The sequence below is a fragment of the Bifidobacterium margollesii genome (assembly GCF_002860355.1).
Classification (GTDB): Bacteria; Actinomycetota; Actinomycetes; order Actinomycetales; family Bifidobacteriaceae; genus Galliscardovia; species Galliscardovia margollesii.
The window spans coordinates 1-47,899 of the sequence record NZ_NMWU01000004.1 but is presented as its reverse complement, the minus strand read 5'-3'; the positions used below and the strand labels follow the sequence as shown (position 1 = coordinate 47,899).

Below are 47,899 nucleotides of genomic sequence, written 5' to 3'. Positions count from 1 at the left end.
GCACGGAGTCCTCCTGCCACCTGCTCGTGGACGAGGCGCTGGGCATGCTCACCTACTATGCGGACCCGTACTCCTCGTGGCAGCGGGGCACGAACGAGAACCGCAACGGCAGGATCCGGCGCTACCTGCCCAAGGGGACCAGCTTCGACGACCTGTCGGATGCGGACCTGCAGGCCATCGTCGACGAGATCAACGACACCCCGTTGAAGGTCCTGGGCTGGGAAACGCCCAACGAGGTTTGGTACCGCGAGCTCGGCAAGGTAATGTCAAAGACAAGCCACCCAGAGACGAGTGTTGCACTTACAAATTGAATCCGGGCACCTCTCCATCGAAGTAGCTGGTATTGTTTGACCATTTTTATTACTTACTACTTTGTTCTTAGTAAGTAATAAACAATATAACGGCATTTATCCAGTTTGTCAATCCATAAAATTGACCACGTCGTTTCATGCGATCTGCTCAGTCCGGCATGTTGATCATATAAATGATCATAATTAAAATCACAATAAGCAAAATGATTGACGTGAGGAGCTGCTATGGCCGGAACGATTTCATTGGATAACCTCGTTTCCGTCTCGGAATTGAGCCACGGTGGCGTCAGTCGCACACTGAGCCGCGTCTCGGATGACAATCCAGTCGTAGTCATGCGTAACAACAAACCGGCCGCCGTGGTCATTACTCCGGAGGATTACAAACGGTTCACGGAAGCCGAAGAGAACTTCGCCCTATATCTGGAAGCCGTGAATCGTATGAAGCATGACGACGGGAGCAGGTTCAACGCCGATGAGGTATTCGGCAAAGGCTATCAGCCGGTCGATGACGGGTTCGAACCGGAGTTCGAGTAATGACTTGGAAACTAACGTTCACCAAGGCCGCAAAGAAAGACATCGAACATCTCCGAGAACCGGCCAAAAGCCATGTCCATGCCATGCTCACCAAGGTCGCGGAGAATCCGTTGCCCTTCACCGAAGGTGGATATGGCAAACCACTGGGGCACAAGAGGGACGGTAACCTCACTGGATATCTTAAAGTCAAATTGCGAGGAGACGGACTTCGTGCCGTCTATCGATTGGAACGTACCGAGCATGCCATGCTGGTTGTTGTCGTATCGGTGCGCGACGACAACGCCGTGTACAAGGAGGCCGTACGCCGGATCAAATAGCGTCTCCGTGCATCCGGGAACAAGGCCGATCAGGAACGGAACCGTTCGACGAAGAGACGCCATTCCTTCATGAGATCGAAATGTTCGAGATCCCGAAGCCAATGCAGCTGAAGACCGTCCATTTCGGAGAAGAAGATCTTCGCCACGCGCTCCGGCTCATCGTAACCGTCGTGAATCGCGGCTCTGGTAAACAAATCAGTGGCCCATTGCTCACGATTATTGAAGTATGCGTATGCCGGATGCGCGGCATTCAACGATTCCGCCTGCATCACAGCGTACAATCGCACAATTTCCGGCTGCTTCACATTACCCGCCACCGCCGCTTCACACAGCTCACGCAATCCAAACGATACCGGATTCCTCCACAGATCCTCCTGATCGATACCCAGATTGGCGGCCATGCCTCCCAAGTCCACTTCATCACGGCGTATGAGCACGGCCACCATCAACGCTTCCTTGTTCTTGAAGTGGTACAGCACGGCCGGTTCCGTCAGACCGCAGGCCTCCGCCACCTGTCGAACCGTAAAACCCCAGAATCCCTGCTGTCCGATGATCGTCGTCGCCTCGCGCAGAATCTGCTGCTGCCGTTCGTTGGCAGTCAGCCTCATACGTGTACCGCCGGTTGCCGAACTCCGCCCGCCGGCGGTGCCGGACTGCCGAAAATCGGAGAGTCCCTGCGGCCTGGGCACGGCGGACGAGGTCTGATCAGAGGAATCCATATCGATATTCACGATCTCCCAGTCTAGCCAATCAACTGTCATCCGATTCCGGAGACGATGGATTAGTCCGCAAAAAACGATGATTCGCGGCTTGATCCATCAATATACGACTTTCATGATTTCAAGATCCTTGGAATATTGCGGTTTTGAAAATTTGCCGATTCCAAATTCGATGGATTACGTCACATTTTGCGCGAAATGCGCCGTAGTCCATCACAGCCGAGCTGCAGCCATAAAAGAAGAGATAAGGCCCGAAATTTTGCGCACTTTGGTTTGGGCCTGAGATAGAAGGGCAGGGCCTACGCCGGTAAGCACAACGACTTTGAGCGATGCCGACGACAACGGCAGCGATGATCGTCCTCCTCTTTCAAAGAAATGCGACCAACCGCTCAACCGTCTTGCATGCAAATCTCCCAGCCTTCCCCTTCGAGGGGAAGGTGGCCGACCCCCGTCGGCCGGATGAGGTGATGGGAGACGTGAACTGCGCCCGCAACAGTGCCGGCAGCATCAACATCGTTTGGATACGGAGGAATAGGCCGCGGAAATCTCAATGATCGACCGACCCCTTCAACAGCCGACGCAACACGCGAACAGTTTGTTAATTGACATAATCAACTTGTTTCCGTATTCTTAACTACTACCTACAGGGTTGTAGGTAAGAACCTATAACAGCCCTTTCGGACAGCCAGCAACCATTGAAACCGCAACGGTTTCGAGACATCGCCCAGCCGGGAGAGCATCCCGACGCATCACTCCGTGACGCACAGGCAAACCTCGAAGCCACAGCATCATCACCCATGCAAAGGAGCATCATGACCGACCAGACAGCGAACAACGTCTCCCCCGCCGGCAACGTCACCTCTTACGAAACCTCGGTCAAAGCGGTCCGTGCGGGAGCCAGCCCCGAACAGGAGGCGGCAAAGCTCTATGACATGCTCACCGACGAGGAGCGACTCGGACTGCTCGACGGCGACGAGGACTTCTGGCCCGGTCAGATGGCCATGATGACCGAGGGATACAACGTCCGACCCATCCCCCACGGCACCATTGACCGTCTCGGCATCCCCGGATACCGGTTCTCCGACGGCCCTCGAGGCGCGGTGATCGGCCAGTCAACGGCGTTCCCGATCTCCATGGCTCGCGGCGCCACCTTCGATCCCGAACTTGAGGAGCGGATCGGCGAAGCGATCGGTGCCGAAGTCAAGGCCCAAGGCGGCAACTTCTTCGCCGGCGTATGCATCAACCTACTGCGCCACCCGGCCTGGGGACGTGCGCAGGAGACCTACTCCGACGACCCGTACGTACTCGGCGAAATGGGAGCCGCACTCGTTCGCGGCGTACGAAAATACGTGATGGCCTGCGCCAAGCACTATGCGCTCAACTCCATGGAGAACGCCCGGTTCCAAGTGGACGTGCAATGCGACGAGCGAACCCTGCACGAAGTGTATCTGCCTCATTTCAAGCGCGTGGTCGAAGAGGGCGTGGACGCGATCATGTCGTCGTACAATTCGGTGAACGGCGAATGGGCCGGACAGAACCCGGAACTGCTTACAAAGATCCTGCGAGATGACTGGGGTTTCACCGGCGTCACCGTCTCCGACTTCGGCTTCGGCCTGCGCGATGCGGCCAAGTCGCTCGAAGCCGGACTTGACATCGAGGAACCGTTCCGCCAGCAGCGTGCCGAGCATCTGCCCGACGACCTTGCGGCAGGGCGAGCCTCCTGGGAATGGGTCAGAAGGGCCGGTCTACGATGCCTTGCCACTCAGTTGCGCTTCGATGCCGAACACCATGAGCCCACGCCGAACCTTTCCGTGGTGGCCAGCGCGGGCCACTGCGCACTGGCCCGCGAAGCAGCGGCCCGCGCGATGGTCCTGCTGAAGAACGACGCCGTTGACGGCAACCCAATGCTGCCGCTTGACCCGAAGACCACCGGCAAGGTGGCGCTTATCGGCCGTCTGGCCAACGTGGCCAACACCGGCGACCATGGCTCATCGAATGTTCGGGCGCCTCACGTCGTCACGCCCTACGACGGTCTCACCGCCGCAATGGGAGCCGACAATGTGATCACTGCGTTCGAGGATGATCCCGCCGTCGCTGCCGAAGCCGCGGGCAATGCAGATGCTGCCGTGATCGTGGTCGGCTACACCTACAAGGACGAGGGAGAATTCGTCGACGCATCATCACTCTCCGGTCTGTCATTCATGTATCCCCCGGCTCCCGAAGGCATGGACGTGGAGAAGCTCACCGCGGCCGGCGGCGACTCGCTGGCCTACGGAGGAGACCGTGCCAGCCTGCGACTGCGTCCGATCGACGCGGAGATCATCAAGGCCGCCGCTGCCGCCAATCCGAAGACCATCGTGGTCATCGTGGCCGCCGGCGCGGTGATCACCGAGGAATGGCGAGACGCCGTGCCCTCCGTGCTGCTGTCGTGGTATTCCGGCATGGAGGGAGGCACTGCACTGGCCGACGTCCTGTTCGGCGCGGCCGAACCGGCAGGACGTCTGCCGTTCGCCGTACCCACCACGGAAGACGATCTGCCGTTCTTCGACCGCGACGCCACATCCATCACCTACGACCGCCTCCACGGTCAGCGTCTGCTCGACAAGCTCGGACACGCAGCCGCGTTCCCCTTCGGATTCGGCCTGTCCTACACGTCGTTCGAGCTCAACAACGTCACCGCTCTAAGGCAGGGACTGAGCCACGCAACGCTCACCGTGGACGTGACCAACACCGGCGAGCGCGATGGCCGTCATGTGGTTCAGGTCTTCGGCGTCGCCGCAGACGCCGATCACATCCCGGCTCGCACCGAGGCCGGCGAACGTCATCTCGTCGGATTCAAGTCGGTGATGGTACCGGCCGGCGAGACCGTGCAGGTCACCGTTGATGTTTCATTGGAGCCGATCAGCGAATGGGATACCGCCTCCAAGCATTTCATTGCCCCCTCGGTGGTGACGCTCATCGCAGCCTCCCACGCCGGAGCGGATGACGGTCTGAGCGTCACGCTGTAGTTCCAGCATCCGTCGGATTCGTAACCGACCGGCAAATCCGACCGTTACCGCCGTGTGTGCCGATGCATTCCTTCCGGTATCGGCACACCACTCCGCCAACATTTCGATCCGAGCCGATGATCACCCAGCCGATCATCGTGAACGAGCCATCGCAACGCGGCGATGCCTCGTTCAAGGCATCCGATTCACGGTGGAATCATACGACAAACCACAATCAGAGATCAGGTAACCGCACCCGACACGCTCCTGCAGAGAAAGGAACCAACATGCCTACCACCGACATCTCAGCCGCAACGCAGTCACCAACCCCCTCAGCACCCCACAAGGACAAGGTCTCCGTCCGCCTCTCGGTCGGTCTGGTACTGGCTGGCATTCTATGGATGACCCCCTACATCGGTTCGGTCACCGTACTACTGCCGGCTCTGTTCGACCAGATCGCACCGGATCAGAAAGTCGCGCTCGTCGCGCAGATGTCCATCGTCGGCTCCATCGTGGCACTGATCGCCAATATTCTCTTCGGAGCATTCTCCGATCTCACCCGCTCTCGGTTCGGCGCCCGCGCCCCGTGGCTGGTGCTCGGCTCCGTGGTCACCGCGGCCATGCTGTTCGCCATCACGAAAACCACCAACACCGCACTGATCCTCATCCTGTGGTGCATCTTCCAATTCTTCCTCAACGCCATAGTCGCACCGCTGGTGGCCGTGATCCCGGATCGAGCCCCCGAATCACTGCGTGGCACCTACTCCGCGGTGTACGGCGCGGGCAGCATGGTCGGCGCCGGTCTCGCCTCGGTCGTCGCGTCCCGATTCCTGAGCAACCCAGCATTGGGAGTCATCGTCTTCGCCTGCGCGATTCTGCTGTGCGGCCCGTTGTTCGTGCTGATCGCACCGGACAAGTCCAACAAGGATGCGGAACGCCGGAAGTTCTCCATCGACACGATCAAGACCAACTTCTCCTTCCCCACCCGAAACTGCCGTGACTTCTATCTCGCGCTCGTCGGCAAGCTCATCTTCGTGCTCGCCTTCTACGCGGTCACCGGCTATCAGCTGTACATCGCCACCGACTACATCGGCCTCGATACCGCCGGCGCCGGCAACCTGATCGCCGCAATGGCCACCGCGCAGATGGTGTTCGGTCTGATCTTCAGTGCCGTGGCCGGCCCGATCTCCGACAAGATCAACCGTCGCAAGATCTTCGTCGTCCTGTGCTGCCTGATCGCAGCCGTGGTGTTCCTGATCCCCGCGTTCTGGGTGGCTCCCGCCGCAATGATGGTGCTCGCCGTCGTCAACAGCGGCATGGTGCAGGGCGCCTATATGTCGGTGGATCAGGCGCTGAACTTCGACGTGCTACCTGCGAAGGAGACCGCGGCCAAGGATCTCGGCCTGCTGAACATGGCCAACACCGGCGGTCAGATCTTCGGACCGATGGTCACCTCATTCGTGGTGATGTCCGTCGGCGGATACCGCCCGGTGTTCTTCGTCTCCGCCGCACTGCTCGCCATCTCCGCGATCCTGATCCAGATGATCCGCACGGCACGATGATCAATCGAAAAAACGAGACGATCCGCTTGTGACTGCTATTCACCAGGCCGGAATCCCATAATGGGTTCCGGCTTTTCCACTGTCGAACCTATTCTCGCTCAGCCCTCAGCAGTGGAATCGAGGATGTCACATCCTTCCACATCCGTTCAAAATCAAGATGCTCAGAGTCACGAAGCCACTGAAGCTGCAGACCATCCATCAACGACAGCACCATGCGGGCGCAGTTGCGCGGATCATCGGTTTCCTTGGACGCCAACCGTTCCAGCATATCCAGCGTGATGCGCTCTCGTTCCTTCAGCCACTCGTAGGCGGGATGAGAGGAGTCCAGCGCCTCGGCATCCAGAATGCTGTATAGGCGCACCTTCTCGGGATTGCGCGCATTATAGGCGACCAGCACCTCGCACGCCCGGGCCAGCGACAGCTGCTCAAACGCCGGGGATACGGGAGCAAAACCCTTAAAAAGCCCGTCCGAACCACTCATATCCGGACGGGGTTCCACCACCGTCCTGCCAGAGGAACCGTCCGCGTATCGCTCGACGTCTTCGGCGTCGCCTTCACCTTTATCCGCCCTGCCGTCGGCGTCGCCGTTCGTTTCGACCATCAGCTGCCGTGCGATGTCGATCAGAGACTGGTTGTCCTCCTGCTCCAGGATCATCATCAGCAATCCGGTCTTCGACTGCACATGATGGATCAGCCCGGCCACGGTAAGCCCGCAGGCATCGGCCACCTCCTGCAGCGACGTGCCCCAGTATCCACGCTCCGCCATAAGTTCGGATGCCACTTCGATGATCTGCGCCCGCCTTTTATGCGGATCCATGCGCACCCGATCCCGTCTGCGAACCACCATTACCGATCAACCTTGCCCATCCCGGCGAACAGCGCCGTCAACCTTATCCACACCATCTGCATTCCGCCCAATTGTAACCGGAAACAAACAGTTCCCGCCGAGTCGACGTGGCTCACGTCAAGGAATGACGCCGACCCGACATCATATACTGAAAAACCCGATATGAAGTCGTTCCACTATCGAAGTACCGTAATCGGCGGCATTCAAGCTTCCACTTCGATGGATTTCATGTCGACGGGATGATCCGCATCCCCGATAGACGGATGAGGGTCTGCCGAACACTGCAATGTTCGGCAGACCCTCTTTGTCATTTTTCGCCCCAAACCCATAAGCCCCATACCACTCGCTTCGACAGTATGGAGCCCCTAACAAAGAAGGCCTCGACCTTGCCGAAACAAAGCCGAGGCCGATATCGGACGGACTCAGATGCAGTCAAACCGGCCGATCGACACGATCACCCATCCAGGAACGCTCCCTATTCGTACGTAAGCTCCAGCAGATACGCCACCGGAGCCGCGGCACTAGGCACAGTAAGCGTATGCGACGCGCGATCCCAACGAATCTCGCCGTCCCCGCCATACAGCACCTTCGTGGAGGAGAAGTCGGCATCGGCACCGGTAAGGTTCAGCGACATCGGCGCAGCAACCGCACCGGTTCCGCTGTCCGCACCGGCCCCGTCATCCGCGCCGCCTTCCGGCCGCAGCCAGACCGCCAGATAGCCGCGCGCCGCGGAAGCCCGAAGTCCCAAGATCACCGCGTCGTCACGCCAGCCCGGCAGTCCTGCCGGCCAGAACGGCACAGCCTTCGAAATATCCGATCGGATCGACTTGTACACGTTCAGTGCCGAGGCGATCTCCGCACGCTGCCCCTCGCTCATCCGGGTCAGATATCCGGAAACATAAGGACGACCCACCATGCCGTTGATCATGGTGTATCGGATCTCGTCGATCGTCATGTCGGCATTCGGATACGCCCAGTTGCCGCATTGCTCCGGCAGCATGCTCATCGGCGAGGACGCCGAGATATTCGCATACAGTCGGTAGTCCTGCTGATCGCTGGTCGACTGCAGCTGGGCGCGCTTCAGAGTCTCCCAGTCGGCGCGCATCGCACCGGATGAACAGGTTTCGATCGTCACCTCCGGGTGCCGTCCCTCCACACCGTCCAGCCACGACAGATACGCGCGGTCGATCTCCAGCTGCCCCTCACCCCGGCTGGGCGCGTCGATGTCCGTGCCCGCACCGGTATTCACGTTGTAGTCGAGCTTGAAGTACCGCACGCCCAAATCATCGACGAGATGATCGACCGTCTCATCAAGATGCCGCCGCACGGCCGGATGCCGCAGATCAAGCAGATAGCGCAGATGGGTTTCGAGCCGATACCCGCCGGTATGCAGGAACGCATCCTCCGGCAGCCGGGAGACGTACGGCGATCCGACGCCGATCACCTCCGGTTCCAGCCAGATGCCCGGCTTCATGCCATTGTCGCGAATATGGTCGATCACCTCGGCCAGTCCTCCGGGGAATCTGGTGCGGGACTCCTTCCACTCCCCCACCGACGGCCACCAGTCGCCGTGTTCGTCATACCAGCCGCAGTCGATGCAGTAGTATTCCACGCCGATTTTCGCGGCCTCCTCGATCAGCGGCAGCTCCTTGGCCGTGGTGGGGTTGCCCATGAACGTGTTCATGTAGTCGTTGAACACGACCGGCAGATCCTCGTGATCGACGTGCCGCCGCACGGTATGACGACGATATGCGGTCAGTTCGGCCAGCGCACCGTCGAGTTCCCGTTCCGAAACCGCGATCGTCCCGGTAATGGTGGCGAACGAACCGCCGGCCGGCAGATCGACATGCCAGTGGTGCTCCACATCGGTGGGACCGGACAGCACCAGATAGAATCCGTCCATCCGCTCGCCCAGCTGCCACAGCCATGGTCCGTTCGATTCCACCTGCCAGATCATCGCCCGACCGCTCACCGGATCGACCAGCGCGGCCTGTGGCAGATCATGGGCGGTCGATCGGCTGCTTACGGAACTGCGGGTCAGCGTATTGCCGAACGAGGTGACCGACGAGGATCGGGAGTCGACCTTTTCGCCGGATGCGGCGGCAGCCCTCGCGGCCGCCTCGGCACGGGCCTTGTTGCGCCGGTGGATGTCGAGCACCGACACCAGATCGTAGTCGCGCAGACGTTCGCGCCGCCAACGGTTCTCGCTGGTCCAGTCGGAGATGCCGGTGACCACATCCCACCGACCATCATCCCCGCCCAGACGAACGTACGTCGACATCGAGCTCACCGAGGTCAGTCGCAGCGGTCGATCCCCCTCGTTGACGATGTTCACCGAACCGGTCACCGCGGCCACGCCGTCATAGACGACGAATGTCGCCACGGCACGCAGCCCGTATCGTTCGGATCGCATCGTGATCGACAGCGTCCGCTTTCCGTCGCCGGCGGTCTCGTCGTGTGACGCGTACCGCAGATCGTTGCCGACGATCATCTCCGAATACCGTGATCCGAAATTGCCCTGCATCGCACCGTTCGCCGAGATCTGCACGATCGACTGCGGCTGTGTGAATGCCGTGGGCTCGGCGGGCACGCCGGCCGGCCTGACCGATTCGATGTATGGGGGAATATCGTCCCCGTACACGATGTCGAGCGCGATGCGATCATTGCCCCAGGTGAATCGCTGATTGGTTGTACTCATTGGTTTGCTTCTTTCCTAATGATGTTTTCGAAGTTATTGATGATTCCGCAGCGCCTCCAGCACTGTGGACCCTTTGCGCACGAACACCGGGATCGTCTCCAGCGGCGCCGGCACCTCCACGGTGAGGGAACCTGTGGGGTCGACGGTGGAGCCGGCATAGTCGACGGTTTCACCGTTAGTGCCGACGAATGCCCAGTCCTCGCCCGCCGGCAGCGTCACCTCTCGATGGCGAAGCCCTTCATGGAGTATCGGAGCAACCAGAATGTCCGGTCCGAACATGTATTCGTCTTCGACTCCCCATAGATCGCTCTGATCGGGGAAGTCATAGAACAACGGCCGGATCACCGGAGTACCCTTTTCGTGCGCCCGCTGCATCTGCTCGGCCACGTAGGGTCGCAGCCGTTCGCGCAGTTCGATGCACGATCTGAGGATCTCGTACACGTCTTCGCCATAGCTCCAGATTTCGTTGTCCGCGCCCGAACAGAACGGTTCGTTGAACATGCGCCAGGCATCGGTGACCTCGAATTCGATGGGGTTGCGGAATCCGTGCAGGCGGGTGACCGGACAGAACACGCCGAATTGGAACCACCGTACCAGCAGTTCATGGAACTTCGGGTCGGCAACCGTGCCTCCAGTGAATCCGCCGATGTCGGTGGTCCACCAAGGGATGCCGGAGAGTCCGGCGTTGAGGCCGGCCACGACCTGACGACGGAACGATTCGAATGTGGAGTGCACGTCGCCGCTCCACAGCAGCGCGCCATACCGTTGGCTGCCGGCCCACGCCGATCTCACCAGATTGCAGATGTCGCCCTCTTGCTGCCCCGCTTCGCGTTGTCCCTCGTAGAAGGTCCTCGCATACTCCACCGGATAGTAGTTGCTCACCTGCAGGGCCGGTCCGGCATCGTAGCGCACGATGTCGAAGTCGTAGTGTGGCGAGAGGTCGGGCTCGGCCTCGTCCAGCCAGAACAGACGGATGCCCTTGTCGTAGTAATGCTCCCTGGCCTTCGACCAGACGAATTCGCGCGCCCCGGGATTGAACGCATCGAAGTAGCTCTCATTGCCCATGAAGTTCATCAGCGTGGGCGTGCCGCGATCGGTGCGTACCAGATACCCCTTGGCGTCCATCTCGTCCCAGTTCTCGGAGTTGACGTCTACCGTCGGCCAGATCGACACCATGAGTTTGATGCCCATCTCGTCGAGCTCGCGGACCATGCCTTCCGGATCGGGCCAGTACTTCGGGTCGAACCGCCATTCGCCCTGCTGGGGCCAATGGAAGAAGTCGATGACGATCACCGAGATCGGCACGCCGCGTTCCTTGTATCCGCGGGCCACCCGCAGCAGTTCGTCCTGGGTCTTGTATCGCAGCTTGCATTGCCAGAATCCTGTGGCCCAGTCGGGCATCATGGGTGCGTGGCCGGTCGCGTCCGCATACGCCTCATCGATCTGGGCGGGCGTATCTCCAGCGGTGATCCAGTAGTCCAGCTGGTCGGTTCGTTCGGCCTGCCATTCGGTGAGGTTCTTGGCGAACGAAACCCGCCCCACGGCCGGATTGTTCCACAGCATGCCGTATCCGCGGCTGGACAGGGCGAACGGCACGTTGGCCTGGGAGTTGCGCTGGGCCAGTTCCAGCACGCAGCCCTTGAGGTCGAGCTCATGGATCTGCCGCTGCCCAAGACCGTAGATCCGCTCATCGTCGTAGGCCTTATGCCGCAGGGTTAGCTTCCAATCGCCACCAAGCACTGGCGTGTAGCCACGGCCGGGCAGTTCGATGGCGCTGGTTTCGTCACCGCCATCCTTGACCTGCCAGAATTCCTCGGTGAGCACGTCGCCGCCGGTCCGGCGGTAGGTGATCCAGCCGAAACGGTTGATTTCGGCGGTGATCCTGCCGTTGACGATACGGGCCGTATCGCCGTCGATGCTGATCTCCGGCGCGGTCGGTGTCGCGGTTGACGCCGACCCGGTCGGTTCCGGTGCGATCAGCGCCCAGTCATGATCCTGCGACACATCGTCGTTCCTGCTGCCGCGCACGCGCAGACTGTTCGCCCCCCATGGTTCGACCCACAGGGTTTCATGCTGGAACCTGCGTATCAGACGATTGCCGTCCTGCTCCAATATGGCATTCATGTTCTTTGCCTTTCCCTTGCGATACCGTTGCGATTTCCTCGCGATCCCGCTGCGATCATCCGGCGTTCAGCGGCGAGTGCGCCGTTTCGCGGGCCTTCCATACGGCGAGCAGGGAAATCGCGCCGGCGATCATGAGCCAGAAGGCCGGAGCGAACTTGTTGCCGGTGCTGGCGATCAACCACGAGGAGATGTACGGGGTCAGGCCGCCGAACAGCGAAACCGCGATGTTGTAGGCCAGTGCCATGCTGGCGAATCGCAGATTGGTGGGGAACAGTTCGGCCATGGCCGCGTTGATCGCGCCATCGACTGCGGCCAGGCAGATGCCGAGGATCGCCATGGCGCCGGCTGCGGCCCAGAAACTGCCTGCCGACATCAGGATCAGCGTCGGGTAGGTGAGCACGATGAAGCCGACGCAGCCGAGGGCCATCACCGGCCGACGTCCGATGCGATCGGACAATATGCCGAACGGTCCGATGAACGCGAAGCAGACGACGAAGCCGAGGAACGTGGCGCCGTAACTGGTGAGCTGATCATAGGCCAGATCGGTCTGCAGGTAGGCCGGCATGAAGGTCTGAAGCATCCAGTGACCCACGGATTTGATGGTGACGAAGCCCGCGCAGAACAGCAGTACCTTCCATTGCGTCTGCACCGACATCTTCAGCGGGGACTTCTGCACCTTGCCCATCTTCTTCGCGGCCTTGAATTCGGGAGTGTCCTCCAGCTTCTCCCTCATGTAGAAGCCGATCCAGCCGAGCGGCAGGGCGATGAAGAACGGAATGCGCCAGGCCCAGCCTTCCACGGCGGCCTCCCCCACCAACGCGCTGAGCAACAGCACGATGCCGGAGCCGGCCAGGTACGAGGCCACACCGAACAGATCGATGAAGCTGGTAACGAAGCCACGACGATTCGAGGGGGCGAATTCCAGCAGCAGCGTGGTGGATCCGGAGCTCTCGCCACCGGCCGCAAAGCCCTGCAGCAATCGCAAAAGCACCAGCACCACGGATGCCCAGATGCCCAGCGTCTGATAGGTGGGCAGGCAGCCCATCAGGAACGTGCATCCGGTGGTGCACAGGATGATGGCAGCCAGTACGTTCTTGCGGCCGAACCGATCACCAAGAGAACCCCAGAACATGCCGCCGATCGGACGGACGACGAATCCGGCAGCGAACACGGCGAAGGTGGACAGCATGGCCGCCTGAGGATCGCCTTTCTGGAAGAAGTTCAGACTGATCACCGTGGCGAGCGTGCCGTAGAGGGCGAAGTCGAACCATTCGGCAAAATGGCCGATTCCCGCGGTCGGTATCACGCGGCGCAGTGCGGCCCGACGTTCCGCATCGCTTTCGATCTTCAGGGCGAGTTCGGCCTCCTCGACGTCGTCCTTCGGCGTACCTGATTCGTGTTGCATGACTTTCTCCTTTGAACAGTCCTATTCGATGCAATCACTGCTTCTCTGCAATTTTTATTGCACAATCTGCAATATATGTTGCACTAACAAGATAACACGAACCAGTTTTCACCACAAGGCAATATAGAAAAATCGTCATATCAACTGTTTTTGGTATGACCGATGCACACATATTCCGGTTAGGTAATGCCGTTTACCTATCATGGGTTGTCAGGGATTATTGCCTACGAAGAGGAACGTGATCATGGCCGTCGAGACCTATCAGACCATCGCCAAGGCCGCCAAGGTACTGGAGGCGCTGGGCAACGCCGAAGCGGATTCACTGCGCGCGGCGGACGTGGAGCGAATCGTCAATTTCGGCGCATCCACGACGGTGAGGCTGCTGACCAGTCTGGAGGCATATGGGCTGGTGACCAGAACCGAAGACCAGCAGTATGCGCTCGGCGCCGGCATTCTGAAGCTTTCCAGCCAAAAGCTCAATCATGATCCGCTGTTCCGCGAATCGCGGGTGCTGTGCGAGGCCCTCGCACAGGAGACCGGGCTGAATGCCTATGTAATCAAGGAGGAGAACGGGGCTCCGGTTTATATCTGCAATTTCGAGGGGCATCTTTCGCCAAAGAATCGCACATTGATCGGATTGTCGGTGTCGATGCATGCCTCGGCAATGGGCAAGTGTCTGATGATGGATATGACCGAGGAGGAGCGGCGCGCCAAGCTTGGCGACGAACTGATCCCGTTCAATTCGAAAACCGTGAAGACGCATGAGGAGCTGACCAGGCAGATCGAGGAAGGGCGGCGATGCGGATACTGCGTGGAGGATCAGGAGGTATCGTTCGGAAGACTGTGCATCGGCGCACCGATTCGTGATGCTTCGGAGTCGATCTGCGCGTCGATTTCGGTGGCCGGACGATTGTCCACCATGCGCAAGATCGGCGTGGAGGAGCTGGCCGAACAGGTATTGGAGGCAGCTGATCGTATCAGCGTCAATCTGGGAATGATCGGCGGAAATCATTAGGCGGCAATGAGTCGCCCGAATGAACCGAGTTCGCACCCATCACCTCATCAGTCTCGCACCGCTGACAGCTTCTCGGTGGCATCAGTCGGCCTGACGGCCGCGTGCTGTTCGCTCGCCTGTCGGCGAGTCTGAACCTTGGGAACGACTCCACCGTTTCCTTGACAGGTTCTCAGCCTAGGGGAACGCCGAGCATCGGCCCGCACTCGACCTCCGAATACGAAAAGGCCCGGGAGCTGAGCTCTCGGGCCTTTCGTGTTGCAATCTTTGCTTATAAAGCAGGAGCGGGATCCGCTGTGTCGTATGCCTTGCAAGCGGCAACGGCGGACTCCGCCGGATCAATGAACCGAATCAGGCGAGCAGGGTCGGATCGACCGGGACGCCGGGGTTCATCGTGGAGGTGATGGTGGCCTTGGTGATGTAACGGCCCTTCACGGTGGCGGGCTTCAGGCGCTTGACTTCGTCGGCCACGGCCTTGAAGTTCTCGTCGAGAGCGGCCTCGTCGAAGGAGAGCTTGCCGATCAGGAAGCTCAGGTTGCCGTTCTTGTCCACGCGGAACTCGATCTTGCCACCCTTGATGTCCTTGACGGCCTTGGTGACGTCCATGGTCACGGTGCCGGTCTTCGGGTTCGGCATCAGGCCACGGGGGCCGAGCACACGACCCAGACGGCCGACCTTGCCCATCATGTCGGGGGTGGCGACCACGGCATCGAAGTCGAGGAAGCCGCCCTGCACCTTGGCGATCAGATCGTCATCGCCGACGAGGTCGGCGCCGGCCTCGGTGGCCTCGGTGGCCTTCGGGCCACGGGCGAACACGAGCACCTTGGCGGTCTTACCAGTGCCGTGGGGCAGGTTGACGGTGCCACGAACCAGCTGGTCGGCCTTGCGCGGGTCGACGTTCAGACGGTACACGGCTTCGACGGTCTGGTCGAAGTTGTAGGCCGGCATGCTCTTCAGCAGGGCAATGGCCTCGTTGGCGGTGTAGAGGTTGCCGCGGTCGATCTTCTCGGCGGCTTCGCGGTACTTCTTGGAACGCTTTACCATGAGTCCTTCTCCTTTCAGTCCGTAACCGTGATACCCATCGAACGGGCGGTGCCCTCGATGATCTTCATGCCGGCTTCGATGTCACGGGCGGAGAGGTCTTCCATCTTGATCTGGGCGATCTCGCGGACCTGATCTTTGGTGACGGAGCCGACCTTGTGGGTCAGCGGGTTTTCGGTGCCCTTCTCAACACCGGCGGCCTTCTTCAGCAGAGCCGCGGCCGGCGGGGTCTTCAGGATGAAGGTGAAGGAACGATCTTCGTAAACGGTGATCTCGACAGGGATGACCTGACCCATCTTGTCCTGCGTCTGGGCATTGTATGCCTTGCAGAAGTCCATGATGTTCACGCCATGGGAACCCAGAGCCGGGCCCAGCGGCGGGGCCGGGTTGGCCTTGCCGGCCTGGATCTGGAGCTTGATCAGCGCCGAGACTTTCTTCTTGGGAGCCATTGTATGGTTCTTCTTTCTATGAAGCGGTGATGACGGCGAACGCAGTCGAAACGCGACGGCGAACTCCTCCCGCAACCTATTGTTGCTGTGCTGTGCTAGCAGGCATCCATACGACTTCGCGCACGGACAATCCCTCCAGACACAACTTTTCTATTTTGCCTCATTCCCCGGACAACACGCCGTTCGGGTTCCGCAAAAACAAAAGGACCGCGGATATAATCCACGGCCCCAAACAGCAGGTAGGCATCAGTCGTAACACAGACGACGCCGCAAGCTCTCAACCAACCAAGGTCCTGTCACCTCATCAGTCAGCTCCGCTGACAGCTTCTCGGCGGCATCAGTCGGCCTGACGGCCGCGCCCTATTCGCTCGCCTGTCGGCGAGCCTGAACCCTAGAAACGGCTCCACCGTTTCCTTGACGGGTTCAGCCTGAGGGGAAGCCAAGCTCGCACCGATTAACCGTCGATGATGCGTGTGTCATCAAACTGCTTCAGCGTGAAATTCGATAACGCGTGTGTCGTCAAGGCGCACCGAGGGAAGGCGCACAAAGGTGCGTCGACCGAGAAGCAACGCCGACGACACTCCGTTATCGGATTTCAGTCGAGTTTTTCGACTTGGTCGAAGTTAAGCTCCACCGGCGTATCGCGCCCGAAGATGGACACGAGAACGGTGAGTTTCTGGGTGGCCGGGGAGACTTCGGAGATGACGGCGGCCATGGAGGCGAAGGGGCCGTCGTTGACGGTGACGTGGTCGCCGACCTGGAAGCTGACTTCGACGGTGCGCTTCTTGGCGGCGGCGGGCTTGTCGCCGGCGGCCTTGAGGGCTTCGGAGGAGATCATCGGGGACATCATGGTGACGACTTCCTTGCGGGTGAGCGGAACCGGGGTGCGGTCCTGTCCGACGAAGCCGGTGACGGCTTCGGTTTCACGGACGATGCGGAAGGCGTCGTCGTCGGGCATCATGCGGATGAGCACGTAGCCGGGGATGCGGACGCGGGAGACGATCTTCTTGCCTTTGTCGGTGTGCTTTTCGACTTCTTCCATGGGGACTTCGATCTGGAAGATCTGGTTTTCCATGCCGAAGGAGGCGACGCGGGATTCGATGTTGGTTTTGACGCGCTTTTCGTAACCGGAGTAGGTGTGGAGAACGTACCATTTGCCGGGGAGGGTGCGGAGCTTCCTGGAGAATTCTTCGACGGCGATCTGGCCGGCGTCCTTGTCCTCGTCGGAATCGTCGGCGTCAGAATCGGAATCCGCGGAATCGGAACCGGCAGCCTCGGCATCGTCGGCCGACTCGGAATCAGCAGCCTCGGAGGCGGCATCGTCGGAAGCCTCGGTATCGTCGGCAACCTCGGTATCGTCGGCCTCAGTCACCGTGTCATCGGCGGCCGCGGAATCGTCGGAGACCTGATCGGCCTCAACGGGCGCGGGCTCGGAGACGGGGGCCACGGCGGCCTCTTCATTCACTTCGTTGAATTCATCAGTCATAACGTGTCCTTTAAAAGCGTGTCCTTCACGATTGCTCATTCGGCGCTGCGGGCCGCGCCGATCACTATCCTTTGCCGGTTACGGATCAGCCGAACACCGCCATGACGGCCTTGCCCAGACCGAAATCAAGACCGGTGACCAGCAGCATCAGGAAAATGACGAAAATAAACACGGCGATGGACCACAGCAACAGTTCCTTGCGTGTGGGAGTGACGACCTTGCGCAGCTCATCGATGATCTGCTTGATGAACAGGCCGATCCGCATGAAGATGTTCGGCTTTACGGTGCTCGCGTCAGCATTTGATTTCTTAGCCATATCCATCCTCACAAAATCGAAGAACACCAGTTCATCTCTAGCAGGGAAGGCGGGACTCGAACCCACAACCTACGGTTTTGGAGACCGTTGCGCTACCAATTGCGCCACTTCCCTATTTAACTTTGCCTATCGTACACACACCCTCGGAAAAGGAGGTGTTAGGCAGACGAAAAACCGCCAAGAGCACATATTAGCGGCTCTTGCGGATTTCGTCCACCCCAGCACCGTCATACGGCGTGTGCGCACGGATGGCAACGGTTTCGGCCTGCCGTTCAGGCCTCGACCCACCGGCGGAATCGCGCGATGCCCTCGACGAGCTGATCGTCAGCCAGCGCGTACGAGAAGCGCAGGTAGCCTGGAGCGCCGAACGCCTCGCCCGGCACGGCGGCCACATGGGCTTCGTCGAGCAGCAGCGACGCCAGATCGGAGCTTGTTTCGGCCACGGAACCGTTGGGCCCGAGCGGACGGCCGAGCAGGGCGGTCACGTCGGGGAAGGCGTAGAACGCGCCGGTGGGCGTGGGGCACTGGACGCCGGGGATCTCGCTCAGGGCCGAGACGATGGCCCGACGGCGCTTGTCGAAGGCCTCGCGCATGCGGTGCACTTCGTCGAGCGGCCCGGCGACGGCGGCGAGCGCGGCCTGCTGGGCCACGTTGTCCACATTGCCGGTGAGATGTCCCTGAAGTTTGGCCGCGGCCTTGGCCACCGGTTCGGCGGCGATCATCCAGCCGACTCGCCATCCGGTCATGGCGTAGGTTTTGGCCACGCCGTTGAGCACAAGCAGACGGTCTCGCAGTTCGGGCACGACGGCTCCGATGTACGTGGTTTTCGCATCGTCGTAGTTGAGGTGCTCGTAGATCTCGTCGGAGATCACCCACAGGTCGTGTTCCAGCGCCCACTCTCCGATCGCGCGGATCGTCTCCTCGGGCCAGACGGCACCGGTGGGGTTGGATGGGGAGTTGATGATGATCGCACGAGTCCGCTCGGTGCGCGCGGCCTCCAGCTGCTCCACGGTGGGGGTGAAGTTCTGATCGGCTCCGGACAGCACCTCGACGGGCACGCCGCCGGCGAGTTTGATCATTTCGGTGTATGAGGTCCAGAACGGTGCGGGGACGATCACCTCGTCGCCGGCGTCGATGAGGATCTGGAACGATTCGTAGACGGCCTGCTTGCCTCCGTTGGTCACCACCACCTGCTGCGGGGTCACTTCGTATCCGGAGTCGCGCTTCGTCTTCGCGGCGATCGCATCGCGCAGTTCGGGCAGACCGGCGGTGGGCGTGTACCGGTAGTTGCGCGGATCGCGGCACGCCCGGGCGGCCTCCTCCACCACGTAGTCGGGTGTGGGGAAATTGGGCTCGCCGGCACCGAATCCGATCACGTCCACGCCTTCTGCTTTGAGGGCCTTGGCCTTGCCGTCCACGGCGAGGGTGGCGGATGGGGAAACGGAGTTGATGCGGTCGCTCAGGTTGCGCCTTGATTCTTGTTCAGCCATGATGCCCAGCCTATAACTAGATCACGAGATTCGATCGTTTTCGGCGGTGTGGTATCCCAGTTCGGCACTCACCCGACTGGCGGCGTCCACCACCACGGGTCCGAGGGCCTTCATGCGTCGCGGAGGCATGAACTGGATGGCTCCGGAGACGGAGATCGCGGCCACGGTTTTGCCGCGGCCGTCGCGCACCGGGGCGGAGACGCATCGGATGCCGGGTTCGTTCTCCTCGAGGTCGTAGGCGAATCCCTGTTTGGCGAATTTCGTCATGGCCGCGGAGAACGTGGCTTCGTCGGCGTAGTCGTGTTCGGGGTCACGGCCGGCGAGGTTGCGGTCCTGCACGTACTGCGAGCGCCACCGGTCGGGCGAGTCGAGCAGCAGGGCCTTGCCGATGCCGGTGTAGGTCAGCGGCATGCGGCATCCGGGCCATGATCGCACTTCGATGCCTCGGGTGCCGTGGATCTTGTCGAGGTAGAGGGCCATGCCGGCGTCCTCCACGGCGAGGTGGATGGTGTCCTTCACCTGGTGGGCGAGGTCCACCAGGATCGGATGGGCGACCACCTGCAGGGAGACGCTGTCGAGGGCCTGGAATCCCAGTTCGATCAGTGCGGGGCCGAGTTGGAGCCGGCCGCCGTCGGATTCGCGCAGGAATCGTTCCACCCGCAGCGCCTGGATCAGCCGGTGGGCGGTGCTTCGGCTCAGTTCGGTTTTTTCCACCACTTCGCGAAGATTCGCGGCGCCGTCGGCCACGGCGCGCAGCACCATGATCCCGTGGATCAGGGTTCGCGTGCCGGAGGGGGCTGCACTGTTCTCTGCCATAGTCTCCTACTATATTTCACTCGTTGACTCATCTGTCCGCCCGGAAACGGAAAACGGGTCTCACGCCGGAAGATCGGCGAAAGACCCGTGTCAGCAACAGCGGAAAGGAAGTGCGATCAGCCCTTGTATTGGGCGATGTCCGCGGCCAAGGCCTTGACGTACAGGTCGGTGTCGCCGGCCACGGCCACGAAGTTCGCGCCACGGGAGAAGGCTTCCTTGGCGACGTTCACGTCGAAGGCGAGGAAGCCGACGGCCTTGCCGTGGGCCTTGATCACCTTGAAGGCGTCGTAGACCTGATCCATGATCGCGGCCGGATCGTCGGGATGGCCCAGCGAGGCGGAAAGGTCGGCCGGTCCGATGAAGATGCCGTCGACGCCCTCCACGGAGGCGATGTCCTCGATGTTGTCGAGGGCTTCCTGGGATTCGACCTGTACGAGCAGGCAGATCTCGTTCTTCGCGTCGCGCATGTAGTTGGGGATGCGTCCCCAGCGGCCGGACCGGGCGATCGGCGAGCCGACGCCGCGGATGCCTTCGGGGGCGTAGTTGACGGCCTTGACCATCAGCTCCGCCTCCTCTTTGGTGTTGACCATCGGCAGCAGCAGGGTCTGCGCGCCGAGGTCGAGCACCTGCTTGATCAGCACCGGATCGGCCGAGGCGGGTCGTACGACGGGCGTGGTGTCATAGGGGGCCACGGCACGCAGCACGTCGAGGATGGTGTTGAGATCGTACGGACCGTGCTCGCCGTCGACCAGCAGCCAGTCGTAGCCGGCGCCGGCCGAGATCTCGGCGGCGGTGGGAGAGGCCAGGGCCATCCACAGGCCGTACTGTTCCCTGCCTTCCTTCAGCGCCTGTTTGAAGGCGTTATGCGGTAAAGATGTCATGGCATGCCCTCCGACATGTTCTTCATTGGATGTGCCGTAGCTCATCGGGTACCTTCCGGCGTTCGATCAGTGCTCGAACGGACGTTCGAGCGGGCACTCGCGGTTGAGTTCGACGCCGAAGCCCGGCTTGTCGAGTTCCTCGGCGGTGATGATGCCGTCGTGCGGAACCGGCTCGTCGATCAGGACGGGGTCGAACTGCGGGCGGACGTAGTCGGCGTGCGGCGAGGTCATGAGCATCTCGCTGAACGGCGTGTTGGTGAAGGTGATGACCGCGTGGTGCGAGTAGACGGAGGAGCCGTGGGGCACCACGAGCTGGCCGCGGGACTTGGCCACGGCCGCGATCTCGCACAGCGAGGTCACGCCGCCGCACCAGCCGACATCGGGCTGCAGGATGTCCACGCCGGCCTCGGAAAGCTCCTTGAAGCCTTCGAGAGTACCGGTGTGCTCGCCGGTGGTCATGAGCATGCCCTTCGGCATGTTCTGCTTGAGCTGACGGTAGCTTTCGACCTGCTGGGGCGGGAAGCACTCCTCAAGCCACTTGAGCTTGTACGGGGCGGCCGCGTGGGCGAGCTTGGTGGCGTAGTTGACATCCTGGCTCATCCAGCAGTCGAACATCAGCCAGAAGTTGTCGCCGACGCGCTCGCGCATCTCCTTGAGCATGGCGATGTCCTTGGCGATGCCCTCGTCGCCGTCGGCCGGACCCCAGTGGGTCGGCATCTTGCCGCCGATGAAGCCCATCTTCTGCGCCAGATCCGGACGGGCGCCGGTGGCGTAGAAGTGAATCTCATCGCGCACGGCGCCGCCGAGCAGCTTGTAGACGGGGAGCTTCACGACCTTGCCGTAGAGGTCCCACAGAGCCAGGTCCACGCAGGAGATGGTGTTGATGACCACGCCGCCGCCACCGGAGTAGTACTGGGTGGCGTTGAGCATCTGGTCGTGGATCAGCTTGATCTGATCGACGCGCTTGCCTTCGACGAAACGGGACAGGTGATGTTCGACGATGAAGCAGCCGACCGTGCCCGCGGTGGAGATCGCGAAGCCGGTGGTGCCGTCGGAGGCCTCGACCTCGACGACCAGCGTGCCGAGCACGTTGATGCCGAAGGACTGACGGGACTGCTTGTACTCCTCATACTTGCTCATCGGCGTGGCGATGTGATCGTCGATCCAGTGATCCTTGCCCTGATCGTGGTAGTCGCCGCCGCCCTGGCCGTGAACCTTGGCCGCAGCGCCGCCCATGCTGTACGCACGGATGTGCGTGATCGTGGGCAGCTTCAATGATGGTGCTAGTGCCATAGTGCCTGTCCTCTTTTGTGGTTCTTGTGGTTGGAAGTCAGTCGTTGACGTCGTTGACGCTTCGTTGCATCGTCACAACCGCGATGGTGCGGCGTCTCGAACTCGATGACGATTGTCACTGTACCAGCCATGGAACATCATCCCTATATTTGAGATTTTTAGTTGTTGCCATCATTTTCATCAAACATCTTCCTTACGTAGCTTATAACGCCGCACATCGTCGATTCCTGTTATTTTTTACCCTTGGCCGCCCATCCCAATTGATGGGACGACATGGTTCACCTCCATAAGATATGGAAGCAGTGCAAGGCATGGCGCTCCAATGGCGGAGCCGTATCCGACAAGCGCTCAACGAACGAACGCGGAGATGAACCCATAGTCCCGGCACGCAAGAGAGAACCGTATATCGAACATAGAGGTTGTTATGGCAGATCGAATCACAACCGAAAAGACGGCAGACAAGCCGCGCGAGCTTGCGGGAATCGTCGCACGCACCAGCGCACGCCTCGTCCCCTTCCTACTGCTCATGTATGTGCTGGCGTTCTTCGACCGCACCAACATCAGCTACGCGCAGCAGTCATACATGGCCGACACCGGCCTGACCGCCCAAGGCTACGCCCTCGGCTCCGGCCTGTTCTTCGTCATCTACTCGTTCCTCGGCACGCCCTGCAATCTGGCGATGCGCAAGGTCGGTGCCCGTAAGTGGCTGACCATCCTCGCCATCCTATGGGGTCTCGTCGGCGCGGGCATGGCGTTCACCCACAACGAGACGCAGTTCCTCATCGTCCGCGTGCTCCTCGGTATAGCCGAAGCCGGCTTCTTCCCCGGCGCCATCTACCTGACGACCATCTGGTTCCCGAAGGACAAGCAGGACGAGATCCGAGGACTGTTCTACATGGGCGCCCCAATCGCCATGGTCATCGGATCGCCCGTCTCCGGCCTGCTCCTGCAGATGCACGGCATCGCCGGCCTGCCCGGCTGGTGGTGGATGTTCTTCCTCGAAGGCATCGCCGCCGTCGCCGTCGGTATCGCCGCCTGGTTCTACCTTGACGACAACCCGCGTTCCGCCCGCTTCCTGAGCCGAGAAGAGGGCGAAATCCTCGCCACCGTCATCGAAGACGAGGAAAAGAACGCACCCGTCAAGACCGAATCCTCCGTGCAGGGCGCATTCAAGTCCTGGCGCGTGTGGGTGCTCTCCATCGTCTACTTCCTCATCCAGGTCGGCGTATACGGCATCACCTTCTTCCTGCCTTCCCAGGTTTCCGGCCTTGTCGGACAGAAGGTCGGCCTGACCGTCTCCCTGATCTCCACCATCCCGTGGGTGTGCGCCCTCATCGGCACCTGGCTGCTGCCGAAGTGGTCGTCCAAGGTCGGCCATCACCACATCTTCGTGGCCGTCATCCTGCTCATCACCGGCGTTTCCATCGCGGCCTCCGCGTTCGCATCCCCGCTCATCGCCATCATCTGCCTGTGCTTCGCAGCCACCGGCGTCATCGCCAGCCAGCCCATCTTCTGGCGTATGCCCACCGAGCTGCTCACCGGCGCCGCACTGGCCGGCGGCATCGGCATCGTGACCATGCTCGGCGGCTTCGGCGGCTTCTTCGCCCCGAACATCCGCGTCTGGTTCGACATGCTCTTCGGCACGCAGGAAACCGGTGAAGGCGGCCTCGTCGCCCTCGGTATCTTCGTCCTCGTCGGCGCTCTGCTCTCCTGGATCGTCGGCATCTCCGAAGGCAGGGGCAAGAAGAACTAGCCCTCATTCATACGCACCCCTCTCCTTAATCGCAGATTCCCTCCGCGTCCCCTTCCTCGCGGAGGGAATCTGCATATCCGCACCTCTACCATCAGGAGAAATCATGGAACTGGCATTGAAAACCGGCTCGCTGCTGCTCATCATCGTCGGCTCATATCTGTTCAAACGTGCGGGATTCTTCAAGGAACGCGACTACAAAATACTGCAGGTGTTCGTCTTCAACGTCACCCTGCCGGCCGCCATCATCCATTCGTTCGCCCAGAACCAGCATGATTTCAGCCTGTTTTGGATTACGCTTCTGGGATTCCTCGGCGCACTCATCCCCCTGTTCGTCATCTACGCCGCCACGCGACGCGGAACGACCGAACATCGCGCGTTCGAAATGCTCAACGCCACCACATTCAACATCGGTAATTTCACCCTCCCCGTCGTCACCACATTCCTCGGTCCCGCCGCAGGCGTCGCCGTTGTCATGTTCGACATGGGCAACGCCGTCATGTGCGCCGCCGGATCACTCGTCGTCACCAGCGCACTGCTCCACCTCAACACCGGCGATACGCCACGATCCCCCAAGGACCGTCTCAAATCCAGTGCCCGTAATTTCTACACGTCGGTCGCCTTCGACACGAACATCATCATGATCGTCATGCTGATCGCCGGCATCTCAATCCCCCAAGGCGTCGTCACCGTCATCGAGCCGCTCGCCAACGCCAACACCTTCTGCTCCATGGCCATGGTCGGCATGATGATGGAAATCCCCGAGCTCGCCGACGACCGCCGTGAAATGCTCAAGGTATTGGTCTGGCGATTCGCCATCTCCATCATCGGATCACTGCTCGCCTGGTATCTGCTGCCGGTTCCCCCGCTCGGCCGCAAGGTCGCCGTGATCTGCATGTTCGCGCCCATCGCCATCTTCGCCACCAAATTCACCGACATGACGCTCGGCAAAGCCAAACTCGCCGGATTCTCGCTGACGATCTCGGCCGTAATATCGCTGATCATCATGGCCCTGCTCAGCGCCTTCCTCCCCGCATAGTCGGTCACGAATCCGCAGTCATATGGCAAGAATGGCAAATTTCACATATAGGGACTCCATTCCATAAAAACTATACTGTTGTGTAAACCGCGTTGACACCGCAGTCGATGCTCAACGGCGGCAACACACACGGCAATCACAGGAGATTCACCAACATGACCGCAAACACCTACGATTTCAACGGCAAAGTCGTCATCGTCACCGGCGGCGGCACCGGCATCGGCCGCGCCATCACCCGCGGCTTCCTCGACAACGGCGCCACCGTCATCGCCGTAGGCCTCCGCCCCGAACCCCTCGAAGAAACCGTCGCCGGCTACGACAACGGCCACACCCACATCACCGACGTCTCCGACCACGCCCAGGTCCACGACCTCGTCCAAGACGTCGTCAGTCAATTCGGCCACCTCGACGTCGTCGTCTCCAACGCCGGCATCTTCGAAGGCGGCGAAATCGAACACGTCTCCGACGAAGTCTGGCACAAACTCTTCTCCGTCAACATGGACGGCCTCTTCTACCTCACCAAAGAAGCCCTCCCCTACCTCAAGCAGACCAAAGGCAACATCGTCGTCGACACCTCCGTCTCCGGCCTCTACGGCGACTGGGGCCAAACCGCCTACAACTCCACCAAACACGCCATGAACGGCTTCGTCCGCTGCGTCGCCCTCGACTACGGCCAATACGGCGTCCGCATCAACGCCTTCGCCCCCGCCTTCATCGAAACCGACATCAACAAGGAAGTCTGGACCGACCCCGACCGCCTCAAGCCCTACATCGACCGCGTCGCCCTCGGCCGCACCGGCAAACCCGAAGACTGCGCCGACCTCGCCCTCTTCCTCGCCTCCCCCGGCGCCTCCTACCTCACCGGCCTCGTCGTCCCCGTCGACGGCGGCACCACCGCAGCCACGGGGCAGGGGCGGAATAATTACGAATCCGACACCCGATCCGTCCTGTGATTGTTGAATGATGGAGCGTCCGCTGCGTTACGGGGAACTCGACGTACCTTTGTACGCCTTCGTTCCCCGCGCCTTGCGGCCGCACGCATCATTCAACAATCAACGGCAACCCGTGCGTACAAAGCGACGTCTTTGCGCCTTCGTCTTCCACGCCTTGAAGCCGCACGCATTACGCAAACCTCAACGGCAACCCGTGCGCGGGAGGTTCGACGTACCTTCGTACGCCTTCACCTCCCGCGCCTAGAGACCGCACACATCATTCAACAATCAACGGCAGCTTGAGGCGCGCAACCGCGCATCACAACGCACACAACGCACACACCAACCACGAACACAAGGAAAGCTCTGAACAATGACGCTTGGAGAGGATTACCAGCAGCCCGTCCCCGGCCGCATGTACACCATCATCCCGGAAACCCCCGAACACGTCGAACGAATCCGCCCATTCATCGACACCCACGTACACCTCATGGAAACCGCCCTATACTCGTGGTTCAACGACTCCAAAGCCCCCACCTTCGAAGGCCCATGGGACCCACTATTCAAGGCCGGCGACTATCTGGCCGACAACCTGCTCGATGAAACCACAGGCAGCAACATCAACCTCGTCGGCGCCGTACACGTACAAGCCAACGCCGACGACCCAGTAGCCGAAATCACCAGCGTGGAAAAGCAGAGCGAACAAACCGGCCTACCCGTAGTAACCGTTGGCGGCGGAGACCTCTCCTCCCCCGATTTCGCCGCCACCCTGGAACAGGAGCTAGACCATCCAAGCCTGCGCGGCATACGCCAAAACCTCAACATGCACCCGCATCCCCTATACCACTACGTAAGCCACTCATACATGGACGACCCCTCGTGGCTCAACGGGCTCGCACTACTCGAACGGCACGGCCTAAGCTTCGACATGCAGCTATACCCCACGCAGTTCGCCCGCGCCGCCGAAATCATCGACGCCCACCCCAACACCCTATTCATCATCAACCACGCCGGCATGTGGGCCGACCGCGACCTCGCCGGATTCCAACTCTGGAAAAACGGGCTGACCGAACTCGGCAAACGCGACAACGCCGTCATCAAAATCTCCGGACAACCCTCCATGGACCACTACTGGACCATCGAAAGCCTCAAACCCGGCATCTACACCACCATCGACGCATTCGGCATCAACAAAACCATGTTCGCCTCAAACTTCCCCGTCGACAAACTCCACTGCTCATACGTGGACCTCATCCACGCCTACGCACGCTGCGTGGAAACCCTCACCGAAGACGAACAGAACGCGATGTTTGTAAGCAACGCCCGCAAATACTACCGCTTCTAGTGGCTGGCGATGATGGAGCGTCCGCTGCGTTGCAGGAGGTTCGACGTACCTTGGTACGCCTTCACCTCCTGCGCCTTGCGGCCGCACGCATCATCGCCAGCCACCGGCAACCAGCAGAGTCAGCCACGTTACGGGAAACCCGACGTACCTTGGTACGCCTTCACCTCCTGCGCCTTGCGGCCGCACGCATCATCGCCAGCCACCGGCAACCACACCGACGACGAACACACGCCTACGCGACGGAAACGCCGAATCGGACGGCATGAGCATCGGCACGACGATGATCCGCAGTCAGACGCACGACCATGCCGCCGAACACGCCCGACAGCACCGCCACCACGACGAACGCCCACAACGCCACGGTGATCACGCCGGGCACGAGCAGCGACGGCAGCACCAGTGAGGCGAACGCGCAGGGAATACGGCCGATGCCCAGGATCAGACTCTGCGCTTCGGCCGAAACCGCCACGGGAAAAATCTCCTGAGTCCATATCTTCGCATTCATCTCACCAGCGAAATTGCAGAAGAACTGGAACAGGATCACGGCGGCGGCGGTGAACCACATCGTACCGCCCACGGCCATGATCGCCATAGCCAGTATCTGGGCGGCCGCCCCCACCCAGAACAGTCGGTCACGCCACTCACCCTTCGGCACCCGGCCGTACGCCACGCCACCCGCCACGCAAAGTATGGCGGAAACGATGCCGATGATCACGGCCTGCGTCTGCGTGGCATGCTGCGAAACCAGCAGATAGGTCTGGAACTGGTTGATGGTGTTGGCCATCATATTCCACATCACATAGAACAGCGCCAGCACCGCGAACAGCACCGCGTATCGGCGGCCGGTCCGCGCATCCACGGATTTCAGCACGTCGACGATACCGGCCGATTCCACGGAATCGGCGGTGGAATCCGCCACGTCGATCCGCTCGCGATCAGCCGCAGCCCGGTGCAGCCGTGCGATTCTCGGATCGGCCACGCGCCACAGCGCGGTGACCAGGGCGATCAACGCCAGCACGCCGAAGACGATGCGGGCGCCGAGGAATCCGACGGGACTGACGATCAACGCCAGCACGTAGGGGCCGAGAATACCGACCGACCACAACACCTGCGTACGGCTGACCAGATAGCCTTTCAACGTTTCGTCGGGTACGTCGTGCGTGATCACGCTGATCGACACCGGCAGGTCGAAGCCGACGGCGAGCGCGGCCATACCAATACCCAAGGCCAGTACGACGAAGTTCGGAGCCGTGGCGCAGGCTGCGAGCGCGAGCGCACAGACGAAGGCGTTGATGTTGAACATGCGCACCAGACCGAAGCGCTGGGCGATGAACCCGCCGCAGAAGGAACCGGCCGCGAAGGCGAAGGTGAGGATCGCGGACACCGCGCCGACCTGCGCGGCGTTGAGACCGAGACCCTCCCGCCACAGGGCCAGCGTGGAGCTCAACGCGAGAATGGTGCCTGCGCCGAGGAACGAACCGAGTCCGGCGGCCATGCCCAGTATGCCGTACCCGCGATCGTCGGGATTCGATGCGCCCACCGTCGTCCGTGCCATTTCTGCCTCTCCTTCATCGACACGATCACAAACGGCCATCACACTACCATCCGACGGGACACTATCCCCATATTTGGTACATTGACTGCGTTTGGGGCATTTCAATTGACTGCGTTCGAGGCACCTCATCAGTCGGCTCACGCCGACAGCTTCCCCTCAAGGGGAAGCCCGAAGAAACCGGCCTCCTGCCTTCCCCCACTGGGCCGGACCCGTTAAGGGGAACGGCGGCGTTCCCAGGGTCCGGGTGAGCCGACAGGCGAGCCGGTGAGATGCGGCCGTGAGGCCGTCCGCTCTTGCTGTGAAGGTGGCCGACGCAGTCGGTCCTCTCCATCCTGCCTTCCCCCACTGGGGGAAGGTGGCCGGCGAAGCCGGTCGGATGAGGGGGGATCAAACCCCGCAACACAGCACGATCACAACAGCTCGATCACATCAGCACGAGATCATCGCGGTGCACCAGCGGGTGCGCGTATTCCGGGCCGAGCAGCTTGCGCAGCTGCGCGCTGGTCCGGCCCAGCGTCTGCGGAATCTCCTCGGAGTCGAATCCGGAAAGCCCCTTGGCCAGACGATTGCCCTGCTCGTCCACGATCAGCACCGGATCGCCGGCCGAAAACTCGCCTGTCACACCGACCACGCCGGCGGACAGCAGACTGGCGCGACCGCCGCGGATCGCCTTCGCCGCGCCTTCGTCCGCCACCAGAGTGCCGCGCGGATCGGCCGCGAAGCCGATCCACAGTCGGCGCGAGGTGCCGCGACGCTTGATCGGCGCGAACACCGTGCCCACCTTGTCGCCCATCAGCGCAGGCCCGGCGTTCGATGCCTTGGTGAGCACGGTGGGAATACCGGAGACCGCCGCCACGCGGGCGGCCTCAAGCTTGGTGACCATGCCGCCGGTGCCCACCGACGAGCCGGTGCCGCCGATGCGCACGTTCTCCAACGTGTCGAGCACGTTCGGCACGTAGGCGATGCGCTTCGATCCCGGCTCCTTCGGGGGCGCGGTATACAGACCGTCCACATCGGTGAGCAGCACCAGCGCGTCGGCCCGCACGATGTTCGCCACCAGTGCGGAAAGCCGGTCGTTGTCGCCGAATCGGATCTCATTGCTGGCCAGCGCGTCGTTCTCGTTGACGATCGGCACCACGCCCAGTTCCAGCAGCCGGTTCAACGTACGCTGCACGTTGCGGTACTGCATGGACTGCACGGTGTCTCGCGCGGTGATCAGAATCTGACCGACCTTAAGCCCATACCGCGCGAACGCCGCCTCGTATTGGCTCATCAGCAGCCCCTGGCCCACCGAGGCTGCGGCCTGCTGGGTGGCCACGTCGGTGGGTCGCGAATCGAAGCCGAGCGGGCCGAAGCCCGCGGCGATGGCACCGGAGGAGACCAGCACGATCCGCGCATCCATGCGCACGGTCTGCGCGATGGCCGCCACCAGATCGGCCAATCGCACGGGATCAAGATGCCCCGAACTCGATGTGAGCGAACTTGATCCCACCTTCACCACAATGGTTCGAGCCTCGGCGATGGATCGACGGACTTCGTTCTGTGACTGCGTGGACATGATGCCTTCGCCTTCTTGCCGTATCGTTATCGGCGCTTGGATGCGCCCCTACCCTTGCCGTTCCCCTTGGCGTCGGACTGTTCGCCGAGACGGTCGATCAGGCTGGTCTTGTCGTCCGGATCGTCGAGCACCGCGGGGTCGGACCAATGTCCGGCCTCTCGTTCGGCCTGCATGGCCGCGCGGACAGCGGTCTTGGCGTCCATCCACTCATGGTATTCCCGCCGACGCTCGGCATTGGTACGACGACGCGAATATCCGTCGTCCTGCAGACGAAGATCCTGCCCTCGACTGGCCTGCGGGGTGCCGTCCAGCATCTCGGCGCCGGCCGCCACGGTCGGATCCCAGTCGAAGGCCACCGCATTGGCCCCACGGCCGATATGCACCTCGTCCCCCGGGTGCGCGCCCAGCTTGCGCAGCGCATCCTCCACACCGAGACGGGCGAGACGATCGGCGAGATAGCCCACGGCCTCCTCGTTGTCGAAGTTGGTCTGCACCACCCAGCGTTCCGGCTTGGCACCGGTGACGGTGTACCAGAAATCGCCGTTGGCGTCCTGTTCGCGTTCGATCTCGAAGTCGATGCCGAGGCCGCCGCGGCCGCCACGCCGACGCGGCCGGGATGCGTCCTCCAGAGGCCGGATCACCACGCGGGCCTCGTCCTCGGCCTCCTCCTGCGCACGAACCTTCTCACGCATCTCGTCGACGATGCCCATCAACGCGAACGACAGCTCCTTGAGTCCCTCATGGGATGCGGTGGAGACGATGAAGGTCTTCAGCCCCATCTTCTCGAATTCGGGACGCACGAACTCGGCCAGCTCCTTGGCCTCCGGCACGTCCGCCTTGTTGAGCACGATCACGCGGGGACGATCGGCGATCGGGATCGCACCCAACGGCAGTTCGAGCTCGTCGGCGTAGATGGCCAGCTCCTTCTCCAACGCCTCGTAGTCGGCGATCGGATCCCGGTCCGGTTCCAGCGTGGCGCAGTCGATCACATGAGCGATCACCTCGGTGCGCTCGATATGCCGCAGAAACTCCAGACCAAGTCCCTTGCCCTGCGAGGCACCGGGGATCAAACCGGGCACATCCGCCATGGTGAAGCGCTTCTCCCCGGCGAGCACCACACCAAGGTTCGGCACCAGCGTGGTGAACGGGTAGTCGGCGATCTTCGGCTTGGCGGCGCTCATCGCGGCGATCAACGACGACTTGCCGGCGCTCGGGAAGCCCACCAGCGCCACGTCGGCGATGGATTTGAGTTCCAGCACCAGATCCCGCTCCTCGCCGGGTTCGCCAAGCAACGCGAATCCGGGGGCGCGACGCGCGCGATTGGCCAGCGAGCGATTGCCCAGACCACCGTTGCCGCCCTCAGCGGCGACGAATCGGTCGCCTTTGCGCCGCAGATCGGCCAGAGGCGTGCCGGGCTTCTTCTGCTCGCCCTGACCGCCTTTGGCGGTGAACACCACGGTTCCCAGCGGCACGGGGAGGATCAGATCGGCACCCTTGCTGCCGTCCTTGTCTCCGCCCAGACCCTGCGTACCGGATTCCGCCGTGCGATGCGGCAGGAACCTGAAGTCCATCAGACTCGTGGCGTTCGGATCCGCCACGAAGATCACCGAACCGCCATTGCCGCCGTCACCGCCGTCCGGGCCGGCAAGCGGCTTGTATTTTTCGCGGCGAATCGACGCCGCACCGTTTCCTCCGTCACCGCCCTTGACATGAACGGTCACGCGATCCACAAAATCACTCATAATTTCTCACCTTACCGGCTGGTACTGAGGTCACCGCCATTGCATCGATATCGCAAAATCACAGACGAACTACATACGAACACATACGAAAAGACCGCATCCGGTGTGTCGAGCGCACGGATGCGGCCTTGTCGCTAACGTCAGATCAGCTCTGCGCAGTCTGCCGAGATGATGCTCAGGCAGCCACCACGTCGACGACCTTGCGGTCGCGACGGACACCGAACTGCACGGTGCCATCGGTCAGAGCGAACAGCGTGTGGTCCTTGCCCAGACCCACGTTGTGGCCGGGGTGGAAGCTGGTGCCACGCTGACGAACGAGGATGTTGCCAGCGACGACGGCCTCGCCGCCGAACTTCTTCACACCGAGGTACTGAGGATTCGAATCGCGACCGTTGCGTGAGCTGGACGCGCCCTTCTTATGTGCCATTTGACTTGTCCTTTCGAGTTTCTGAAAAACCTGTAGCTCAGGCGATCGCGGTGATCTTCACCACGGTCAGCTGCTGACGGTGGCCCTTGCGACGAGCCACGCCGGTCTTGTTCTTGAACTTCTGGATCTTGATCTTCTTGCCCTTGAGCTCGTCGTCAACGACTTCGCCCTTGGCGGAAACCTGAGCCAGATCCTTAGCGGAAACGGTCACGTTAGCGCCGTCCACGAGCAGAGCGACCGGGAACTCCACGGTATCGCCCTTCTTGGCGTCGAGACGGTTGACGATGATCTCATCGCCGACCTCGACCTTTTCCTGATGGCCACCGGCCTTCACAATCGCGTACATAGCCCTACCTTGCCTGTTTTGAAAGCTAATTGTCGTCTAGCACGAATTTTGCCCTCAAACAGGCATGGCTAGACACCGACTGACTAATTTACACAACACGCCGGACTTTCGCAACTCCGGCGTGGATTCTTATTGAATTATCGGTGACGGGCGGCTCATCCTCCCGGCTGCGAGCCGCCGCCCTCCGCCACATGAGCCCAAGCCCCTCATCAGTCGGCTCCCGCCGACAGCTTCCCCCAAAGGGGGAAGCCCGGAACCACCGGCGCAGCCGAACCGCAAACCCGCAAGCAGCCTTCCCCTTGAGGGGAAGGTGGCCGGCGAAGCCGGACGGATGAGGTGTCCCACCCGGATGAAGTGTCCCGCACGCCCGGGTTACTTATCCTCTCCAGCGGCAGCCTGGGCAGCCGCCGCGATGGCGGCGAGCTTGGCCTTGACGTCGGGGGTGGAACCCTGCGGCAGGGCGGGATCCTCCTTCGGCGCCGGGGTACCGTGGTTGTGCTTGTTCGTCTTGATGAACGGATCGCCGCCCTTGAGGGCATACGGATCGTCGTACGAGGCGGAGACGGTCGGCTTGTCGTGCAGGATGAATCCTCGTCCCTTGCAGGTGGGGCATTCCTCGGAGAACGCCTCGACGAGTCCCTGCCCGACGCGCTTGCGGGTCATCTGCACCAAACCGAGCGACGTGACCTCGGCCACCTGATGCTTGGTGCGGTCGCGCGCCAGGCATTCCACCAGTCGCCGCAGCACCAGATCGCGGTTGGCCGGCAGCACCATGTCGACGAAATCGATCATCACCATGCCGCCGATGTCGCGCAGCCTCAGCTGGCGGGCGATCTCCTCCGAGGCTTCGAGGTTGCATCGGGTCACGGTCTCCTCAAGGCTCTTGCCCTTGCCGATGAACCGGCCGGTGTTCACGTCGATCGTGGTCATGGCCTCGGTGCGGTCGATCACCAGTGAGCCGCCGGACGGCAGGTACACCTTGCGTTCCATGCCCTTGCGCAGCTGGCTGTCGATGCGCCACTGGTCGAACACGTCCTTGCCCTGATGCTCCTCTGGATCCCACTTCTCAAGCTTCTCCTTGAGATCGGGGGCCATGGTGTCGAGGTACTCCTCGATCCGGTCGTACACCTTGTCGCCTTCGACGACGAGCTTGTTGAAGTCGTCGTTGAAGATGTCGCGCACCACGCGGATCGCCACGTCGGGCTCGCCCTGCAGCAGCTTCGGGCGCTTGGAGTTGCGGGCCTTGGTTTCGGCCTCCTTCACATGCTCCCACTGCTTGGTCAGGTTTTCGAGGTCCTTTTCGATGGCCTCCTTGGAGGCTCCCTCGGCGGCAGTGCGGATGATCACGCCCATTTCGGCGGGGGCGATCTTCGAAACGATGTTCTTCAGACGGGTGCGTTCGCGTTCGGGCAGCTTGCGGCTCACGCCGGTCATGCCGCCGGAGGGCACGAGCACGAGGAATCGCCCGGCCAGCGTGACCTGCGAGGTCAGGCGTGCGCCCTTGTGTCCGATCGGATCCTTGGTCACCTGCACGAGCACCGGGTCGCCGGATCGGAACGCCAGTTCGATGCGGCGGGGCTGGCCTTCGAGGCGGGTGGTGTCCCAGTTCACCTCGCCGGCATACAGCACGCCGTTGCGCGGCTGGCCGATGTCGACGAACGCGGCCTCCATGCTCGGCAGCACGTTCTGCACGCGGCCGAGATAGATGTTGCCCACGGTGGAGACCTCCTGAATGTCGGAGACGTAGTGCTCCACCAGAATCGAATCCTCGATCACGGAGATCTGGGTGTGCCGTTCCTTCTCGCGCACCACCATCAGACGGTTCACGTTCTCACGGCGGGCGAGGAAGTCCTGTTCGAGCAGCGTGGACTGACGGGAACGGTCGCGACGGTTGTCGCGGCGACGCTGCTTCTTGGCCTCCAGACGGGTGGAGCCCTCGATGTCGGTGATCTCGTCGATGTACTGCTGTTTGCGGCTGCGGCGGATCTGCGGCTCCTCGCGTTCGACCTCGCCCTTGCTGCGGCGGCGACGACGGCGACGGGTCACCGTCCCCTCGTCGTCCTCGTCCTCATGATCGCGTTCGCGGCGCGAACGACGGGACTCGGTTTCGCGGGTCTCCTCCTCGTGCTGGGCGCTGCGGCGGCGACGGCGACGGGAACGGGTTTCACCGGCCGAATCCTGATGATCATCCTCATCGTCGTTCTCCACGTCGATGGGATTGTAGTGAATATCGTCGTATTCAAGATCCTGTTCGATCTGCTCCACTTCGGCGGCGGCGCGACGCTCCTGCGCGTTCAGACGGCGGGAACGACGGGAACGACGGGATTCGCCTTCATGCTCGACGTCCTCATTCCGCGAATCACGTTCGACCTCATCCGCATGGGCTTCGGACCGGGCATCGTCCGTATGCGGATCACGCTGCGATTCGCGCGAATCATGATCTTCGCGGGGATCACGGTCGGTGCGACGGCGGCGACGGCGGCGAACGGTCTGCGTGTCGTCGGACCGGGCATCGTCATGGGAGTCGGAGCGGGAGTCATCGTCGTTCTCGGCCGTGGGTTCGACCGGCTGTTCGGGACGGGCGACCGGCAGTACCGGCTCCCGGAACAGCAGGGAGGTCATCGGACGAGGACGGGCGGGCATCGAGGCTACGGCCTGTTCGGGCGACGAGAACTCCAGCGGAGCGTCACCGGATCGACGGGACGTTCTGGCCGCGGGGCGTTCCGCGTCAACGCCTTTGTCGGTGAACAATTCGTCGGCCAGTGCGGAGATGCGGCTGCGGCGCGCATCCTCGGCCGCGGTACGGGCCGGAGATTTCGCGGAGCCCGAGGATTTCGCGGCACCCTCGGATTTCACGGAGTCCGCTGATTTCGCGGACGATGCACGAGTACGGCGACGGGTTCGGGTGGCCGGTCGTTCGGGTTCAACGGACGGCCGCTCCTGAGAATCCCGCACATCCTCCTTAAGGCGCGGCAGTTCGGCGAGCGCGGATTCCACCGCTTCGGCGGCGGCCTTGCGGCGGGCGCGGGCTCCGGCCACGGCTTCGATCTTCACCGGCACCTTGGCTCCGGCGGCTCCGGCGACGCGCACGACGCGACGTCCTCCGCGACGGCGGGGTGCCGGCTTTGCGGCCTGATCGTTTGGTTCCGAGGCGGCCGATGCTTCCGAGGAAGCCGTTGCGGCCGTAGTCGCACGGTTCGCGTTGGCGGAATCGGATACGGTTGACGGGGCGCCTGCATTGACTGCGGCGTCGTTATTGGCGACGGCTTCGATACCGTCGTTGTGTTCAGTTGTCACAAATGCTCCTTGGGGATGCGCTGCATCGCATCCTGTTTTCTCCCGATAGGCAGCATCACGTCGACCGCACTCTCACTGCGGGCGTGTGCGATACCACTGCACGGGCACTTCAAAAAGTCTCATCGGCGAATGCGGACACCGTCGCTTCCGGCTCGTTGGCAAATATTCACGACGCCATGGAAGGGGATCGACGCATTGCGCACATCGGCGGACATGCAGAACCACCACATACCAGTATGGCACATGTTCGCCGATGCTCATGACGGCCAGGGCCGTATCGGCTCAGCTCAGCCATTCCTCCAGAATGTCGGCGAGGAGGATCAGATCGGATTCGGGAACCTGCTCGTCGTGCTTGTGGGCGAGCAGCGCGTCTCCCGCACCCATGTTCACCGCCGGGATGCCGAGCTGCGAGAAGCGCGCCACATCGGTCCAGCCCAGCTTGGCCAGCGGATCGCGGCCGGTTCGCGCCTTGGCGAGCGCGGCCAGCGACCGTGCCATCGGCGTGTCCATGCCTGGTCGGGCCGAAGGCGATTCGTCCTTCATCTCGATGTCGTATCCGTCGAACACGCCTCCCGTGGCCGTGTGTTCGCCGTTGCCGAGCTGCGCTCCGGCGTCCGCGCCGATCATCAGCGCCTTGGCTTCGGCCAGGGTCTTGTCGGGGGCGAACCGGTAGTTCACATGCACGCGGCATTCGTCTGGGATCACGTTGGTGCCCTTGCCGCCGGAGATCAGCGTGGCGTTGAGTCCTTCGCGGTAGTCAAGCCCTTCGACGGTGATGGTCTGCGGTTCGTAGGCGTTGAGCCGGTTCAGCACGTCGGCCGCCTTGTGGATGGCGTTCTCGCCCATCCATGCGCGGGCCGAATGCGCGGCGACGCCGTGACAGATCACGTCGAAACGGGTCGTGCCGTTGCATCCGCCTTCGATGCCGCAGCTGGTGGGTTCTCCGATGATCGCGAAATCTCCCTGAATCCAATCGGGATGGGCTTCGACGACCTTGCGCAGACCGTTCTGCGGCGCGGCCACCTCCTCGTGGTCGTAGAACACGTAGGTCAGGTCGTATTTCGGTTCGGTCAGTGTGGCGGCCAGATACAGCATCACCGCGTCGGATGGCTTCATGTCGGTGGCCCCGCGTCCCCACAGCACCCGTTCGTCGGGATGGGCCTCGGCGATTTCCCGGCGGATCATTGGATCTCCCGGTTCCAGCCATTTCGGCGGGAAGTTGTCGATCACCGGCACGGTGTCGATGTGGCCGGCGAGAATCACCCGCTGCGGCTTCCCGAAATCGGTGGAGGCCACCACGGTGTCGCCGTGGCGGCGCACGGTCAGGTGCGGCAGAGTGTTCAGATATTGCTCCACCGCGTCGGCGAGCGGACCTTCATGGTCGCTCACCGAATATTCGTTCATGATCTGCCACAGCAGAACGTTCAGCGCCTCGACGCGGGTGGCGTGTCGATCAAACCCAATTTCAACAGTCATGGTGTCATCGTATCGCCGCCCCCGGCCCGAATCCTAGCCCGAACGCCCTAGCCCGAATTCGGTCCGAACCCTGATGCCGGCCTTCCTGCAACGCGCTACACCAGATGCCACCGCGCTACACCAGATGCCAGGTCGTGCGATGGTACGGCGTCACACCCAGATCGACCAGCGCCTTGCGATGGGCGGCGGAACCGTACCCTTTGTTGCTGGCCCATCCGTATGCCTCCCATTCGGGGTGCGCGGCGGCGAGCTCTTCGATGAGCCTGTCTCGCAGCACTTTCGAGATCACGGCGGCCGAAGCCACAGTGGCGCAATGCCGATCTCCCTTCACCTTGGTGGTCATGGTGATCGGCTCGAGCAGCTCCGGAGCGTCGAAGGAGTTCATCGCAGGGGTGATGTAGTCGTTCGGACCGTCGAGGATCCCGGCCACCCGCAGATCACCGCGATCCAGTATCGGCTCGTCGGGCACCACGCCCAACGTCAGCTCCCACTCTTCGCCGCCCAGCGCGGCTATCGTGCCATGCCATTCGGGGTCTATCCCCCGTTTTCCCATGGCCAACGCCGTCGGCATATCCACGCCCAGCGAGGTGTGCGTTCCGGTGGTGAGCAACGTTTCGATCTCGTTGATCGCCCGTATGGACGCCACGCCCAGCGCATAGGTGATGCCCCACTCGTCGATTTCCGGCGCGCTGGCCGAGCCCACCGCCCAGGCGGCCGTCCATGCCTGCAACGGTTCGAGCAGCGATTCGCGCCGCACTTCGGTGAGCATTTTGGAATCGGCGACGCCGGACGGTACCTCCCAATCGTCGAGGTCGCGCACCAGCAGCGCGGCGGCGCCGACCATCACCGGCCCGGCCAGGGAACCGCGACCCACCTCGTCGAATCCGATCACCAGCGAATATCCCTTGCCGGCCAGGGCGCGCTCCATATCCAGTGTGGGGGCCACGCGGGGAACGACGGTGGTCATTGTCCCACCCCCGCAATGCCGCCGACCTGGTCGAACACGCCGTCCGGCCGCGAAAGGCCCGACCAGTGGCTGATCGGCCAATACACGGCCAGCGCCACGGCCTGCACGTCGCTCACCGGTACCAGCCCGTTGTCGCCATCGTTCTGATGGACCCGGGAATCGGCGGAATTGGCGCGATTGTCGCCCATAACGAACAGATGTCCCTCGCTTACCGTCACCGAGAACGGATAATCACTGGGATTCACGCCTTCGCGAATAAACACCGAATCGTCGATCGCCTTGCCGTTGATGGTCACGGGCGATCCCGGCCCCGTGCATTCGACGGTGTCGCCGGGAAGACCGATCACCCGTTTGATCAGATACTGGGTGCGGCCGCTTCCCCCCTCGTCGGTACCGAGCCAATTCGCCGGATCCTTGAACACCACGATGTCGCCGCGATGGATTTCGGAGAATTTCGGGGTCAGTCGGCTCGCCACCACGCGATCCCCGATCTGCAGGGTGTTGAGCATCGATCCGGAGGGGATCTCGTACACGCCGATGACGAACAGTCTCAGGAACAGGACGATCAGCAGCGGAACGCCGGCCCAGACCAGCAGATCCTTGAACGTGAGGCGGTCATTGCCGCGTTTCTCGACGTCGTCATGCCTGTCTGCGTTCATTGCATGCCCCCTGTTCCGTCTGTGTTTTCTGTTCCGCTTGTGTTTTCTGTTCCGTCTGCTCCGGTGTTCCGCATATCCGTCCGTTTCGCATATCGCCTGTTCCGCAGACTCCCACGGCGTCGCATTCGGTGTCAGCGTACACCGACTATACCCGTTGCACCCGTCGGACCGCCTGCGGCCGGCCGGAGACGCGATGGCCGGACGGCGTTGCGACGAACGGGCGGCGATGAAACTGGCGGACGGCTTGAGACGGGCGAATATGACAAAGCCCGGAACCCATCGGGCTCCGGGCCGAAGCGAACCTCGGAAGATCCGGTCTGGAAGGCCTAGGATCAGGCGGCCTTCTCGCTGTTGTCACGGCGCTCGACGATACGAGCGGCCTTGCCGCGCAGGTTGCGCAGGTAGTACAGCTTGGCGCGACGCACCTTGCCCTTGCGGATCAGCTCGATGGAGTCGATCACCGGGGAGTGCAGCGGGAAGCGACGCTCCACGCCCACGCCGAAGCTGATCTTGCGAACCACGAAGGTCTCGTGTACTCCGGAACCGGAACGGGCGATCACGACGCCCTGGAACGCCTGGATACGGGAGTTGTTGCCTTCCTTGATGTTCACGTTCACCTTGACGGTGTCACCGGGACGGAACGCCGGGATCTCCTCGGCGGCCTTCAGGTGCTTGGCGTCAAAAGCTTCGATTGCATTAACCATAATGCATGTCCTCCGTTGCCGCCGCATATCAGCTCTAGATAGGGGAAGTCACGCGATGTTCGGCGCGACCTCCAAATCGGTATCCCCTCCGGTTTGCCATCGGGGAGCGTGCCGATCCGGTTGCTCGAAACCTGGACCTGTTGAAACCCGGCTCTATGCGGCAAACCGGATCTCGGCACAACTCTTCAAGTATACACGCAAAAAGACCTTTACGACGCGGACGCCGCAAAGGTCTTTCGCAATCCCCCAATGAAGAGAAGAAAAAAGAACACGGGGGAAGAATGTGGGCCCGCCGCGAGCCGGACCGATACAACCGGCGCGGCGGGCGCTCGATCAGCCGAAGCGGCCGGAGATGTAACGCTCGGTGTCGGGCTCGTGCGGGTTCTCGAAGATGACCTTGGTCTCGTTCATCTCAACGAGGTGACCGGGCTGGCCGATCTCCTTCAGGTTGAAGAAGGCGGTGTAGTCGGACACACGGGCAGCCTGCTGCATGTTGTGGGTCACGATCACGATCGTGTAGTCCTTCTTCAGCTCGTTGATCAGATCCTCGACGGCCAGGGTCGAGATCGGGTCAAGAGCGGAGCAGGGCTCGTCCATCAGCAGCACCTGCGGGTGCACGGCCACGGCGCGGGCGATGCACAGACGCTGCTGCTGACCACCGGAAAGGCCGATGCCGGGGTTGTCAAGACGATCCTTGACCTCGTCCCACAGGTTGGCGCCGCGCAGAGCCCACTCGACGAGCTCGTCAGCGTCCTTCTTGGCCACGGAACGGTTGTTCAGCTTCATGCCGGCCAGCACGTTCTCGCGGATCGACATCGTGGGGAACGGGTTCGGGCGCTGGAACACCATGCCGACGTCACGACGGACGGCGACCGGATCCACATCCGGACCATACAGGTTCTTGCCTTCGAGCAGCACCTCGCCCTTGACGTGGGCGCCGGGGATGATCTCGTGCATACGATCGAGGGTGCGCAGCACGGTGGACTTGCCGCAGCCGGAGGGTCCGATGAAGGCGGTGACCTTGTTCGGCTCGATCTTCATGTTGACGTCTTCGACGGCCAGGAAGTCGCCGTAGTAGACGTTCAGATGGTTGACATCAATTCGTTGTCCCATTGTTCTTTCCTTAATTGATACCGTTTACGGCGATTACTTCTGCGTGCCTTCGATGGAGAACACCTTGGCCACGATACGACCGATGATGTTCAGCAGGAGGACGATGAGGATCAGCACCAGAGCCGCGGCCCATGCACGTTCCATACGGATGCCGGGCAGGCACGGCGGGTTGAGCTTCAGCGCGGCCGCCGAGCAGGTGGCCAGACCCTGCGAGTACTCGTTGTACACGTACACAGGCAGCGTGGTCATACGACCGGAGAAGAGGTTGACGTTCGTGTTGGCGATGAAGCCAGAAGCGATGAGCAGCGGGGCGGTCTCGCCGATCACTCGGGCGATTGCCAGAATGATACCGGAAACGATGCCGGGCAGTGCGGTACGCAGCACGATCTTGGTGATCGTACGCTGCTTGGTCACGCCCAGCGCGTAGGAGCACTCACGCAGATCGTTCGGCACGATCTTCAGCATTTCCTCGCTCGTCTTGACCACGGTCGGGATCATCAGCAGCGACAACGACACCGAACCAACGAAACCGTTGACGGTACCGGGGCCGACGATGATGTTGAACAGCGAGAAGGCGAACAGACCGGCGACGATGGAAGGAATACCGCTCATCACGTCGACCAGCAGGGAGATCGTCTGGGCGAGGGCTCCCTTATGGGCGTATTCGACGAGGTACACTGCGCACATCAAACCGATCGGGATGGAGATCACCATGGCGCCGAGCGTGATCTCGACGGTACCGATGATGGCGTGCAGGATGCCGCCGTACGGGTACATACCACCGATCACACCGACCATGTTGTGGCTCAGGAAGTAGCCGTCAAGGCGCTTGTAGCCTTCGGCCAAACAGGTCCACAGCACGGAGATCAGCGGGATCAGGGCGATCACGAACGCGATGTAGATGAGGATGCGCATGGCGACATCCGTGTACTTGCGCCTCTGGTTGAAGGAACGGCTCGGAGCGAACTTGTCGAAATCGGGCTGAGGGCCGCGGTTGAATTCAGGAGTGGTAGCTGCTGCGGACATCAGGCATCCTTCCTATCCGTAATCTTACGTGCTGCGTAGTTCACGATGAAGGTGATCACGAACAGCACGAGACCGGTGGCGATCAGGGTGCTCACACCAAGATCGTTGGCCTCAGGGAACTGCGCGGCGATGTTGGCGGCGATGGTCTGGTTCTGGGATGCCTGAAGCAGCTTGAAGGAGTACAGCATGCCAGGAGACAGGATCATCAAGACGGCCATCGTCTCACCGAGTGCACGGCCGAGACCGAGCATCGAGGCGGAGATCACACCGGACTTGCCGAACGGAATGACGGCGAGTTTGATCATCTCCCACTTCGTGGCGCCCAGCGCCAGAGCGGCCTCCTGCTGCAGAGCGGGGGTCTGCAGGAAGATGTCGCGGGAGACGGAGGTGATGATCGGCAGGATCATGACGGCGAGCACCACGGCCACGGTGGCGACGGTACGCGGCGGGTTCGAGGCCGGACCGGCGAAGATCGGGATCCAACCGAGCACCTTGGCGAACCAGTCCCACACACCGAAGATGTGCGGCACGAGGATCAGGCCACCCCACAGACCGTAGATAACGGAGGGGATTGCGGCCAGAAGGTCGATCACCGCGGACAGCACAGCGGAAAGCTTCGGAGAAGCGTAGTGCGAGATGAACAGTGCGATGCCCACTGCGATGAAGAACGCGATGATCAAAGCGAGGGCAGAAACCAGAATGGTACCGAACACCAGCGGGCCGACGTACTGCCAGAAGTTCTGGGCTGAACCACCGGAGAAGCTCTCGATGGTCGCCTGATTGGCGGACTGGTCGCCGGTGATCAGCGGCAGGGCTCTGACGAGCAGGAAGATGAACACGGCCGCGAGTGCGACAAGAATCAGAATGCCGCAACCATAGGCCACGCCCTTGAAGACTTTGTCGGCCGTCTTACCGTCTTTGACGGGAGCATCGGATACCGACGTTGCTTGGGAAGCCAACCTCATTCTCCTTAATTGATTTCTCTGATACGAGAAAACGCCTCTCACACCTCGACCGCGACATCGTTGTCGCTAGTGTCGCGAATCGAAGAGTGGGAGACGCTGATCTCGAAGATTACTTGGTCTGGATGGCGTCGATGGACTTCTGAACCTGAGCGCGCAGGGTGTCGGACATCGGAGCGGAGCCGGCGGTCTCAGCAGCGGTCTGCTGGCCTTCCTCGGAAACCACGTAGCTCAGCCACTGCTTGGCGAACTCGGCCTTGTTGGCGTCCTTGTAGGCGGGGCAGGCGATGTCGTAGGAGACGAGCACGACCGGGTAGGCACCGTCTTCGGTGGTCTTGTGGTCGAGCTTGATCACCACACGGTTCTCACCCTTGGCGGAATCATCCTTCGGGGAGGCGTCCACGACCTTGGCGGCGGCTTCAGCCGAGTACGGCACGTACTTCTCGCCGACCTTCACGGCCACGGTGCCGAGGTCACCGGCCTGGGAGGCGTCGGCGTAGCCGATGGTGCCCTCAGCCTGGTTCACGGTGGAGATCACGCCGGAAGTGCCCTTGCCGCCCTGACCAACGTTGTTCGGCCAGTTCTCGCCGACCTTGTAGCTCCAGTTGGCGTCGCCAGCGGCGTCCTTGATGTAGCTCAGGAAGTTCTTGGTGGTGCCGGACTTATCGGAACGGTGAACCACGGTGATGTCGGTGTCGGGGAGCTTGGCGTCCGGGTTCTGCTCGGTGATGGCCGGATCGTTCCACTTGGTGATCTTGCCGTCGAAGATCTTGGCCAGCGTGGCGGCATCCAGGTTCAGGTGCTTGTCGGTGCCGTTGAGGCCAGCGGACTTCAGGTTGTAGACGATGGCGATCGGGGAGATGTACACCGGGACATCGAAAGCGGTCTTGCCTTCGCACACGGTCTTGGACTGCTCGACCTGATCGTCCTCAAGCGGGGCGTCGGAGCCGGCCCACACGGTGGCGCCGGTCAGGAAGGTGCTCACGCCAGCGCCGGAGCCGGAAGGATCGTAAGCGATCTTGGCGTTGGGCTGCTTGCCGGCGAAGCCGGCGACCCAGGCGTCCACGGCGCTCTTCTGGGAGGAGGCACCGGCGCCGGAGAACTCACCGGAGAGCTGAGCTCCGGAAGCGGAGCTGCTGGAGGAAGAGCCATTGCTGGAAGAAGTGTTGTCGCCACAGGCTGCCAGACCGGCCAGCATGGCGAGGCCGGAAACTACGGCCAAGGAACGAACCACAAGATTGTTTCGCATTATCTTTTCCCTCTATTTCTGTCAACGGTCCGATAACATCCAGACCGTCACGCGCCGCCCTCAGGTAATCGCTGGCGGACACGCTTTTTTCATGACAATTCAAGGTTATTGGTGTTCCGAGGGGGTGAGTACCGAAATAGGTGAACAAACGATGAACTTGTGATAATTAAAACGCTATTGCACTACATGATCTACTGGTATGGCACGACGATGCGCCGATACGCGAACAGCCCCTCCGAATATTCGTGAGGGGCTGTGCCGGTTAGGCTTCCGGGCGATCAACAGCGAAAACGATCATCCTGAACTACAGGATCTACACGTTTTCGCGATCATCCCGGCACGTCCGTCAGGCCGTGGGTTCGTCGATCTTGTACCCCAAGCCACGCACCGTGGTGATGTAGTGCGGGTGGGCCGGATCCTCCTCGATCTTCGAGCGGACCCGCTTGATATGCACGTCAAGGGTTTTGGTGTCGCCCACGTAATCGGATCCCCAAACGCGGTCGATCAGCTGATGTCGGGTCAGCACACGCCCCTTGTTCTGCATGAGGTATTCGAGCAGCTCGAACTCCTTGAGCGGGAAGAACACGTTCTCACCATGCACGGTGACGGCATGCTGACCGACCAGCATGCGAATCGGCCCGCATACCAGCGGCACATCGTCGCCGCCGGATTCGGAGACCTCCATGTTGCCCTGATTGCGACGCAGCACGGCACGCACACGGGCCAGCAACTCACGGAAGGAGTATGGCTTGGTCACGTAATCATCGGCACCGATCTCCAACCCCACGACCTTGTCGATCTCCGAGCTTTTCGCAGTGAGCATGATGATCGGCACGCGGCTCTGTTCGCGGATCCTCCGGCACAGCGAAGTGCCGTCCAGACCGGGGAGCATGAGATCGAGCAGCACCAAGTCCACACCGCCCTTGGTGAACAGCTCCAGACCCTCCTCGCCGGTGGCAGCGGCGATCACATCGTATCCTTCGTGGGTGAACTGGTAGATCAGCGGCTCCCGGTACGATTCCTCGTCTTCAACGATCAGAATGCGAGTCATTGAGATGACTCTCCTTTGCTTATGTCAGGACGACGTTTCAGGCTGCAACCGAAAACGTCCTTACGTAGAACATCAATATATAACGATATACCGCTTACCACGATATACCGCCTTCACGGATTCATGCACACGGCAGCTCAATGGTGAACGTGGAGCCTTCGTTCGGCCTGGACCATACGGAAATCGTTCCCCCGGCCTCCTGCACGATGTGCTTGGTGATCGACAGTCCCAGACCGGTGCCGCCGGTGGCCCGGGATCGAGCCGGATCAACCCGGTAGAAGCGCTCGAAAATGCGGCTCTGCGCCTCGGCGGGAATCCCGATGCCCTGATCAACCACACGGATCTGCACATGATCGTTCGTGCGCTTCACGCTCACTCCCACATGCGTGCCTTCCGGAGAGTAGTGGATCGCGTTCTCCACCAGATTCTTCACGGCGGTCTTAAGATTTTCGGCATCGGCACGCACCACGATCGCATCCGCATCGGTCACGGCAAGGCTTCGCTTCGACTCGTCACCGTCCGGCTTCCCAACGGCGGAATCCCCCGCTCCCGCCACCTCGCCCACGGGATCGTCTCCGAAGAACATGCGCATCTCGATGTGCTTCGCGGAAGCCTGCACCTCGTTCTCTGAAATCGCCTCGCGCACGATTTCCGGCACGCAGACCGGTTCGCTCTTCTGCGACGCCGCCACATCGTCGTCCTGCACTTTCTGCAGTTCGATGAGCTTCTTCACCAGTTCGGTGAGCCGCTCCGATTCCTTGGAGATGCGACCGGAAAAGTATTTCACGGCGCTGGGGTCATCCGCCGCATCGCTGATCGTCTCGGCCAGCAGCGAGATCGCCCCGGCCGGGGTTTTGAGCTCGTGCGACACGTTGGTCACAAAGTCCCGGCGCATGCGTTCGAAATGCCGCCGATCGCTCACGTCCTCGATCAGCACGGCGTACAGTTCGTTTGCCCCGCCTTTGTCGGATATCCCGTCGCCGTCGCTTCGCAGGCCGCCTCGGATGGCGGCAAGATGGCCGACACGCACCTGCAGGTACCGTTCGGTCTGTTCGGTGATGCGGCCGGACGGCGCGGGCACGGTCACCGTCACCTCACGATCGCGGATCTTACCGTCCGACACCACCTGCGTGAGCATGTCACGAATTTCAGAAGAGGTGATATGGCCGTCTTCAACTACGTTGAGACGTTCGGCATCGATGCTGATGTATCGGGTATTGCCCAACCCATCGGTGAGAATGATCGCACTGCGCAGCACGTTCAGCAACGCGCGGGAGGCGGCGTCCGTCTGCACTCCCCGACCAAACACCGATACCGGCTGTTTTGCCTGTGCGTCAAGATCCCTGCGGGCCTGTTCCGTGGCTCCCATGTGCTTGCCGCTGCGATAGGCCATGCGTACGGCGATCACCGCGACAAGAACAATCGCCACGATGATCATGCCGGTCAATGCCGTATAGGTCATAGTGCTCCCTGTTTGCTTCAAGAACTACGTAACAACCTACCTGAGAAGCCGTTACCAACCCGCCGCTTCATGCTGAACTTTCGGTGAACTCCACCGATGAGGGCCGGACCGGAGGCCAGGGCTTACGAACCGGAAACACGGGAAATTGGAAGAGATAAGTAGTAAAAAAAGGGCCGCCCATACGGGCGACCCCAAACGTTTTGATGCGGCGGCGTGTTACTCTCCCACACCCTACCGAGTGCAGTACCATCACCGTGCCAGGCCTTAGCTTCCGGGTTCGGAAAGGGACCGGGCGTCTCACCTGGGCCATGACCACCGCAAAACCAAACAACACGACACCACCCAACAAGAGTGATACCGGCAAAACAGTGGCCGGCCGGGAACCGGACAGCGGACGCAAGCAACAACACCATCAACCTGATCGCAGTCAACCATCATCAGTGCTCCGTGTCACCCGGACAACCCACCGGACCGGCAAACCCAGTCCCGCAACCCGCCACGAACGACGGGCAAGTCGTGTGATTGTCCTTCCCCCGTTAGTACCGGTCGGCTCCACCCCTCGCAGGGCTTCCACCTCCGGCCTATCAACCACGTGTTCTCCATGGGGGGTACACACACCCCGAAGGGCATGAAGGAATCCTTATCTTGGAGAAGGCTTCCCGCTTAGATGCTTTCAGCGGTTATCCCACCCGAACGTAGCCAACCGGCCATGCCACTGGCGTGACAACCGGCAAACCAGAGGTTCGTCCACCCAGGTCCTCTCGTACTATGGGCAGGACTCCTCAAGATTCCAACGAGCGCAGAGGATAGAGACCAAACTGTCTCACGACGTTCTGAACCCAGCTCGCGTGCCGCTTTAATCGGCGAACAGCCGAACCCTTGGGACCTGCTCCAGCCCCAGGATGCGACGAGCCGACATCGAGGTGCCAAACCATCCCGTCGATATGGACT

General features: G+C 61.6%; 39 protein-coding genes, 1 tRNA gene and 2 rRNA genes. 10 read left to right on the top strand and 32 right to left on the bottom strand.

Features of this window, described 5'->3' with window-relative positions; all coding sequences use genetic code 11:
• The 3 genes from Uis1B_RS01465 to Uis1B_RS01455 all read left to right on the top strand — a co-directional run.
• Positions 1-311 (top strand): IS30 family transposase (locus Uis1B_RS01465; protein WP_133124789.1); only part of this gene is annotated, 311 nt, incomplete at its 5' end.
• Between the two features lie 225 nt (positions 312-536).
• Positions 537-845: a type II toxin-antitoxin system prevent-host-death family antitoxin gene (locus tag Uis1B_RS01460; RefSeq protein WP_101614863.1), complete on the top strand. Its 309-nt coding sequence runs from the start codon at positions 537-539 to the stop codon at positions 843-845.
• Positions 845-1,162 (top strand): type II toxin-antitoxin system RelE family toxin, encoded by a 318-nt coding sequence (locus Uis1B_RS01455; protein ID WP_101614861.1) that lies wholly within the window; start codon positions 845-847, stop codon positions 1,160-1,162. The genes Uis1B_RS01460 and Uis1B_RS01455 overlap by 1 nt, the downstream gene beginning before the upstream one ends.
• 29 nt (positions 1,163-1,191) lie before the next feature.
• Here the strand turns inward: Uis1B_RS01455 and Uis1B_RS01450 are convergent, their stop codons facing one another.
• A complete protein-coding gene (locus Uis1B_RS01450) occupies positions 1,192-1,893 on the bottom strand; it encodes a TetR/AcrR family transcriptional regulator (RefSeq protein ID WP_165782667.1) in 702 nt (233 codons plus the stop codon).
• An 800-nt stretch (positions 1,894-2,693) separates the two neighbouring features.
• Between Uis1B_RS01450 and Uis1B_RS01440 the strand changes: the two genes are divergently transcribed.
• The gene (locus tag Uis1B_RS01440; RefSeq protein ID WP_101614853.1) at positions 2,694-4,889 is read left to right on the top strand and encodes a glycoside hydrolase family 3 protein; all 2,196 of its coding nucleotides are present in this window, start codon (positions 2,694-2,696) and stop codon (positions 4,887-4,889) included.
• A 266-nt stretch (positions 4,890-5,155) separates the two neighbouring features.
• On the top strand, positions 5,156-6,430 hold the full coding sequence (locus Uis1B_RS01435; RefSeq protein ID WP_165782666.1) for an MFS transporter: 1,275 nt from the start codon (positions 5,156-5,158) through the stop codon (positions 6,428-6,430).
• A gap of 88 nt (positions 6,431-6,518) precedes the next feature.
• On the opposite strand, the gene Uis1B_RS01430 is transcribed toward Uis1B_RS01435, so the two are convergent.
• The 4 genes from Uis1B_RS01430 to Uis1B_RS01415 form a co-directional block, all read right to left on the bottom strand.
• Positions 6,519-7,277: a TetR/AcrR family transcriptional regulator gene (locus Uis1B_RS01430; RefSeq protein ID WP_101614848.1), complete on the bottom strand. Its 759-nt coding sequence runs from the start codon at positions 7,275-7,277 to the stop codon at positions 6,519-6,521.
• 475 nt (positions 7,278-7,752) lie between these two features.
• A complete protein-coding gene (locus tag Uis1B_RS01425) occupies positions 7,753-9,975 on the bottom strand; it encodes an alpha-galactosidase (protein ID WP_101614846.1) in 2,223 nt (740 codons plus the stop codon).
• Positions 9,976-10,008: 33 nt separating this feature from the next.
• A complete protein-coding gene (locus Uis1B_RS01420; protein WP_101614844.1) occupies positions 10,009-12,099 on the bottom strand; it encodes a glycoside hydrolase family 31 protein in 2,091 nt (696 codons plus the stop codon).
• Between the two features lie 55 nt (positions 12,100-12,154).
• Entirely contained in the window at positions 12,155-13,504 is a 1,350-nt protein-coding gene (locus tag Uis1B_RS01415) for an MFS transporter (protein ID WP_101614842.1), read from the bottom strand.
• A 244-nt stretch (positions 13,505-13,748) separates the two neighbouring features.
• Between Uis1B_RS01415 and Uis1B_RS01410 the strand changes: the two genes are divergently transcribed.
• Positions 13,749-14,519 (top strand): IclR family transcriptional regulator, encoded by a 771-nt coding sequence (locus Uis1B_RS01410; protein ID WP_165782665.1) that lies wholly within the window; start codon positions 13,749-13,751, stop codon positions 14,517-14,519.
• 348 nt (positions 14,520-14,867) lie between these two features.
• On the opposite strand, the gene rplA is transcribed toward Uis1B_RS01410, so the two are convergent.
• From rplA to rhmD, 9 genes are all read right to left on the bottom strand, one after another.
• Positions 14,868-15,560 carry a 50S ribosomal protein L1 gene (gene rplA, locus Uis1B_RS01405; RefSeq protein ID WP_101614838.1) on the bottom strand — a complete coding sequence of 231 codons (693 nt, stop codon included), beginning with the start codon at positions 15,558-15,560 and terminating at the stop codon, positions 14,868-14,870.
• A gap of 14 nt (positions 15,561-15,574) precedes the next feature.
• Positions 15,575-16,006: a 50S ribosomal protein L11 gene (gene rplK / locus Uis1B_RS01400; RefSeq protein ID WP_101614836.1), complete on the bottom strand. Its 432-nt coding sequence runs from the start codon at positions 16,004-16,006 to the stop codon at positions 15,575-15,577.
• 595 nt (positions 16,007-16,601) lie between these two features.
• A complete protein-coding gene (gene nusG, locus Uis1B_RS01395) occupies positions 16,602-17,492 on the bottom strand; it encodes a transcription termination/antitermination protein NusG (protein WP_101614834.1) in 891 nt (296 codons plus the stop codon).
• A gap of 85 nt (positions 17,493-17,577) precedes the next feature.
• Positions 17,578-17,808 carry a preprotein translocase subunit SecE gene (secE, locus tag Uis1B_RS01390; protein WP_101614833.1) on the bottom strand — a complete coding sequence of 77 codons (231 nt, stop codon included), beginning with the start codon at positions 17,806-17,808 and terminating at the stop codon, positions 17,578-17,580.
• A gap of 41 nt (positions 17,809-17,849) precedes the next feature.
• Positions 17,850-17,922, bottom strand: a tRNA-Trp gene (locus Uis1B_RS01385).
• A gap of 158 nt (positions 17,923-18,080) precedes the next feature.
• A complete protein-coding gene (locus Uis1B_RS01380; RefSeq protein WP_101614831.1) occupies positions 18,081-19,298 on the bottom strand; it encodes a pyridoxal phosphate-dependent aminotransferase in 1,218 nt (405 codons plus the stop codon).
• 21 nt (positions 19,299-19,319) lie between these two features.
• The gene (locus Uis1B_RS01375; RefSeq protein ID WP_101614829.1) at positions 19,320-20,114 is read right to left on the bottom strand and encodes an IclR family transcriptional regulator; all 795 of its coding nucleotides are present in this window, start codon (positions 20,112-20,114) and stop codon (positions 19,320-19,322) included.
• A 116-nt stretch (positions 20,115-20,230) separates the two neighbouring features.
• Entirely contained in the window at positions 20,231-20,995 is a 765-nt protein-coding gene (locus Uis1B_RS01370) for an aldolase/citrate lyase family protein (protein WP_101614869.1), read from the bottom strand.
• Positions 20,996-21,061: 66 nt separating this feature from the next.
• The gene (gene rhmD, locus Uis1B_RS01365; protein WP_207763352.1) at positions 21,062-22,288 is read right to left on the bottom strand and encodes an L-rhamnonate dehydratase; all 1,227 of its coding nucleotides are present in this window, start codon (positions 22,286-22,288) and stop codon (positions 21,062-21,064) included.
• A 424-nt stretch (positions 22,289-22,712) separates the two neighbouring features.
• On the opposite strand from rhmD, the gene Uis1B_RS01360 reads away from it, so the two are divergent.
• From Uis1B_RS01360 to Uis1B_RS01345, 4 genes are all read left to right on the top strand, one after another.
• Complete coding sequence (locus Uis1B_RS01360) at positions 22,713-24,041, top strand: MFS transporter (RefSeq protein ID WP_101614825.1); 1,329 nt, start codon at positions 22,713-22,715, stop codon at positions 24,039-24,041.
• A 103-nt stretch (positions 24,042-24,144) separates the two neighbouring features.
• Positions 24,145-25,077, top strand: a complete 933-nt coding sequence (locus tag Uis1B_RS01355) for an AEC family transporter (RefSeq protein ID WP_101614823.1) — start codon at positions 24,145-24,147, stop codon at positions 25,075-25,077.
• Between the two features lie 155 nt (positions 25,078-25,232).
• Complete coding sequence (locus Uis1B_RS01350; RefSeq protein ID WP_101614867.1) at positions 25,233-26,030, top strand: SDR family NAD(P)-dependent oxidoreductase; 798 nt, start codon at positions 25,233-25,235, stop codon at positions 26,028-26,030.
• Positions 26,031-26,382: 352 nt separating this feature from the next.
• Positions 26,383-27,354, top strand: a complete 972-nt coding sequence (locus Uis1B_RS01345; protein WP_101614820.1) for an amidohydrolase family protein — start codon at positions 26,383-26,385, stop codon at positions 27,352-27,354.
• 232 nt (positions 27,355-27,586) lie between these two features.
• Here the strand turns inward: Uis1B_RS01345 and Uis1B_RS01340 are convergent, their stop codons facing one another.
• The 18 genes from Uis1B_RS01340 to Uis1B_RS01255 all read right to left on the bottom strand — a co-directional run.
• The gene (locus Uis1B_RS01340; protein WP_165782664.1) at positions 27,587-28,909 is read right to left on the bottom strand and encodes an MFS transporter; all 1,323 of its coding nucleotides are present in this window, start codon (positions 28,907-28,909) and stop codon (positions 27,587-27,589) included.
• A 424-nt stretch (positions 28,910-29,333) separates the two neighbouring features.
• Complete coding sequence (gene proB / locus Uis1B_RS01335; RefSeq protein WP_101614817.1) at positions 29,334-30,467, bottom strand: glutamate 5-kinase; 1,134 nt, start codon at positions 30,465-30,467, stop codon at positions 29,334-29,336.
• Between the two features lie 26 nt (positions 30,468-30,493).
• Complete coding sequence (gene obgE / locus Uis1B_RS01330) at positions 30,494-32,209, bottom strand: GTPase ObgE (RefSeq protein ID WP_101614815.1); 1,716 nt, start codon at positions 32,207-32,209, stop codon at positions 30,494-30,496.
• Positions 32,210-32,384: 175 nt separating this feature from the next.
• The gene (gene rpmA / locus Uis1B_RS01325; protein ID WP_101614813.1) at positions 32,385-32,636 is read right to left on the bottom strand and encodes a 50S ribosomal protein L27; all 252 of its coding nucleotides are present in this window, start codon (positions 32,634-32,636) and stop codon (positions 32,385-32,387) included.
• 37 nt (positions 32,637-32,673) lie between these two features.
• Complete coding sequence (rplU, locus tag Uis1B_RS01320; RefSeq protein ID WP_101614810.1) at positions 32,674-32,982, bottom strand: 50S ribosomal protein L21; 309 nt, start codon at positions 32,980-32,982, stop codon at positions 32,674-32,676.
• A 372-nt stretch (positions 32,983-33,354) separates the two neighbouring features.
• Positions 33,355-36,279, bottom strand: a complete 2,925-nt coding sequence (locus Uis1B_RS01315) for an Rne/Rng family ribonuclease (protein ID WP_423734845.1) — start codon at positions 36,277-36,279, stop codon at positions 33,355-33,357.
• 282 nt (positions 36,280-36,561) lie between these two features.
• Positions 36,562-37,755, bottom strand: coding sequence for a succinyl-diaminopimelate desuccinylase (gene dapE, locus Uis1B_RS01310; RefSeq protein ID WP_101614808.1), 1,194 nt, complete (start codon positions 37,753-37,755; stop codon positions 36,562-36,564).
• Positions 37,756-37,870: 115 nt separating this feature from the next.
• Positions 37,871-38,722 carry a ribonuclease HII gene (locus tag Uis1B_RS01305; protein WP_101614806.1) on the bottom strand — a complete coding sequence of 284 codons (852 nt, stop codon included), beginning with the start codon at positions 38,720-38,722 and terminating at the stop codon, positions 37,871-37,873.
• Positions 38,719-39,381 carry a signal peptidase I gene (gene lepB, locus Uis1B_RS01300; RefSeq protein WP_101614804.1) on the bottom strand — a complete coding sequence of 221 codons (663 nt, stop codon included), beginning with the start codon at positions 39,379-39,381 and terminating at the stop codon, positions 38,719-38,721. The genes Uis1B_RS01305 and lepB overlap by 4 nt, the downstream gene beginning before the upstream one ends.
• 332 nt (positions 39,382-39,713) lie before the next feature.
• Positions 39,714-40,085, bottom strand: a complete 372-nt coding sequence (gene rplS / locus Uis1B_RS01295; RefSeq protein WP_101614802.1) for a 50S ribosomal protein L19 — start codon at positions 40,083-40,085, stop codon at positions 39,714-39,716.
• A 333-nt stretch (positions 40,086-40,418) separates the two neighbouring features.
• Entirely contained in the window at positions 40,419-41,198 is a 780-nt protein-coding gene (gene pstB / locus Uis1B_RS01290; RefSeq protein ID WP_101614800.1) for a phosphate ABC transporter ATP-binding protein PstB, read from the bottom strand.
• A 33-nt stretch (positions 41,199-41,231) separates the two neighbouring features.
• The gene (pstA, locus tag Uis1B_RS01285) at positions 41,232-42,224 is read right to left on the bottom strand and encodes a phosphate ABC transporter permease PstA (RefSeq protein WP_101614797.1); all 993 of its coding nucleotides are present in this window, start codon (positions 42,222-42,224) and stop codon (positions 41,232-41,234) included.
• A complete protein-coding gene (gene pstC / locus Uis1B_RS01280) occupies positions 42,224-43,183 on the bottom strand; it encodes a phosphate ABC transporter permease subunit PstC (RefSeq protein WP_243390200.1) in 960 nt (319 codons plus the stop codon). Before pstC ends, pstA begins: the two co-directional genes overlap by 1 nt.
• Before the next feature lie 115 nt (positions 43,184-43,298).
• A complete protein-coding gene (pstS, locus tag Uis1B_RS01275) occupies positions 43,299-44,435 on the bottom strand; it encodes a phosphate ABC transporter substrate-binding protein PstS (protein WP_101614794.1) in 1,137 nt (378 codons plus the stop codon).
• A 346-nt stretch (positions 44,436-44,781) separates the two neighbouring features.
• Positions 44,782-45,486: a response regulator transcription factor gene (locus Uis1B_RS01270; protein ID WP_101614792.1), complete on the bottom strand. Its 705-nt coding sequence runs from the start codon at positions 45,484-45,486 to the stop codon at positions 44,782-44,784.
• 121 nt (positions 45,487-45,607) lie between these two features.
• Positions 45,608-46,948 carry a sensor histidine kinase gene (locus Uis1B_RS01265; RefSeq protein WP_101614790.1) on the bottom strand — a complete coding sequence of 447 codons (1,341 nt, stop codon included), beginning with the start codon at positions 46,946-46,948 and terminating at the stop codon, positions 45,608-45,610.
• A gap of 203 nt (positions 46,949-47,151) precedes the next feature.
• Positions 47,152-47,268: ribosomal RNA gene (gene rrf, locus Uis1B_RS01260) — 5S ribosomal RNA — on the bottom strand.
• 196 nt (positions 47,269-47,464) lie between these two features.
• Positions 47,465-47,899: ribosomal RNA gene (locus Uis1B_RS01255) — 23S ribosomal RNA — on the bottom strand; the annotation flags it as partial.

Coding starts and splice junctions, on each gene's coding strand:
- Uis1B_RS01435 (WP_165782666.1), top strand. CDS start 5,156: ATGCCTACCACCGACATCTCAGCCGCAACGCAGTCACCAACCCCCTCA.
- Uis1B_RS01420 (WP_101614844.1), bottom strand. CDS start 12,099: ATGAATGCCATATTGGAGCAGGACGGCAATCGTCTGATACGCAGGTTC.
- rhmD (WP_207763352.1), bottom strand. CDS start 22,288: ATGGCACTAGCACCATCATTGAAGCTGCCCACGATCACGCACATCCGT.
- Uis1B_RS01345 (WP_101614820.1), top strand. CDS start 26,383: ATGACGCTTGGAGAGGATTACCAGCAGCCCGTCCCCGGCCGCATGTAC.
- Uis1B_RS01370 (WP_101614869.1), bottom strand. CDS start 20,995: ATGACATCTTTACCGCATAACGCCTTCAAACAGGCGCTGAAGGAAGGC.
- rplS (WP_101614802.1), bottom strand. CDS start 40,085: ATGGTTAATGCAATCGAAGCTTTTGACGCCAAGCACCTGAAGGCCGCC.
- obgE (WP_101614815.1), bottom strand. CDS start 32,209: ATGAGTGATTTTGTGGATCGCGTGACCGTTCATGTCAAGGGCGGTGAC.
- dapE (WP_101614808.1), bottom strand. CDS start 37,755: ATGACTGTTGAAATTGGGTTTGATCGACACGCCACCCGCGTCGAGGCG.
- Uis1B_RS01410 (WP_165782665.1), top strand. CDS start 13,749: ATGGCCGTCGAGACCTATCAGACCATCGCCAAGGCCGCCAAGGTACTG.
- Uis1B_RS01430 (WP_101614848.1), bottom strand. CDS start 7,277: ATGGTGGTTCGCAGACGGGATCGGGTGCGCATGGATCCGCATAAAAGG.
- Uis1B_RS01355 (WP_101614823.1), top strand. CDS start 24,145: ATGGAACTGGCATTGAAAACCGGCTCGCTGCTGCTCATCATCGTCGGC.
- Uis1B_RS01270 (WP_101614792.1), bottom strand. CDS start 45,486: ATGACTCGCATTCTGATCGTTGAAGACGAGGAATCGTACCGGGAGCCG.
- rplA (WP_101614838.1), bottom strand. CDS start 15,560: ATGGTAAAGCGTTCCAAGAAGTACCGCGAAGCCGCCGAGAAGATCGAC.
- Uis1B_RS01460 (WP_101614863.1), top strand. CDS start 537: ATGGCCGGAACGATTTCATTGGATAACCTCGTTTCCGTCTCGGAATTG.
- Uis1B_RS01360 (WP_101614825.1), top strand. CDS start 22,713: ATGGCAGATCGAATCACAACCGAAAAGACGGCAGACAAGCCGCGCGAG.
- Uis1B_RS01415 (WP_101614842.1), bottom strand. CDS start 13,504: ATGCAACACGAATCAGGTACGCCGAAGGACGACGTCGAGGAGGCCGAA.
- lepB (WP_101614804.1), bottom strand. CDS start 39,381: ATGAACGCAGACAGGCATGACGACGTCGAGAAACGCGGCAATGACCGC.
- Uis1B_RS01455 (WP_101614861.1), top strand. CDS start 845: ATGACTTGGAAACTAACGTTCACCAAGGCCGCAAAGAAAGACATCGAA.
- Uis1B_RS01350 (WP_101614867.1), top strand. CDS start 25,233: ATGACCGCAAACACCTACGATTTCAACGGCAAAGTCGTCATCGTCACC.
- secE (WP_101614833.1), bottom strand. CDS start 17,808: ATGGCTAAGAAATCAAATGCTGACGCGAGCACCGTAAAGCCGAACATC.
- Uis1B_RS01340 (WP_165782664.1), bottom strand. CDS start 28,909: ATGGCACGGACGACGGTGGGCGCATCGAATCCCGACGATCGCGGGTAC.
- Uis1B_RS01425 (WP_101614846.1), bottom strand. CDS start 9,975: ATGAGTACAACCAATCAGCGATTCACCTGGGGCAATGATCGCATCGCG.
- rplU (WP_101614810.1), bottom strand. CDS start 32,982: ATGTACGCGATTGTGAAGGCCGGTGGCCATCAGGAAAAGGTCGAGGTC.
- rplK (WP_101614836.1), bottom strand. CDS start 16,006: ATGGCTCCCAAGAAGAAAGTCTCGGCGCTGATCAAGCTCCAGATCCAG.
- pstB (WP_101614800.1), bottom strand. CDS start 41,198: ATGGGACAACGAATTGATGTCAACCATCTGAACGTCTACTACGGCGAC.
- Uis1B_RS01375 (WP_101614829.1), bottom strand. CDS start 20,114: ATGGCAGAGAACAGTGCAGCCCCCTCCGGCACGCGAACCCTGATCCAC.
- Uis1B_RS01440 (WP_101614853.1), top strand. CDS start 2,694: ATGACCGACCAGACAGCGAACAACGTCTCCCCCGCCGGCAACGTCACC.
- rpmA (WP_101614813.1), bottom strand. CDS start 32,636: ATGGCACATAAGAAGGGCGCGTCCAGCTCACGCAACGGTCGCGATTCG.
- proB (WP_101614817.1), bottom strand. CDS start 30,467: ATGTCCACGCAGTCACAGAACGAAGTCCGTCGATCCATCGCCGAGGCT.
- Uis1B_RS01380 (WP_101614831.1), bottom strand. CDS start 19,298: ATGGCTGAACAAGAATCAAGGCGCAACCTGAGCGACCGCATCAACTCC.
- nusG (WP_101614834.1), bottom strand. CDS start 17,492: ATGACTGATGAATTCAACGAAGTGAATGAAGAGGCCGCCGTGGCCCCC.
- pstA (WP_101614797.1), bottom strand. CDS start 42,224: ATGTCCGCAGCAGCTACCACTCCTGAATTCAACCGCGGCCCTCAGCCC.
- pstS (WP_101614794.1), bottom strand. CDS start 44,435: ATGCGAAACAATCTTGTGGTTCGTTCCTTGGCCGTAGTTTCCGGCCTC.
- Uis1B_RS01265 (WP_101614790.1), bottom strand. CDS start 46,948: ATGACCTATACGGCATTGACCGGCATGATCATCGTGGCGATTGTTCTT.
- Uis1B_RS01305 (WP_101614806.1), bottom strand. CDS start 38,722: ATGACCACCGTCGTTCCCCGCGTGGCCCCCACACTGGATATGGAGCGC.